This window comes from Candidatus Poriferisodalis sp. (assembly GCF_965203655.1).
Classification (GTDB): Bacteria; Actinomycetota; Acidimicrobiia; order Acidimicrobiales; family Poriferisodalaceae; genus Poriferisodalis.
Genome location: NZ_CBDBDD010000008.1, coordinates 1 through 57,671, shown reverse-complemented (window position 1 = coordinate 57,671; position 57,671 = coordinate 1). Strand labels below are relative to the sequence as shown.

General features: G+C 67.7%; 47 protein-coding genes and 1 pseudogene (1 of these 48 running past the window's edge). 21 read left to right on the top strand and 27 right to left on the bottom strand.

Features of this window, described 5'->3' with window-relative positions; translation table 11 throughout:
• The 4 genes from ccsA to ACOGW9_RS08845 all read right to left on the bottom strand — a co-directional run.
• Nucleotides 1–330, bottom strand: partial view of a cytochrome c biogenesis protein CcsA gene (gene ccsA / locus ACOGW9_RS08860; RefSeq protein WP_419910391.1) — the beginning only. The gene continues 513 nt to the left of window position 1, outside the view; 330 of the gene's 843 nt are visible here — the first part of the coding sequence; it begins with the start codon at nt 328–330; the stop codon falls past the left edge of the window.
• An 8-nt stretch (nt 331–338) separates the two neighbouring features.
• Nucleotides 339–1,007: a heme exporter protein CcmB gene (locus ACOGW9_RS08855; RefSeq protein ID WP_419910389.1), complete on the bottom strand. Its 669-nt coding sequence runs from the start codon at nt 1,005–1,007 to the stop codon at nt 339–341.
• Nucleotides 997–1,677 (bottom strand): heme ABC exporter ATP-binding protein CcmA, encoded by a 681-nt coding sequence (ccmA, locus tag ACOGW9_RS08850; protein ID WP_419910387.1) that lies wholly within the window; start codon nt 1,675–1,677, stop codon nt 997–999. Before ccmA ends, ACOGW9_RS08855 begins: the two co-directional genes overlap by 11 nt.
• 62 nt (nt 1,678–1,739) lie before the next feature.
• Nucleotides 1,740–1,958, bottom strand: coding sequence for a biotin/lipoyl-binding carrier protein (locus ACOGW9_RS08845; protein ID WP_419910385.1), 219 nt, complete (start codon nt 1,956–1,958; stop codon nt 1,740–1,742).
• Between the two features lie 151 nt (nt 1,959–2,109).
• Here ACOGW9_RS08845 and ACOGW9_RS08840 point away from each other — a divergent pair, with 151 nt between their 5' ends.
• The 3 genes from ACOGW9_RS08840 to ACOGW9_RS08830 are packed head-to-tail and all read left to right on the top strand — an operon-like array spanning nt 2,110 to nt 4,609.
• On the top strand, nt 2,110–2,991 hold the full coding sequence (locus ACOGW9_RS08840) for a DUF5317 family protein (RefSeq protein ID WP_419910383.1): 882 nt from the start codon (nt 2,110–2,112) through the stop codon (nt 2,989–2,991).
• Nucleotides 2,992–3,020: 29 nt separating this feature from the next.
• A complete protein-coding gene (locus tag ACOGW9_RS08835; protein ID WP_419910381.1) occupies nt 3,021–3,359 on the top strand; it encodes a hypothetical protein in 339 nt (112 codons plus the stop codon).
• An 11-nt stretch (nt 3,360–3,370) separates the two neighbouring features.
• Nucleotides 3,371–4,609 carry a CaiB/BaiF CoA transferase family protein gene (locus ACOGW9_RS08830; RefSeq protein ID WP_419910379.1) on the top strand — a complete coding sequence of 413 codons (1,239 nt, stop codon included), beginning with the start codon at nt 3,371–3,373 and terminating at the stop codon, nt 4,607–4,609.
• A gap of 138 nt (nt 4,610–4,747) precedes the next feature.
• On the opposite strand, the gene ACOGW9_RS08825 is transcribed toward ACOGW9_RS08830, so the two are convergent.
• On the bottom strand, nt 4,748–5,086 hold the full coding sequence (locus tag ACOGW9_RS08825) for a hypothetical protein (protein ID WP_419910377.1): 339 nt from the start codon (nt 5,084–5,086) through the stop codon (nt 4,748–4,750).
• A 205-nt stretch (nt 5,087–5,291) separates the two neighbouring features.
• Here ACOGW9_RS08825 and valS point away from each other — a divergent pair, with 205 nt between their 5' ends.
• Complete coding sequence (valS, locus tag ACOGW9_RS08820) at nt 5,292–7,985, top strand: valine--tRNA ligase (protein ID WP_419910375.1); 2,694 nt, start codon at nt 5,292–5,294, stop codon at nt 7,983–7,985.
• 13 nt (nt 7,986–7,998) lie between these two features.
• On the opposite strand, the gene ACOGW9_RS08815 is transcribed toward valS, so the two are convergent.
• Nucleotides 7,999–9,165 carry a mechanosensitive ion channel family protein gene (locus tag ACOGW9_RS08815; RefSeq protein WP_419910373.1) on the bottom strand — a complete coding sequence of 389 codons (1,167 nt, stop codon included), beginning with the start codon at nt 9,163–9,165 and terminating at the stop codon, nt 7,999–8,001.
• Nucleotides 9,166–9,389: 224 nt separating this feature from the next.
• Between ACOGW9_RS08815 and ACOGW9_RS08810 the strand changes: the two genes are divergently transcribed.
• Nucleotides 9,390–10,718: an ATP-binding protein gene (locus ACOGW9_RS08810; protein WP_419910371.1), complete on the top strand. Its 1,329-nt coding sequence runs from the start codon at nt 9,390–9,392 to the stop codon at nt 10,716–10,718.
• 216 nt (nt 10,719–10,934) lie between these two features.
• On the opposite strand, the gene ACOGW9_RS08805 is transcribed toward ACOGW9_RS08810, so the two are convergent.
• The 4 genes from ACOGW9_RS08805 to ACOGW9_RS08790 form a co-directional block, all read right to left on the bottom strand.
• On the bottom strand, nt 10,935–11,582 hold the full coding sequence (locus tag ACOGW9_RS08805) for a hypothetical protein (RefSeq protein ID WP_419910369.1): 648 nt from the start codon (nt 11,580–11,582) through the stop codon (nt 10,935–10,937).
• Nucleotides 11,583–12,477: 895 nt separating this feature from the next.
• The gene (locus tag ACOGW9_RS08800; protein WP_419910367.1) at nt 12,478–12,765 is read right to left on the bottom strand and encodes a hypothetical protein; all 288 of its coding nucleotides are present in this window, start codon (nt 12,763–12,765) and stop codon (nt 12,478–12,480) included.
• An 856-nt stretch (nt 12,766–13,621) separates the two neighbouring features.
• Complete coding sequence (locus tag ACOGW9_RS08795; RefSeq protein ID WP_419910365.1) at nt 13,622–13,897, bottom strand: hypothetical protein; 276 nt, start codon at nt 13,895–13,897, stop codon at nt 13,622–13,624.
• Between the two features lie 63 nt (nt 13,898–13,960).
• Nucleotides 13,961–15,457, bottom strand: a complete 1,497-nt coding sequence (locus ACOGW9_RS08790; RefSeq protein WP_419910363.1) for a hypothetical protein — start codon at nt 15,455–15,457, stop codon at nt 13,961–13,963.
• A 137-nt stretch (nt 15,458–15,594) separates the two neighbouring features.
• On the opposite strand from ACOGW9_RS08790, the gene ACOGW9_RS08785 reads away from it, so the two are divergent.
• Nucleotides 15,595–16,365, top strand: a complete 771-nt coding sequence (locus tag ACOGW9_RS08785; RefSeq protein WP_419910361.1) for a recombinase family protein — start codon at nt 15,595–15,597, stop codon at nt 16,363–16,365.
• Between the two features lie 334 nt (nt 16,366–16,699).
• On the opposite strand, the gene ACOGW9_RS08780 is transcribed toward ACOGW9_RS08785, so the two are convergent.
• Nucleotides 16,700–16,897, bottom strand: coding sequence for a hypothetical protein (locus ACOGW9_RS08780; protein WP_419910359.1), 198 nt, complete (start codon nt 16,895–16,897; stop codon nt 16,700–16,702).
• Nucleotides 16,898–17,060: 163 nt separating this feature from the next.
• Between ACOGW9_RS08780 and ACOGW9_RS08775 the strand changes: the two genes are divergently transcribed.
• Nucleotides 17,061–17,888 carry an enoyl-CoA hydratase/isomerase family protein gene (locus tag ACOGW9_RS08775; protein ID WP_419910357.1) on the top strand — a complete coding sequence of 276 codons (828 nt, stop codon included), beginning with the start codon at nt 17,061–17,063 and terminating at the stop codon, nt 17,886–17,888.
• Nucleotides 17,889–17,988: 100 nt separating this feature from the next.
• Nucleotides 17,989–18,774 carry an enoyl-CoA hydratase gene (locus ACOGW9_RS08770; RefSeq protein ID WP_419910355.1) on the top strand — a complete coding sequence of 262 codons (786 nt, stop codon included), beginning with the start codon at nt 17,989–17,991 and terminating at the stop codon, nt 18,772–18,774.
• On the opposite strand, the gene rsgA is transcribed toward ACOGW9_RS08770, so the two are convergent.
• The gene (gene rsgA, locus ACOGW9_RS08765) at nt 18,761–19,879 is read right to left on the bottom strand and encodes a GTPase RsgA (protein ID WP_419910353.1); all 1,119 of its coding nucleotides are present in this window, start codon (nt 19,877–19,879) and stop codon (nt 18,761–18,763) included. The genes ACOGW9_RS08770 and rsgA overlap by 14 nt on opposite strands.
• A gap of 64 nt (nt 19,880–19,943) precedes the next feature.
• Nucleotides 19,944–21,779 (bottom strand): ABC transporter substrate-binding protein, encoded by a 1,836-nt coding sequence (locus ACOGW9_RS08760; protein WP_419910351.1) that lies wholly within the window; start codon nt 21,777–21,779, stop codon nt 19,944–19,946.
• 183 nt (nt 21,780–21,962) lie between these two features.
• Between ACOGW9_RS08760 and rmuC the strand changes: the two genes are divergently transcribed.
• Together rmuC and ACOGW9_RS08750 are read left to right on the top strand one after the other, a co-directional pair.
• Nucleotides 21,963–23,246, top strand: a complete 1,284-nt coding sequence (gene rmuC, locus ACOGW9_RS08755; RefSeq protein ID WP_419910349.1) for a DNA recombination protein RmuC — start codon at nt 21,963–21,965, stop codon at nt 23,244–23,246.
• A gap of 528 nt (nt 23,247–23,774) precedes the next feature.
• Nucleotides 23,775–24,194, top strand: coding sequence for a putative toxin-antitoxin system toxin component, PIN family (locus ACOGW9_RS08750; protein ID WP_419910347.1), 420 nt, complete (start codon nt 23,775–23,777; stop codon nt 24,192–24,194).
• A 55-nt stretch (nt 24,195–24,249) separates the two neighbouring features.
• Here ACOGW9_RS08750 and ACOGW9_RS08745 read toward each other — a convergent pair whose 3' ends face one another.
• The 8 genes from ACOGW9_RS08745 to ACOGW9_RS08710 all read right to left on the bottom strand — a co-directional run bounded on the left by ACOGW9_RS08745 (nt 24,250) and on the right by ACOGW9_RS08710 (nt 36,479).
• Nucleotides 24,250–26,550, bottom strand: a complete 2,301-nt coding sequence (locus tag ACOGW9_RS08745) for a xanthine dehydrogenase family protein molybdopterin-binding subunit (protein WP_419910345.1) — start codon at nt 26,548–26,550, stop codon at nt 24,250–24,252.
• 50 nt (nt 26,551–26,600) lie between these two features.
• On the bottom strand, nt 26,601–27,413 hold the full coding sequence (gene paaC, locus ACOGW9_RS08740; RefSeq protein ID WP_419910343.1) for a 1,2-phenylacetyl-CoA epoxidase subunit PaaC: 813 nt from the start codon (nt 27,411–27,413) through the stop codon (nt 26,601–26,603).
• Nucleotides 27,410–27,682 (bottom strand): 1,2-phenylacetyl-CoA epoxidase subunit B, encoded by a 273-nt coding sequence (gene paaB / locus ACOGW9_RS08735; RefSeq protein ID WP_419910341.1) that lies wholly within the window; start codon nt 27,680–27,682, stop codon nt 27,410–27,412. The genes paaC and paaB overlap by 4 nt, the downstream gene beginning before the upstream one ends.
• The gene (locus ACOGW9_RS08730) at nt 27,679–28,215 is read right to left on the bottom strand and encodes an iron-sulfur cluster assembly protein (RefSeq protein WP_419910339.1); all 537 of its coding nucleotides are present in this window, start codon (nt 28,213–28,215) and stop codon (nt 27,679–27,681) included. The genes paaB and ACOGW9_RS08730 overlap by 4 nt, the downstream gene beginning before the upstream one ends.
• A complete protein-coding gene (gene paaA / locus ACOGW9_RS08725) occupies nt 28,212–29,132 on the bottom strand; it encodes a 1,2-phenylacetyl-CoA epoxidase subunit PaaA (RefSeq protein WP_419910337.1) in 921 nt (306 codons plus the stop codon). Before paaA ends, ACOGW9_RS08730 begins: the two co-directional genes overlap by 4 nt.
• 204 nt (nt 29,133–29,336) lie before the next feature.
• A complete protein-coding gene (locus ACOGW9_RS08720; RefSeq protein ID WP_419910335.1) occupies nt 29,337–34,277 on the bottom strand; it encodes a fibronectin type III domain-containing protein in 4,941 nt (1,646 codons plus the stop codon).
• Nucleotides 34,278–34,341: 64 nt separating this feature from the next.
• On the bottom strand, nt 34,342–35,130 hold the full coding sequence (locus ACOGW9_RS08715; RefSeq protein WP_419856416.1) for an S-methyl-5'-thioinosine phosphorylase: 789 nt from the start codon (nt 35,128–35,130) through the stop codon (nt 34,342–34,344).
• A 5-nt stretch (nt 35,131–35,135) separates the two neighbouring features.
• A complete protein-coding gene (locus tag ACOGW9_RS08710) occupies nt 35,136–36,479 on the bottom strand; it encodes an amidohydrolase family protein (protein ID WP_419910333.1) in 1,344 nt (447 codons plus the stop codon).
• 98 nt (nt 36,480–36,577) lie between these two features.
• On the opposite strand from ACOGW9_RS08710, the gene ACOGW9_RS08705 reads away from it, so the two are divergent.
• The gene (locus ACOGW9_RS08705) at nt 36,578–37,153 is read left to right on the top strand and encodes a class I SAM-dependent methyltransferase (RefSeq protein WP_419910331.1); all 576 of its coding nucleotides are present in this window, start codon (nt 36,578–36,580) and stop codon (nt 37,151–37,153) included.
• Nucleotides 37,154–37,201: 48 nt separating this feature from the next.
• Here ACOGW9_RS08705 and ACOGW9_RS08700 read toward each other — a convergent pair whose 3' ends face one another.
• A complete protein-coding gene (locus tag ACOGW9_RS08700) occupies nt 37,202–38,038 on the bottom strand; it encodes an SDR family oxidoreductase (protein ID WP_419910329.1) in 837 nt (278 codons plus the stop codon).
• A gap of 52 nt (nt 38,039–38,090) precedes the next feature.
• On the opposite strand from ACOGW9_RS08700, the gene ACOGW9_RS08695 reads away from it, so the two are divergent.
• On the top strand, nt 38,091–39,326 hold the full coding sequence (locus tag ACOGW9_RS08695; protein ID WP_419910327.1) for a CaiB/BaiF CoA transferase family protein: 1,236 nt from the start codon (nt 38,091–38,093) through the stop codon (nt 39,324–39,326).
• 174 nt (nt 39,327–39,500) lie between these two features.
• Here the strand turns inward: ACOGW9_RS08695 and ACOGW9_RS08690 are convergent, their stop codons facing one another.
• Nucleotides 39,501–39,884 carry a hypothetical protein gene (locus tag ACOGW9_RS08690; RefSeq protein WP_419910325.1) on the bottom strand — a complete coding sequence of 128 codons (384 nt, stop codon included), beginning with the start codon at nt 39,882–39,884 and terminating at the stop codon, nt 39,501–39,503.
• Nucleotides 39,885–40,638: 754 nt separating this feature from the next.
• On the opposite strand from ACOGW9_RS08690, the gene ACOGW9_RS08685 reads away from it, so the two are divergent.
• On the top strand, nt 40,639–40,935 hold the full coding sequence (locus ACOGW9_RS08685; RefSeq protein ID WP_419910323.1) for a hypothetical protein: 297 nt from the start codon (nt 40,639–40,641) through the stop codon (nt 40,933–40,935).
• Nucleotides 40,936–41,034: 99 nt separating this feature from the next.
• Nucleotides 41,035–41,880: a response regulator gene (locus ACOGW9_RS08680; protein ID WP_419910321.1), complete on the top strand. Its 846-nt coding sequence runs from the start codon at nt 41,035–41,037 to the stop codon at nt 41,878–41,880.
• A gap of 135 nt (nt 41,881–42,015) precedes the next feature.
• On the opposite strand, the gene ACOGW9_RS08675 is transcribed toward ACOGW9_RS08680, so the two are convergent.
• Nucleotides 42,016–42,948 (bottom strand): thioesterase family protein, encoded by a 933-nt coding sequence (locus ACOGW9_RS08675; protein WP_419910319.1) that lies wholly within the window; start codon nt 42,946–42,948, stop codon nt 42,016–42,018.
• 83 nt (nt 42,949–43,031) lie between these two features.
• Between ACOGW9_RS08675 and ACOGW9_RS08670 the strand changes: the two genes are divergently transcribed.
• The 4 genes from ACOGW9_RS08670 to ACOGW9_RS08655 all read left to right on the top strand — a co-directional run bounded on the left by ACOGW9_RS08670 (nt 43,032) and on the right by ACOGW9_RS08655 (nt 47,841).
• Nucleotides 43,032–43,856, top strand: a complete 825-nt coding sequence (locus ACOGW9_RS08670; RefSeq protein ID WP_419854379.1) for a TRAP transporter small permease subunit — start codon at nt 43,032–43,034, stop codon at nt 43,854–43,856.
• A 7-nt stretch (nt 43,857–43,863) separates the two neighbouring features.
• A complete protein-coding gene (locus ACOGW9_RS08665; protein ID WP_419854380.1) occupies nt 43,864–45,432 on the top strand; it encodes a TRAP transporter large permease in 1,569 nt (522 codons plus the stop codon).
• Between the two features lie 122 nt (nt 45,433–45,554).
• The gene (locus ACOGW9_RS08660; RefSeq protein ID WP_419854381.1) at nt 45,555–46,784 is read left to right on the top strand and encodes a TRAP transporter substrate-binding protein; all 1,230 of its coding nucleotides are present in this window, start codon (nt 45,555–45,557) and stop codon (nt 46,782–46,784) included.
• Between the two features lie 127 nt (nt 46,785–46,911).
• Nucleotides 46,912–47,841 carry a TIGR03621 family F420-dependent LLM class oxidoreductase gene (locus ACOGW9_RS08655; RefSeq protein WP_419854382.1) on the top strand — a complete coding sequence of 310 codons (930 nt, stop codon included), beginning with the start codon at nt 46,912–46,914 and terminating at the stop codon, nt 47,839–47,841.
• Between the two features lie 62 nt (nt 47,842–47,903).
• Here the strand turns inward: ACOGW9_RS08655 and ACOGW9_RS08650 are convergent, their stop codons facing one another.
• Nucleotides 47,904–48,707 (bottom strand): DUF4143 domain-containing protein, encoded by an 804-nt coding sequence (locus ACOGW9_RS08650; RefSeq protein WP_419854383.1) that lies wholly within the window; start codon nt 48,705–48,707, stop codon nt 47,904–47,906.
• Between the two features lie 107 nt (nt 48,708–48,814).
• A pseudogene (locus tag ACOGW9_RS08645) lies at nt 48,815–49,213 on the bottom strand (AAA family ATPase); the annotation flags it as partial.
• Between the two features lie 269 nt (nt 49,214–49,482).
• Here ACOGW9_RS08645 and ACOGW9_RS08640 point away from each other — a divergent pair.
• Nucleotides 49,483–49,860: a clan AA aspartic protease gene (locus tag ACOGW9_RS08640; RefSeq protein ID WP_419854384.1), complete on the top strand. Its 378-nt coding sequence runs from the start codon at nt 49,483–49,485 to the stop codon at nt 49,858–49,860.
• Nucleotides 49,861–50,021: 161 nt separating this feature from the next.
• Here the strand turns inward: ACOGW9_RS08640 and ACOGW9_RS08635 are convergent, their stop codons facing one another.
• Nucleotides 50,022–50,654 carry a hypothetical protein gene (locus ACOGW9_RS08635; protein WP_419910316.1) on the bottom strand — a complete coding sequence of 211 codons (633 nt, stop codon included), beginning with the start codon at nt 50,652–50,654 and terminating at the stop codon, nt 50,022–50,024.
• A gap of 675 nt (nt 50,655–51,329) precedes the next feature.
• On the opposite strand from ACOGW9_RS08635, the gene ACOGW9_RS08630 reads away from it, so the two are divergent.
• Together ACOGW9_RS08630 and ACOGW9_RS08625 are read left to right on the top strand one after the other, a co-directional pair.
• Nucleotides 51,330–54,884 carry a PD-(D/E)XK nuclease family protein gene (locus ACOGW9_RS08630; RefSeq protein WP_419854386.1) on the top strand — a complete coding sequence of 1,185 codons (3,555 nt, stop codon included), beginning with the start codon at nt 51,330–51,332 and terminating at the stop codon, nt 54,882–54,884.
• On the top strand, nt 54,881–57,671 hold a 2,791-nt coding region (locus ACOGW9_RS08625; RefSeq protein ID WP_419910314.1), incomplete at its 3' end, for a UvrD-helicase domain-containing protein. The genes ACOGW9_RS08630 and ACOGW9_RS08625, both read left to right, overlap by 4 nt.

The following is a 57,671-nucleotide window of genomic DNA, read 5'->3' as shown; positions in this document are numbered from 1 at the left end:
GTCCCAGTGCCGTGCCTGGCGGTCTGCGATGACGCCTTCGGTGCCCCCGGCACCGCTGCGAGTCCGCCACAGCACACGCGCACTGGCGAACGCGGTCAGCGCGAAGCCGCCGTACGCGACCCAGATCGAGGGCACGTGCACGTACATCAGCCGGACGGCGTCGCCCTGCACGGCATCGGCAGGCGAGACCCACAGTGCCAGGATCGCCATCACCGCCGCTGCGGCGAGCCCGATGGCCCCGAGCACCCGGGTCGCGACGCTGCCCGTCATCGACACGGATCCAGCTCGCTGGGCCTGCCGGCGAAGGTCTGGCTCAGGGGTCTCGATCATCAGGAGATTCAGGCGTCTTCCAGCAGCGGGCCGGCCGCCGCCCAGCCCACCGCGACGTAGGTGATGAGCACTACCGCAAGCAGCGCTGTCCAGCTCCAGCCTTGGTCGGCGCTGGTCCCCAGCGCCACGTCGAACGCTCGGGTTCCGGCCAAGAGCACCGGTGCTGCCACCGGTATCAGCAGCAGCGGAAGCAGGGTATCGGCGGACCGCAGCCCTACCGTCATTGCCCCGTACAGGCACCCGCAGATGGCAAATGCCGCCGTACCGCAGACGGCCGCGGTGACGAGCAGGAGCCAGTCGGTGACGGTGACCGAGAAGAGCACCACGAGCCCTGCAGCGGTGAACACTGCGACTACCGCCATCTGGACGGCCAGGGCCATGGCCTTGCCCCACAGGATGGCCGCGGGGGAGAGCCCGCCGAGCCGGAGTGCGTCGAGGTTCCCGCCTTCGGCTTCGATGTCAAAGCTGCGCTTGGCGCCGAGCACTGCCCCGAAGAGAACAGCCACCCAGAACAATCCGCCTGCCCCGGCGCCCAACAGCGACGGATTCGCGTCGAACGCGAAGGCGAACACGACGAGAATGAGGAGCACGGTCGGCACAATCTGGATCAGCGTGACGCGCGCACGTCGCTCGATGGTCAGGTCCTTCCGGCAGATGAGCCAGATCTCACGCCACATCGGCTGAACTGCCCGCGCCGGTTGCTGGAGCGCTCATCGAGACTCGCCCGCCGGCGAGCGTCACCTGCCGGGCGGCTGCGAGGCGAGCGCTGCCCGTCTCGTGGGTTGCGAACATGACGGTCGCCCCGGCCGTCACGGCGTCGCCGAGCAGCTCGTCGAGCGCGTCGCGGCTGGTGCGGTCAAGTCCGGCGTGCGGTTCGTCCAGCAGCCACAGCTGCGGGCGGGCGATGGTCAAGCAAGCCAGCGCCACGCGTCGCTGCTGGCCCTCAGAGAGACGTCGGATCGCCACCCCCTTCAAGCGGCCCTCCAGCGAGAACCGTTCGGCCGCCGCCGAAGCCTCAGTGTCGGAGGCGCGGTGGAGCGCGGCGCAGTGACGCAGCTGATCGTCGACTCGCAGATCGCCGTAGAGGGGAGTGCGGTGCCCCAACAAGCCGACGTGGCGGTGAACCGAGCGCCGATTGGCGATGAGGTCGAAGCCGAGCACGTCGGCCCGCGCACCGCGCAGAGGAACGAGGCCCGCGCACGTCCGCAGCAGCGTGGTCTTGCCGGCCCCGTTGGGACCTCTCAGGCAGACCATCTCGCCGCTTTCCACGCTGAGGTCCACTCCCGCCAGCGCAGGAAAGCGGTCCAACAGGGCCACGACGCCCTCGAAGGCAACGGCAGCTCCCACGGAGTGCCAAGGCTACGGGCGGGTTCGCCTGCGTCGGCTCCCCGACGATGAGCCGCCCGAAACTACGCGGTCGCCACCACCGCGAGCACGTCGCCTTCGGCGACTGCGTCGCCCTCGGCCACGTTCATCTCCGCCAGCGTGCCGCCTTCGGGAGCAGTCACCGGGATCTCCATCTTCATGGACTCGAGGATGAGCAGTTCGTCGCCGGCGGACACGACGGATCCCACCTCCGCAACCACCTTCCATACCGTTGCGGTCAACTCAGCTCGGACATCCAGCACGTCGTGCCTCCTGCGGCTGCGGGGAGCAAAGGGCCGGCGCAAAGCTAACCGCGGCGGCGAACGACCGCCCAGGATGGGCTGCGGATGCCGACGTAGGGAGGTCGAGACCATCCCCGAGCCCGCGCAGACCGCTCGGTACTGTCAGTGCGCGGTGTTCTTTATCGTCCTCGTGACAGCCGCAGGTTTGGGTATCGGTTTTGCCGTCTCGTTGCTGAGGGGCACGGAGCCACGCGACATCTTCGTGAGGCTCCGAGTGCTGCAGGTCAACTACTGGCCGGTGCTCGCGCTCGGCGCTGTCCTGTCGCTTGCGGTCGCGCTGGACACCAACATGCTCGCCGGCCGCTTCGCCCTCGGCGTGTCGCTGGCTCTGCTGCTCGCGAGCTGCGTGCTCAACCGGCACATCACCGGCGCACTGATTGCCGCCGTCGGGATTTCCGCCAACCTCGCTGTCCTGCTGCTGAACGGCTACCTGCCGGTCAGCGAGAGCGCAGTCGTGGCGTCCGGCATCATCGACTACGACGGGCTCGACCGAGTGCTGCTCGGCACCGCCCGCCGCTGGTCAGGCGACGCGACGATCGCCGCATGGCTCGGAGGCGCGATACCGCTCGCACCGCTGCGAGACGTCATCACGCTCGGAGACATGGTGACCGCCGCGGGCTTGGCCAATGTCGGGTTCCGTCTCATGTGGCCCGCCGCCCGGGCGACTCAACGGCTCGCGGCAGTTTCTCAAGGCGGCTACGACGACTTCGACGATCAAACAGTCGTGCTCAGGCCGGCCGCACAAGCCACCACACTGGAGAACCCCTCACTGATCGGCGATGCTGCGGCCCCGCAGCCCGCGACCGTTCCGGCGGCAGCCGCGCCGGCGGCTCCCGCTGCGGTGCCTGCACACACCGAACCTGCCTGGGCGTCACGCGTCGAGCCAGCCCCGTGGCCCGCACCGGCGCCGTGGCCCTACGACTCGGCCGACGACGGCAGCGACATGTCAGGCGAACCCACCGAGACGCACGAACCGCATCTCTTCGGAGCCTGAGCGCCGCCGCGTCCCGAGATAATGGGACGGTGGCTGACGCCGGGGAATCTCGAGGCGAGGGGCCCGACGGCGGTCGGGGCACGCCCCCGTCGGCAGATCAATCCTTCGACGAGGTCCTGGCCCGGCGGGCACGGCTCAAACGGATCACCAGTCTCGGCCAGCGAACCGGCTACGGCCTGTATCTGTTGTCGCTGGCGCTCGGTGCTGTGGGCATCCGTTGGGGCTACACACCCCTGCTGAGCACAGTCATCGCCGTGGCGCTCGTGGTGGGTTCGATGCTGCTCGCGCCGACCATCGTCATGAGCCACGGCATCAAGGCTGCTGAGCGCGAGGAGCGCCAGGCCGCTGCAGCCGCATCGACCGAGTAGACGAGGACTTCATGCCAGAAACTGCAGGCACTGCCGCCGCGGCCGGCGACGGATCGGCCGGAGCCCTCGACGGCATACGCGTCGTCGATCTGACGACCGTGCTGATGGGGCCGATGGCGTGCCGGATGCTCGGAGATCACGGGGCCGACGTGATCAGGGTCGAATCGCTCGACGGCGACTCCACGCGCAACGGGCTTCCTGCCCGGTCCGCCGGCATGTCCGGTTTCAGCCTCAACATCCAGCGCAACAAGCGCTCGCTGGCGCTCGACCTCAAGTCCGATGCCGGTCGTGCAGCGATGCAGCGGCTGCTCGCGAGCTCGGACGTGCTCGTCACCAACATGCGTGCTGCCGCGCTCGAACGTCTCGGCCTCGACGCAGACTCCCTGCGAGCACAGCATCCGCAGCTCATCTGCTGCCGTGCGAACGGCTACGGCAGCGGGGGCCCGTACCGCGACAAAGCGGCGTACGACGACGCCATCCAAGCCGCATCCGGCCTGTCGAACCTGATCGGCCGCATCGCAGGCGAGCCTGGCTTCGTCCCCTCGGTGATCGCGGACAAGGTCACCGGGCTGCATGTGGTGGAGGCTGTGCTCGCGGCCCTGTTCCATCGGGAACGGACCGGTGTGGCACAGGCCATCGAAGTGCCCATGTTCGAGACGATGGTGGCCTTCAACCTGGTGGAGCACTACCGCGGCGCCGTGTTCGAGCCGCCCGAGGGTCCGTTCGGCTATGACCGGCTCCTCACGCCGCACCGCCGCCCCTACCCCACCGCTGACGGCTGGGTGTGCCTGCTGCCCTACAACGACGCGCAGTACCGAGCCTTCTTCACGTTCGTCGAACGACCCGAGCTGGCCGACGATCCGCGCTTTGCCGACCACAACTCGCGGATCGCGCACATCGACGAGCTGTACGCACTGTTCGGGGAGCTCTCGGTGCGCCGCACGACCGATGAGTGGATCGCCTACTGCGACACCCATTCGATCCCGGCCGCCAGGGTCATGGACTTGGCAGACCTCGACGCGGATCCCCAGCTCGCCGCCGTGGGCCTCGTGAGCATCTCGGAACATCCCACCGAAGGGGCGTACCGCTACGTGGCCGATCCGGTGGTCTACTCCGCGACGCCGACCCGGCTGCGCCGGCATGCACCGCGTCTCGGCGAGCACGCCGCCGAGATCCTCGGCGAACTGGGGTACGACGCCGGCGAGATCGACCACCTGGCTGCCGAGGGCGTCATCGTCGTCACGCCCTGACGGACGACGTCAGCGCAACGCAAAGGGCACCCCGCAAGCGGGGCGACACAACGCAAAGGGCACCCCGCAAGCGGGGTGCCCCAACGTCGGCGTATCGCCGATGGCACGGCGCTTCAGCAGCGCCGCACGTGACGCTGGTCAGTCGCCGCGTCCTCCAATGCCCTGCTTCAAGGCGCTGATTGCAGCGTCTCGAACCGGAATGAATGCCACGAGGACGATGGCTGTTGCCACGTCCATGCCGAAGCGACCCAGTGACAGCACTTCCAAGCTGGCCGCATATCCGAACATGCCCCCGCCGTCATTGACTTGCGAGATCAGCACGAATAGGTACGCCCAGATCAGATTGAGATTGCTGCCTACGATCGGAATCGACTTCAGCGTGTCATTCACCTTGACTGCGTCAAGGACACTGTCCACGACAACCATCGCACCCTGGAACACCATGCCCAGGATGATCAGCGTCAGGATTGTCGCCATCATGCCAATCGACCCCCTTTGGTCGGCAGTACTGGCTGAGATTGCCTTCCGCCCCCGCAGTCGGCAACCAGTGCACACACTAGTCAAAGGTGTTGCACTTGTGTGACAATTGTGTGACAGCCCAGCGTGAACTTGGCACATATCGGGTGACACGTGCCGGTCCGGCCTCGGCCGCCGTCACGGCGCGCCGGTAGCTTTGCCGCATATGACGCAGGTGCCCGACAAGCCCACGGTCGATGGGCTAGAGGCAAAGTGGTCGCAGCGCTGGGAATCGGACGGCGTGTACCGCTTCGACCGCACTGCCTCACGTTCTGAGGTGTTCAGCATCGACACACCGCCGCCGACGGTCAGCGGCTCGCTGCACATGGGCCACGTCTTCAGCTACACCCACACCGACAACATCGCCCGGTACCGGCGCATGGCCGGCGACAAGGTCTTCTACCCGATGGGCTGGGACGACAACGGCCTGCCCACCGAGCGGCGCGTGCAGAACTACTTCGGGGTGCGCTGCGACCCCATGCTCCCCTACGACGAGAACTTCGTGCCGCCGCCCGACGGCGGCGATGCCAAAGCAGTGGAGGCACGCGGCGAGATCGCCATCTCACGTCGCAACTTCATCGAGCTGTGCCATGTGCTGACCGCCGAAGACGAGCGTGCCTTCGAAGCGCTCTGGCGCCAGCTCGGTCTCAGCGTGGACTGGTCGATGACCTACGCCACGATCGACGAGCGATGCCAGCGGGTCGCTCAACGCGCTTTCCTGGGCAACCTCGAACGCGGCGAGGCGTACCAGATCGAGGCGCCGTCGCTGTGGGACGTCACCTTCGGCACGGCGGTCGCGCAGGCAGAACTGGAAGACCGGGAGCGGCCGGGCGCCTACCACCGCATCTCGTTCGGCCGAAACGGCACGTCCGGTGCCGGCAACGGCCCTGGTGGGAACGGCACCGTCGAGATCGAGACGACCCGGCCCGAGCTCCTCGCGGCTTGCGTGGCGCTGGTGGCACACCCCGACGACGAGCGCTACCAGCCGCTGTTCGGCACCACGGTCACGACGCCATTGTTCGGCGTGGAGGTGCCGGTCGTCGCCCACAAGCTGGCCGAGCCCGACAAGGGCACCGGCATCGCCATGATCTGCACGTTCGGCGACACCACCGACGTGACGTGGTGGCGCGAGCTGGACCTGCCCGTGCGGGCGATCGTGGACCGGGGCGGTCGCATCGCGGCGGAGCCGCCGCCAGGCGTCGACTCGCCCGCCGGGCGCGAGGCATACCGGCACCTCGCAGGACGGACCGTCGGCGGCGCTCGCAACGCCACCGTGGAGCTTCTGCGGGAATCCGGCGATCTCGTCGGCGAGCCCAGCCCGATCACCCACGCCGTGAAGTTCTTCGAGAAGGGCGACCGGCCGCTGGAGATCGTCACGAGCCGCCAGTGGTACATCCGCAACGGCGGTCGCGATCGGGATCTGCGCGACGCGCTGATCGCCCGCGGCTCGGAGATGACGTGGCATCCGCCCTACATGCAGGGCCGCTACACCAATTGGATCGAGGGGCTCACCGGCGACTGGCTGATCAGCCGGCAGCGCTATTTCGGCGTGCCGATCCCGCTGTGGTACCCGCTCGACGACCATGGCGAACCCATCTGGGACCAGCCGCTCGTGCCCGACGACGACGTGCTGCCAGTCGACCCGAGCAGCGACGTCCCAGCCGGTTACGACGAGCCGCAGCGAGGACAGCCGGGCGGTTTCATCGGCGACCACGACGTGATGGACACCTGGGCCACATCGTCGCTGACGCCGCAGATCGCGTGCGGCTGGAGCGAAGACCCCGACCTGTGGGAGCGCACCTACCCGATGGACATGCGCCCCCAGGGGCACGACATCATCCGGACCTGGCTGTTCTCTACGGCAGTCCGCAGCCACCTCGGCCACGACTGCGCTCCGTGGCGCCACTGCGCGCTCTCGGGCTGGATCCTCGATCCGGACCGCAAGAAGATGTCCAAGTCCAAGGGCAACGTGGTGACCCCGGTGGACCTGCTCGACACCTACGGTGCCGACGCCGTGCGCTACTGGGCAGCCAACGGGCGGCCCGGCACCGACACTGCCTTCGACGAAGGCCAGATGAAGATCGGGCGCCGGCTGGCGATCAAGCTGCTGAACGCAGCGAAGTTCGCGCTGAGCATGGCCGCTTCGGCACCCGCCGACGACGCCGCCGCACGGTCGACCGCAACGGTGCTCACGATGCTCAACGGTCGCGACGAGTCCGACTCCGGTGCGGTGCTGTCGGCGGCTCAGTTGCACAACGGCTTGGACGCGGCACTGTTGGGCGAACTCGCCGAGCTGGTGCGTGTGGCGACCGACGCATTCGACGAGTTCGACTATGCACGCGCTCTCGAACGCGCCGAGCAGTTCTTCTGGCGTTTCACCGACGACTACGTGGAGCTGGCGAAGGGTCGGGCGTACGGCGGGCAGGGCGCAGAGGCAGCGGCTGATGCTCACCGCACGCTGCTCGTCACGCTCGACGTGCTGCTGCGACTGTTCGCGCCGTTCCTGCCTTTCGTCACCGAGGAGATCTGGTCGTGGTGGCGCGGCGGTTCAGTGCACCGGGCGAGTTGGCCCGATGCCGCGGAAATCGACGCGCTGGTTCCTGACCATCCCTCGGGTGCGTTCGAGCTCACTGCATCGGTGCTCAGCGAGGTTCGCCGGGCCAAGACCGAGGCCAGGCGCAGCCTGCGCGTGCCCGCAGAGCAGGTGACGGTCCGCGCCGCGGATGCGCACATCGCCACGCTGGAGCTGACGCGGGCCGACTTGATCGATGCCGGGCGCATCGAGAGCCTGAGGTTCGTGGCCGACGACTCGCTCGCACACCCCGACGTCAGCGTGACGCTGGCGCCGGCAGACGCCTAGATCATCGCTTCAGCTAGAAGTCGCTGTCAGCGCCGTCGCCGTCGGGGTCCTCGGCCTCCATCGGCGGCGCAACGGTCTCGAAAGCGCCGACACGCCGCTCGCGGCTCTCGCCATCGGGCTCGCCGCTGCGCACCCAGACCGTCCGCTGCGGGAACGGGATCTCGATGCCGGCCTCGTCGAACGCGGCCTTGATGCGCCGACGCATCAGGCGCGCGGTCGCCCACTGCTCCGACGGCTCGGTCTTGAGCATGACCCGGATGGTGACCGCGTCGGCGCCGAAGGCCTGCACTCCCGAGAGGGTCGGTTCTTCCAGCACCGTGGTGCTCTCGCCCTGCTCCTGCCACACCTCATCCGCGACGCGCTTGATGATGGCCATGGCCTCGTCGAGATCGGTGTCGTAGGCGACGTCGAGGTCGAGCGGCACCCGGGCCCACAGCTGCGACATGTTGCCCACGCGCGCGATCGCGCCGTTGGGCACATGCCAGACCGTGCCCGAGATGTCGCGCAGTCGTGTGGTGCGCAGCCCGACCGACTCGACCGTGCCGACCGCGTCGCCGAGATCGACCACGTCGCCGACGCCGTACTGATCCTCGATGAGCATGAATACGCCGGTCAGCAGGTCGCGCACAATCGACTGCGCGCCGAAGCCGACGGCAACGCCGATGATGCCGGCGCCTGCGATGAGCGGCCCGAGGTTCACGTCGAATTCGCCGAGCAGCATCATGAGCGCAACGGCCCAGATGATGGTGGTGGCGATGCTCTTGAACAGCGTGCCCAGCGTCGTGGCCCGCTGGCTGGCGCGCGCGGTGCGCTCGCGCAGCTGCTTCATCTTGTCGGCGAGCCGCTCGGGGTCCCACGTGCGGCCCTCTTCGGCGGTGCGGGCGGCTTCGTCTTCCTCGGCGTGCTGCTTGTCCGACGCGATGCGCTCCACCATGTGATCGATGGCGCGGCGCACGACCCGCCGGGCGATGACGGCCAGCAGCAGGATGATCAGCACCGTGAGCGGCTTGTCGACGAGCCACACCGAGGCCGACGCAAAGCCCTCGCTGCCGGTCCAGTCGTAGATGCGCTCGCAGACCCAACTGGGCTCGGGGCCGCACACTTCGTTGACGCGACTGACTTCCAGCAACGCGTTGACCGCGTCCGTCGCCGATTCGGCCTGTGCAAGAAGTCCGGTCATCTGCGCGAGCCTAAGCCGGAGGCACCGGCAGACCCCACAGTGACACTCGGAATCTGACAGTCCGGATTTACGGCACCGACGTTGCGACGGCGGAATCTGCAATCCAAGTTGTCAGTAGTCTCTCATTCAATACATAAGTGGCTTGCAGAACGCTATATTGATGTCCTTGTCTCAGTGCGATGCCGGATGGGGCACGGCCGGCGGCGAGAGCGGGAGCGGCTGCGATGAACGACGCTGAATCCCTCGCCGCAGACAGTCCGCCGTCTGATCGGCTGACCATGCCCGGCTATCAGCCACGGGTCATCGAGGACCAGATTGCAGAAGCGCTGGCGCGGGTGGGCGCCGTGCTCATCGACGGGGCGCGAGCGTGCGGCAAGACGTGGACCGCCCGCCGCTTCGCGCGCAGCGAAGCACGCATCGATGACCCTGCGTCACAGCTGCTCATCGAGACAGCGCCCGAGTCGCTGCTGGCGGGCGATTCGCCTCGACTGCTCGACGAATGGCAGATGGCACCATCGCTGTGGAACCGGGTGCGCCGGGCCTGCGACGACCGCAGCCGACCCGGCCAGTTCATCCTGACAGGGTCGGCATCGCCGAGCGACGAGATCACCCGCCACTCGGGCATGGGGCGCATTGCCCGCATCCGCATGCGCCCGATGTCGCTGTACGAATCCGGGCTCTCCGACGGCAGTGCATCGCTGCAGTCGATGTTCGACGGCGACGCTGCTGCGGCAGTGCCCCGCGACAACGTCTCGCTCGTCGATGTCGTCGACGCCATCTGCGTCGGAGGCTGGCCCGCCAACGTGGGCGCCAGCGCCGGACCACGAGGCGAAGCAGCCGGCATCAGCGGCGCCATCGGCGACTACATCAACGAGGCGGCGCGGGTGGAGGTTGCCGAAGCTGTCGGTGTTCGGCATCAGCCCGAGGCGCTGCTGCGACTGATGCGTTCGGTGGCTCGCAATGTGGCAACCGAAGCGAGGCTCACCGGCCTGGCTGCGGACGCGGGCGGCGACTCGGCACTGGCGAGCGCCACCGTGCGCTCATACCTGTCTGCCCTGGAGCGCATCTTCGTCGTCGAGCGGCAGCCGGCATGGTCGGTGGAGCTGCGCTCTCGGGCCTCGTTGCGCAAATCGCCCAAACTGCACTTCGTCGATCCTTCGCTGGCGGCATCGTTGCTGCGGGCTACGCCGGCGCGCCTCATGGCCGATACGCCTGCGCTGGGATCGCTGTTCGAGTCGCTGGTTGTGCGAGACCTGCGGATTCTGAGCCAAGGCGTCGGCGCCGACGTCTACCACTACCGCGACAACGTCGGCCTCGAGGCAGATGCGGTGATCGAACGGAGCGACGGAGCGTGGATCGGTGTGCAGGCCAAGCTGAGCCCGGGCCGCTCCGCGGTGGATGCCGCGGCCGCATCCCTGCTGCGCCTGCGTGACAAGGTGGCGCGCCGACGCGACGCTGACATGGCAGCACTGCTGGTGGTGACCTCGACCGGGGCGGCCTACCGCCGCACAGACGGCGTCATCGTCACGCCCGTGACCTCACTCGGCCCCTGACCGACAGGCGAGCGTTTACTTCGCTGCCCTTGCCTCAGGGCGATGCCGGATGAAACGTCGGATGAAACAAGGACAGCAGCGATGCCATTCGGCGGTTGGTCACGGCATGTTGAGCACTACGGCACCCGCCGCCTTGGCGCGTCCGGCAATGTTGCGATGGCAGGTCAACAAGACGGTCTGGTGCTGCTCAGAGAAACGGCTCAGCAAGCGGACACCTCACTCGGCACGATCATCGTCGAGGCCGACGAGCACATCGTCGAGAATTACCGGCAACCGCACGCCCAAGCGTTCGCCCTGTTCGGCCACCGTCGCCAGTCGCAGCATGAGATACAACAGCGAGCGCGCTCCGAAGGACTGTCGCCGCGCCGGATGCTCGCCGTGGGGACCGGCCACCCGCAGCAGATCGTCGATACCGGACTGCTTCTTGGCATGCATCTTGTCGTCGGGGGACGGCAAGACAATGCGAAGGTCTGTCCAGTCGGCCAAATTCGAGGCCCACTGCCGACACTGCCTCAACAGCTCTGGTTGCCGTTCCTTCAGGTAGTCCTCGGCGGTGTCGTGCAGCAGCTCAGCCGCGAGGCCATGCCCGAGGCCTTGCGCTATCTGGGCGCGAATCGCCGTGATCAGCTGGGCGCGTAGTAGCCGATTAGCTGCGGCCCCGTTCGATAACCGCTTCAGGTCATCTGCGTTCTGCTTCAGTTCCTCGATCTTGTCGTCAACGCTGAGGGCCCCTTCGGCGTCGTTGTCGTGGTTGTCGCGTCGGGCGTTTCCTTCGGCGTGGTGCCGCCCGAGGGCCTGTCCTGCCGGTTCTTCGCCTCGACGAGCGCTCGGTGCCTGCGGTTCGCCTCTTCGAGCATCCGCCATTTTTCTTTATCGCTGGCCGTCTCGAAGAGGGTGACCAGCGATGCGCACGCAAGCCCGGCCCCCAAGACGGTGCCAGCGGCGGCACCGCCGGTGAGGGCCGTTCCAGCGACGGAAGCGGTCGCGACACCAGCACACAGGAGTCCCCCGACGACGGTCTTGGAGATGTTCTCAAAATAGGAGGGTTCCCGCGGCTGGTAGTGGTCTCGCCCCATTGGATGGCAGCCGCTGCCTTCGTCGGTGAGGTGCTCGTGCTCGCCCAGCGGGCAGGAGTCATGGTCGACGGGATGACAGCCCCCGCTGTCATGCGCGTGCTCGCCGTCGTCGCCGGCCCTCCGTCAGGCCCCGGACGCCACGTCGGTCTCGGCCAGGCGCCGACCTGCATCCGTCTGGCGGTGCAGCCTCAGGCTTGCACACAGGGTCCTCCATCGGAATGGCCCGCGCGCAACGCAACACGCAGCTACAGCCCGCGTCGACGATCGTGCCGACGGCCCACGGGCGCGGCGGGCTTCCTGTGAGCACGGCCCCGGGGACAGCCCCCGAGGCTCGAGCGGGTGCCGTTAGCTCGCAGCGGTGACGGGCCTGCGCCGCCTGTACCAGAGGCACCAGCAGGCCCACAGAACACACCCCAGAGCAACGACCACCAGCACCGTGGACCAGATCGGCCAGCCTGTCGACCCGGCCCAGTTCAGCACCCATATGTTCACAAAGGCACCCACGAAGCACAGCACAAAGAAGGTCACGCGCTCGCGACGGTCGCGGGGTTTCATTTGCCAGCGCTGCCATCGTGTCTGTTCGGGCGGGGCCGTCATGGTGTCGGGTGGTGGTGTCATGGGCGGTTTCTCCTGCGTTCGGATTGTAGTCGGCTCTTGCGCTTGTGGTTCGACCGGGCGCACTGTCAGCATCGGTGGCTGAACCCGCGCTGGCAGTCCCAGCGGCGGGCGATCTCGCGGTGCTGTTCGGGTGTGATGCGGCCCGCTTGCAGGTCGCGCTGGGCTTGGATGATGTCGGCCGTGCTCAGCTTCGGCGGCGTGGTTGTGGCCGTCGTGCCGGGCGCTCCCTTCGGCGTCGCTGTCGTGGTTGTCGTGTCAGGCGTTTCCTTCGGCGTGGTGCCGCCCGATGGCTTGTCCTGTCGATCCTTTGCCTCGACGAGCGCGGCGTGCCTGCGCTTCGCTTCCTCAAGCATCTGCTGCCTCTGCTTCGCAGTGGCCGTCTCAAAGGTTTCCAGCAACGCCGGACAGCCAATCACGCCAGCCCCTGCGCCAACGGGACCGGCGACTAGGCCACCGATACCAGCACAGAGCAGCGACTGAGCGACAGCTGTGGAGATGTTCTCAAAATAGGAAGGTTCCTTGGGTTTGTAGTGGTCTCGGCCGGTGGGGTGGCAGCCGCTGCCTTGTTCGGTGAGGTGCTCGTGCTCGCCCAGCGGGCAGGAGTCATGGTCGATGGGGTGACAGCCCCCGCCGTCATGCGCGTGCTCGCCATCGTGGCAATGATTGGTGTTGACCGAATGGCACGCGAACCCGGTGCAGCCTCAGGCTTGCACACAGGGTCCTCCATCGGAATGGCCCGCGCGCAACGCAACACGCAGCTACAGCCCGCGTCGACGATCGTGCCGACGGCCCACGGGCGCGGCGGGCTTCCTGTGAGCACGGCCCCGGGGACAGCCCCCGAGGCTCGAGCGGGTGCCGTTAGCTCGCAGCGGTGACGGGCGTGCGCCGTCTATACCAGAGGCACCAGCAGACAACTTGAACGCAGGCGATGGCCAGCAGTGTCAGCACCATGAGCCAGATCGGCCAGCCTGTCCAAATGGCACGATGCACCGTTACAGAGACTGCAAGCGATTGTACGAGAGCAAGCACATAAAGGGCCACCCAGTCATAACGGTCGCGAGGTTTCATTTGCCAGCGCTGCCATCGTGTCTGTTCGGGTGCAGCCGTCATAGTGTCGGGTGATGACTGTGTCATAGGCGCTACGGGCACAGCGGGCTTCCTGCGGGTTGCGGCCTCGGGGACAACCCCGAGATGCTCTAGCGCGTGCCGCTAACTCGCAGCGGTGGCGGGCGTGCGCCGCCAGTACCAAACGGCGTGGGCAGTGACCACGCCGAGGATGAACGGGATCGCCAGCGGGGTGAACCATGACGGCACTGGGTATGACTCCCGAACGAGGTCCATGACCACGAAACAAGTCAGTACGGCAGCTGGAAAAGTGATCAAGATGGCAGCCAGTCGTTCGCTGCGGTCGCGGGGCCTCATGAGCAAGCGCTGCCATCGGCTCTGCTCGGGCGGGGCCGTCGCGGTGTCGGGTTGTTCTTGCATGGACGGTTGCTCCTGCGTTTGGATTGTAGTCGGCGTTTGCACTTGCATTTTCTAGGTGCCCTCTCAGCATCGGTGAGTGAAACCGCGCTGGCAGTCCCAGCGACGGGCGATCTCGCGGTGCTGCTCGGGTGTGATGCGGCCCGCTTGCAGGTCGCGCTGCGCTTGGATGATGTCGGCAGTGCTCAGCTTCGGCGGCGTGGTGGTAGCTGTTGTGCCGGGCGTCCCCTTCGGCGTCGCTGTCGTGGATGTCGCGTCAGGCGTTTTCTTCGGCGTGGTGTCGTCTGAAGGCCGGTCCTTGCGGTTCTTTTCCTCGACAATTTTGTCATGAGCCTTCTTGAGTTCTCGGAGCGCCAACTGCTTCTCTCGCGCGTTCTGGGAGTTCAACCAAGTGAAACCGCCCGCGCAGGCGAGTGCCCCGAGCCCGCCCGCGGCTAGGCACAGAGCACCCGAGACGATGCTCTCGAAAACGTCTTGAGTGACGTTGATGTCGTCGAAATGAGAATAGTGGTCTCGGCCGGTGGGGTGGCAGCCGCTGGTTTGTTCGCTGAGATGCTCGTGCTCGCCCAGCGGGCAGGAGTCGTGGTCGATGGGGTGGCAGCCCCCGCCGTCATGCGCGTGCTGGCCGTCGTGGCAGTGATTGGTGTTGACCGAATGGCACGCGAACCCGTCGTGAGCGTGCGACGGCACCCGTCCGACGCATCGCCCGTCGGCGGTGTCGTGGCCCCTGCCGTGCTCGGTGTCCTCGGCATGGCAGCCGCTGCCCTCGTGTGCGTGCTGGCCGTCGTGGCAGTGGTCGAGCGTGGCGACGTGGCAGCCGCTGCCGTCGTGCTTGTGGTAGGCCGAGCGCGGCCCGCAGCGCGTCGGGCTGGTGTCGTGGCCGCTGCTGCGGTTGTGGCAGCCGAGCTTGTCGTGCTTGTGCTGGGAGGGGTGCCCGCAGCCCGAGACGGTCCCGCCAGCGTCTCGCACGCAGTTCGGCGGCGTGCCGGTCTGGCCCGCAGGGCACACGTCGGGCACGCAGTTCGGCGGCGTGCCGGTCTGGCCCGCAGGGCACACGTCGGGCACGCAGTTCGGCGGCGTGCCGGTCTGGCCCGCAGGGCACACGTCGGGCACGCAGTTCGGCGGCGTGCCGGTCTGGCCCGCAGGGCACACGTCGGGCACGCAGTTCGGCGGCGTGCCGGTCTGGCCCGCAGGGCACACGTCGGGCACGCAGTTCGGCGGGGTGCCCGAGGTGCCCGCTGGGCAGACCTTGCGCCTCTTCTCGGTCGTGGTCGTGGTGGTCGTTGTCGTGGTGGGGTGGGGGTCGCCTGACCAATGGCAGCCGTAGTCGCCGTGCTCATGCGCTGGCGGCGGGCACGGATCGGGCGGCGTGGACGGCCTCGGCTTGGGGTGAGTGTGCGGAACTGACTCGTTCCAACAGTGACTTATCGGCGGATCGGCAACACAGCGGCGCACGGTCTTGGTGTGCGCGTCGGCGGGTTCTGCATTGACGAGCGGCACGACGGCGAGCACCGTCGCGAACGTGAGCAGCGCCGCGAGCGCTGCCCAGATTCTCTTGGACATGGGCGGGTTCCTTCCGGGCGGGTTGGCGTGTGAGCGATCCGCGCACCCGCCGGCCCCGGAAGGGGGACCCATGCAGCTGATGCCGCCCAACGGGGCCGGCCTGCGCGCGAATCGTTCACTTCAGGCACAGTCCCCGCATGAACGAAAACACCGAAAACACACCTGAGACCGACGTGCTGAAGGCGATCTCCTACGCGCGGGTGTCCACGGGCGCCCAAGCCGCGTCGGGCCTGGGCACCGACGCGCAGCACCGCGCCGTGGACCGGGCCGCAGCAGCCCACGGCTGGCAGATCGTGGAGCGGATCACCGACGACGCCGTGTCAGGCAAGACCCCCACCGAGCGCAGGCCGCTGCCGCAAGCAGCGCTCGAGCAGCTCAACGACGGCCACCTCCAGGTGCTCGCCGTAGCGCGCTCAGACCGCCTAGCGCGCTCCACGATCGAGTTGCTGCGCCTCTACGAACGCTCCCAGGCCGAGGGCTGGACCCTCGCCGTGCTCGACTTCCCCGCGGGCCTCAGCGGCCCCGAAGGCCGCATGTGCATAGGGTTTCGCGCCCTCGTCGCCGAATTCGAAGCCGACATGGCACGCATCCGCACCACCGAGGCGCTCGAGATCGCCCGACTGCGCGGCACCCGATTCGGACGGCCCAGCCGCCACAGCGAGACCACCAAGCAGCTCGCATCCCGCCTGCGCTCAGCCGGACACAGCCTCGCCCAGATCGCAGCCGCGCTCACCGACGCCGACATCGCCACCCCCACCGGCAACACCACCTGGACCCGCTCATCAGCAAGATCCCTGCTGCGCACCATCAACCACGACGCTGCCGCCCAAGCCAACGCCCAAGCACACCAACAGGCCCTCACGCACCCAGACAACGACGGCGACCCACCCAGCCAGCACAGCGCGTAGACACCGCCGCGACACGGCTTGACACAGCGCATCAAGCCTGTGCACAATACGAACGATTAAGGCACACCCCAAAAACAGCCTCTGACCAGCGGTTATGAACCTCAGCCGCAAGCTTGGGAGTTGATGCTTCGCCGCAGTTACGGCACTGACATGCCATCAAGCCCAACGAGGTTCCATAGGTCCAGTTAGCTCAAGCAACACATCAAGATCAGCAAGACGCTCAGTGCGTCGGTCTTGAGCCGCTGACCGCGACGTTCGCCCACAGTGCAGGGATGGCCGCAGCCAACTTCACGCCGACCGTCTCCACAGCCGGGATCACCACAGCTGCGCGCGCTCAAGCGTCCGCAGGCTCGTACGGCTGAGCGGTGAGGTGGGCGAGATGCGCTTCGTCGGAGCCGTAGATGACGCCCGTGCTCTGATCAGGCGGCAGGGGCGCAACTCCGGCCGCAGCGTGGAGGTCTGCGAGGGAAACCATGCCGTCATCGGCCGATGGGTCGGCGGCGGGATCAACTGGTTGCGGGGTTGCGGCCACGACGGCACCTGTGCTCGCTATTCGTCATCATTGACGCTACAGCAGCCGCTAATGGGCACGAAAGCGATTTTCGCCGATGCTTCGCACAGCGCGTTCGGCCGCGCCGGCAGGTCATGCCTCAATGGCGACTCCTGCCCGAGCCCGGTTGCCTAGCATCGCTGCGATGTCAGAGGATCTTGCCGGCGACGGCACCGACAATCGCACGCCGATAGACGACCCCGATGCGGCCGTGCTCTATGAGGTCGCGGGTGGCGTGGCAACAATCACGTTGAACCGGCCCGACTACCGCAATGCGCTCAGCGTCGAGATCGTGAACGGCGTCGGCGATCACTTCGAAGCGGCACTGGCCGACCCTGGAGTGCGAGCGATCCTGTTCACCCATGTGGGCAACACGTTCTGCGCTGGTGCGGACCTGCGCGCCGCCCAGCCCGGTGTGCCCCAGCCGACGCTGCGCCACAACTTCGTGGAAATCCTCGAGAAGATCATGACCTGTGACAAGCCTGTGGTGGGCCGGCTGGCAGGTCATGTCACCGCCGGCGGCGTGGGGCTGGCCGCGGCGATGGACATCTCGATTGCCGCCGACGACGCCATCATCGGATTCACCGAGGTTCGCATCGGCGTGGCGCCCGCTGTGATCTCGGTAGTCTGCTTGCCGAAGCTGCGCCGTGCCGATGCCAGCGAGCTGTTCCTCGAGGGCGAGCGGGTGCCTGCCCCCCGAGCGGCTGCGGCCGGGCTGATCAATCGAGCGGTGCCGCGCGACCAGCTCGACGACGAAGTGGCAGCGACACTGCGTCGCCTGGTGCGGGGCGGGCCCAACGCGCTGGCCAACACCAAGCAGCTCGTGACGAGGGTGCCGCAGATGCCACGCAGCGAAGCCTGGGAGTGGACGGCCGAATTGAGCCAGCGGCTGTTCCAGAGCGAGGAAGCCGCCGAAGGCATCGCCGCATTCCGCGAACGCCGCGACGCCAGCTGGGTGCCGCCCGAATCCTGAGTTCGAGCCTCACTCGATCCCTCGCACCACCGGCTGCGCGCGCTGCGTCGGCACGTCAATCTCGGGCATGTCCACTGGCCGGGCGGTAGCGTCGGCCGCCGTGAGCGGGCAGGTGCATCTCGAACGCGACGGCCATGTGGGCCGCATCATTCTCGACCATCCGGAGCGGCACAACGCCATCAGCGCGCAGATGTGGAACGGCATCACCGACGCCGCGACCGAGCTCGAGAACGACCACGAGATCCGCGTGGTGGTGATCCGCGGAGCCGGTGAGCGCGCGTTCGCGGCAGGCGCCGATATCAGCCAATTCGGCGAGCAGCGATCTGACGCAAGCGGCAACCGTGACTACGACGACACGACGTCGAGAGCGCACGCCTCGCTGCTGGGACTGTCCAAGCCGCTCATCGCTGCCATTCACGGCTATTGCATCGGCGGCGGTCTGGCGGTGGCCCTCACGGCCGACCTGCGCGTCGCTGCCGAGGATGCGCAGTTCACGATCCCCGCAGCCCGCCTCGGACTCGGCTACGGCGCAGCCGGCATCGGCACGCTGATGCGGCTGGTCGGGCCCTCCGCAGCCAAGCGCATCTTCTTCCTGGCCGACCGTTTCGGCGCGCAGGAGGCCCTGCAGATGGGTCTCGTCAACCGGGTGGTGCCCAAGGCGCACCTCGAGGCCTCAGTGGAGGAATGGACCGACCTCATCGGCCAGAACGCCCCGCTGACCATTGCCGCCGCGAAGGCGGCGCTGACCCAATGGCAAAAACCGGAGTCTCAGCGTGACTTCACCGAGGTCGAGGCGATGATCCGGGCCTGCTTTGACAGCGAGGACTACCAAGAGGGCGTGGATGCGTTCATGAACAAGCGCCGCCCCGAGTTCAAGGGTCGCTGAGCGCGTTGCCCGCTTCCATGTCGGCGACGAGTTCGAGGTAGGTGCTCAGGCGCTCGGCTGCCAACTCGCCCGATTGCACCGCAGCAATGACTGCGCAATCTGGCTCGACCGTGTGTGAGCAGTCGGCAAAGCGGCAGTGCTGAGCGAGCGCCGCGATATCGCCAAACGTCTGCGCCACGCCGTCGAGCACGGCTGGCGCTGCTGGCAGGCCCAGATCGCCGCTCCAGGGGATCAGATCCTGCAAGCCCGGGGTGTCGACGAATGTCCCCCCGTCGGGCCCGCCGACCGGAACGAGCTGGCGCCGCACTGTCGTGTGACGACCGCGGCCGTCCGGACTCAGCGGGGCCACAGGCATCACCTCGCCTCCAGCGAGCCGGTTGACCAGCGATGACTTGCCGACCCCGGACGGGCCGCTGAGGGCGACCGTCGCGCCGTCGCCGGCCAGGGCTCCAAGGCTGTCGAGCCCGCGGCCGTCGAGCGCGCTGGTTGCCAGGATCGGTACCTCCGCCGCTGCGGAGCCGAGCCGGCGTCGCAGCGCATCGACGGTCGCCTCGTATTCGGCGTTCGACACCGTGTCGATCTTGTTCACGACGATCACGGGTCGAGCGCCGCCGCTGAATGCCGCCGTGAGATACCACTCGACCCGGTGCCCGATTCCGACGCCCGGTGCCGCCGATCCGACCGTGTCCGCCAAGGCAGCATCGCTGGCAGATGCAGGGGTCATCACCACCGCAAGCACATCGGCATTCGCTGCCACCAGTTGCGGTCGCGCGTGCGGTCCCGCAGCGCGCCGGCACAGCAGCGAACTGCGGTCCAGCACGCTGGTGATCGCCACACGGCGGTCATGCCGTGCTTCGAGCGTTCGGACGACCCAGTCGCCGACCGTCGGATAGTCGAATGGCGTGCGGGCCGCCCTGCGCACGGCCGCATCCAGTGCCCCGATCACCGCGCCGGTGCCGTCGACGAGTTCGTAGGCGCCGCGATGCTCGACCGCGACCCGGCTCACGCGATGACCCGGCGGCAGCTGTGGCCCAGCAGCTCGCCGCTGCCAACCGAGTTGTGCAGCGCTCGACGGCGGCAGCTCGGGAGGCACCCCCTCAGTCACCGCCGTGCGCCTTCACTGCGGCTGCCGCAGCCAGCCGAGCGGCCGCGTTCGAGGTGCAGCACTGTCACTCATGTCGCAGCCACGCCTCGTCGTAGCGGCTCATACCGAGTCGCTGGCCTTCGACGATGTCGCCGCCGGGCAGCGTCGTGGTGCCCAGGCCTCCGACAGCCGCAGACGCTGCAATGGCGCTCGAGGCGTAGCCCAGGTACACCCACGGCGCCTCGTTGGCGAGCTCTGCGGAGAACTGGGCCACGGCCTGACGTCGCTCCTGGAGGTCATTCGTCGACTTGATCAGGCTCGCCAGCGCGGCCAAGTGCTCGCCGGTCAAGTTGGAAGCGTTCAACGGCGTGGTCCTCACCGGCCCGACTGCCACCGTCGCCAGCAGCGCCGGGTCCGACTCGCCCCCGACGCGCCAGCACGCGGCCGTGAAGTCTCCCGCGAACGAAGGACTCTGGACCACCGAGCCCATGACGCGGCCGATGAGGCCGGTGCGCGCGAGCGTCTCGACCTCGACGTCGACGAGCCCGATGCGCTCCCACTGCCGTTGGAGTGCCGTCGTCATCCGGGCGAGCGCGACATCGTCGGTGCACAGCAGCCGCACCCGTACCGGCTCGCCGGGGTCTCGGTCGTCGGAGCGCTCGGGATCCTCCGTGTACTCGCGCAGCAGCAATCGGGCCCGTTCGAGATCGTGATCGGGCCATGCCAGCGCCACATCTGCCGCGTACCAGATGCTGCCGGGCGCCCACCATTGCGTTGCGGCCATCCAGTCGACGTCGGTCCCGAGTGCCCGGATGAGCACGTCCTGGTCGGCGGCTGCGATCAGCGCCCGCCGTACGCGGATGTCGTCGAGCGGGGCACGCAGCAGGTTGAACAAGACGACGCCGGCGTTGTCGTCGAAGCGACGAACCACGCTGAGCGGCTGACCTGCGCCGTCTGTCGTGGTGCTGAGGGCGGTGGCGAGCTCCGCCGATCGCGACATCAGCACGTCCCCGCGACCTTCGACGAGCGCTGCGAGGCGATCTCGCTCGCCCGGAATCTCGGTGAAGCGGATCTCGTCCACCCACGGCAGCGGTGAGCCGTCTGCAGCGGTTCGCCAGTAGCCCGGATTGGACTCGAGGACGGCTGGCTCACCCGGCGACCAGCTGCCGAACGTGAACGGCCCGGTGCCCACCGGCGCTCTTGCGAAGCCGTCCGGGTCTGCCGCTGCAGCCGCAATGGAGAAGACACGTCCCACGGGACCGGCCAGTGCGGCCGGCAACCCCGCGTTGGGTTCGCTGAGCTCGATGACCAGCCTGAGCTCGTCCAGCACGATGACCGAGGTGATGCGGGCGTCGCGCAGGTGACCGCCGCTGGCGCGCCCTGAACGCAAGTAGTCATCGATGCCGGTCTTGACCGTCAGCGCATCCAGCGGCTCGCCGTCAGTGAAGGTGATGTCGGGTCGCAGGCGGATGGTCCAGCGCTGGAGCGAGGAATCGGCCGACACCGACTCCGCCAGCCAGGGAGCGACCGAACCGTCCGCGAGCACCACGGTGAGCGTCTCGAGCACATGGTCCACGACGCTGCGGCACGACCATGCGCACACGTGATCCCACGGCGTCCAGCCGGTGACGGGTGTGGGATCGGCTGCCAGCAGCACCCGCAGCGTGCCGCCGCGGCGGGGCGCGGTGCCCTCGACCGCCCGATCGTCCGAGCCGACCTCACGCGGCGGTTGAGTGGTGGCGGCGGGCAACTCTGCGGGCGTGCCGGTCGGGTCGCCTGCCTCTTGGGACGCGCCCGTCGAATCAGCCTGTTCGGCGGTTATGGAGCTGCACGCGCCCGCCAGCAGCAGGACCGTTGCGAGAGCCGCCGAACGGGCGCGCCAAGGTCTCAGCGGCCGCAGACGTTGCTGCTCGTGAACCATTCGGGCCCGTGGGTGGTCACGCTGTGCACCGACGCCGACGCTAGTGGTGTGTCCCGGGCCGGGACGAGCGGCGGACGACGGGCCGCCGCCGCGTCACAGCCCCTCGCTAGACAATGAGCAGCACGTTCCGGCTAGGCGAGTCCGCCGACCGCCGGAACAAGACCTCACCGAGGAGTACGCCCCATGTCCACCGGTTTCGCTGTCGTGCTCGGATTGCTCATTGGCCTCGCCGCAGGCACCAGCGTCGCGTGGGCTGCTCTGTCCCGCCGCACGGCGAACTTGGAGTCCGAACGCGACACGTCTCGCGATGAGTTGGCAGCGCAGCGCGAGGCTGCTGTCAAGTTGCGGACGCAGCTGGCGGCGGTCGAAGCCGACCGCACCGCCCGCGTCGACGAACTGAAACGGCAACAGGCAGAACTCGAAACAAGGTTCAAGCAGATTGCTGCTGACATCAGCGAGACCACCCGGGCGAACTTCATGAAGGAGTTCCGCGATCTGGCCAACGTGCAAACGTCCAACGCCGGCAAGACGGTGCAGGCATTGGTCGATCCGATGCGCGAGCGACTTGCCGAGCTGCATGAATTCGTGAGCAAGGCCGACACTGCCCGTGCCGAGGACTCCGCCAAGGTGTCGGACAGCGTGAACAAGCTGATGTCAGAGACAAGCGGTCTGAGGCAGATTCTGAGCGATTCGAAGGCCAGGGGCGACTGGGGCGAGCAGCATCTACGCAATGTGCTCGAGCATGTCGGCATGAGCGCACACATCGACTTCGTCGAGCAGCCTTCGGTTGGCGCTGATAGTGCCAGCAGCCGTCAGCGGCCCGACGTGATTGTCAATATCCCGGGCGGAGCGAAAGTGGTCATTGACGCCAAGACACCGTTCGAGTCATACCTCAGCGCAATGAACACCGACGATCCCGAACAGAAGAGGGCGCTGCTGAAAAAGCACTCCCAGAGTCTTCGTGATCACGCGAAGGTGCTCGCGCGGCGCAACTACCAAGAGTTCGTCGACGGATCTCCAGACGCGGTTGTGATGTATCTCCCGAGCGAGCCCATGGTCGACGCGGCGCTCGATGACGACCCAGCGATTTTCGACAGTCTCCTGAGGGAGCACAACGTGTTGCTGGCCACGCCAGGGCTCTTGGTGATGTACCTCCGCACCGTGGCGTTGGCTTGGCAGCGCCAGATGGTTGAGGAAAATGCAGAGAGGGTCGCCGAACTCGGTAACGAGATCTATTCCCGGTTGAGCAGATTTGCTGCACTCTTTGCCAGGTCTGGTCGGGGCCTCAGCCAGGCAGTCGATGCCTACAACGCCGCTGTCGGATCGTTTGAGGGACGAGTGATGGTGACGGGTCGCCGCTTCAAGGAATTGGGTGTGGTCGAGTCTCAAACTGATGCCGAGCTTCCCGAGGCTGTCGAAACCTCTGTCAGGCCGATCGACATTCAAGAGCTAGACGCAGGCAGTTGAGCAGCGCCCCTTCGTACCGGAGCGGATCGGAACCGGGACGCGATTTCAAGCAACGACTGGATTGACGGGCCCAAGGCCGCCGTTCGGCCGATCGTCAAAGCCGAACTGGACGAGCAGAGGCACTCCAACGACGGCTGAAGCGGCTCGCCGCGTTAATCCGTTTCGTCGAGACGGCCTCTTGCGTTTACGCTTGCAGGCATGGCCACAGCGGCAGACGCACAATCGCCAGGATTGACGCTCGACCAGCTCCGCAGCGCCGGATGCTCATCAGCACCACTGCCAACGCGTTGCCGGGAGCTCATGCAATCAGCCCGCTTGGCCGGCGCAACGTGGGACGAGATCGGGGAGGCACTCGGCCTGACGGGCGAGCAAGCCCGTAGTCGCTTCGCGAAGTCAATCCCGCGAACGCAGAATGCGCCCCAGGACGCAACCGCACGTCTCAGCGACGAAGACGTGATGGCGCTTGCCGTCACGGAAACGCGGGCTGTTAGGCACCAACGCGCTCAGCGCTAGACCTTCCGCATCGCAATGAGAGCGGTCTTGGATGCCAATGTGCTCGTGTCTGCTGCAATCGGCTCAGGACCGCCTCATCGCATTCTCGAATTGTGGCGCGCCGGTAGCAGCTTTGACTTGATTGCCTGCCCGCGGCTGCTCGGTGAGGTTTCCGCTGTCCTGCTCGACCGGCCGCGAACCAGCCGACTGATCTCAAACTCAGCCGCCACGGCGCTGTTGGACTTACTCGCGGCGGATGCGATCATCGTGCCGGACCCCACAGCACCGGAGCGGCTCACCCGGGATCCACATGATGACTACTTGGTGTCGATGGCGCGCGATCAGCGAGCAGATGTCATCGTGTCAGGCGACCGAGACCTGCTCGAATGGGACGAGCAAGAACCGCCGGTAGTGACTCCGGCCGCATTCGAGGCGCTGCTTGCGAATACTCGATAGTTCACCCGCGGCGATGAATCTCATCCCGCGTGGATGTAGGCCGTCTCTGCTGCGGTCAATCCATCGATGTCGCCGCGTCGGTGATTGCGCGCCAGACGCGTTGCGGTGTGAGCGGCATGTCGAGGTGACGAATGCCGAGGTGTGCGACTGCGTCGATGACCGCGTTCTGGACGGCGGGTGTGCTGCCGACTGAGCCGGCCTCGCCGAGGCCCTTGGCCCCCAGCGGATTGACATGCGTCGGCGTCTCGTGCAGCACCCGCTCGAAGAAGGGCATCTCGGCAGCCGAGACGACCGGGTAGTCGGCAAAGTTCGCGGTGAGCGGGTTGCCGTCGTCGTCGTAGACGAACTCCTCGTACAGCGCCTGCGCCGCGCCGTGCGCCAGACCGCCGTGCACCTGTCCTTCCGCGAGCAGCGGATTGACGATGACGCCGGCGTCGTCGCAGGCCACCAGCCGCTGCAGTTCGACTTCGCCCGTGTGGCGGTCGACTTCCACGACCGCGATGTGGGTGCCGAAGGGGAAGGTCGGCGCTTCGGACTCGAACGTCTCCTCGGCGTGCAGCAGGCGTGGGCCGCCGGCGCCATCGGTCGCCGCGAGGTGTTGGGCCACAGCAGCCCAGTCCACGGAGACCGCCGGGGTGCCGACCACGTGAAACGCGCCCGAATCGGTGTCGAGCGTGACATCGGCAGGGTCAGCCTCCAGCAGCGTGGCCGCCACGGTGCGCGCCTGGTCAACCAGGGCACCGGATGCTTCCCAGATGGACGTGCCCGCGAGCTGCACCGATCGCGAGCCGCCGGTGATCTGGCCTTGCGGGACCTCGTCGGTGTCGCCGTGAACGATGTCGATGCGATCCATCGGCATGCCGGTGCGGTCGGAGATCAGCATCGCCCACGACGTGTGATGGCCCTGGCCGTAGGGCGACGACCCGGTGCGGCCCACGATCCGCCCGCCCTCAACCAGCTCGACAGCGCCATACTCGGAGCGCCCGAGGCCGGCAGTGCGCTCGACGTAGGTGGCGATGCCGATGCCAAGCAGCTTGTCGTCGCCGTCGGCGCGCCGGTGGGCCTGCTCTGCACGCAGCGAGGCGTAGTCAGCGGCATCGAGCGCAGCGTCCATGCCCGCTTCGTACGCACCCGTGTCGTACCGCATGCCGGTCTGGGTCTCGAAGGGGAACCGTTCGGGCGCCAGGAAGTTCTTCCTGCGCACCTCGACGGGGTCCATCCCGACCTCCGCCGCAAATACATCGACGGCGCGCTCGATGGCCGCGGCGGCCTCTGGCCGGCCGGCGCCCCGGAACGGGCCGATGGGGGTCGTGTTGGTCAGCACCGACACGGAGCTGAAGCCGAGCGAGGCGATGTCGTAGCAGCCGGTCAGCATCGCCTGGATGTTGCTGGGCAGCGCCGCTCCGGTGTTCCCGTACGCACCGGCGTCCTGGATCACCCGTACCTCGAACGCCGTGATGCGACCGTCGGCAGTCCCGCCGATGCGGCAGTACTGGATCTGCCCGCGCCCGTGCACCAGGCCGACCATGTCGTCGCTCCGGGACGGGACCCACATCACCGGCCGACCGAGCCGATCCGACAGCCAGCCCAGCAAGGTTTCCTCGGGATGGGGGCGGGCCTTCGCGCCGAAGCTGCCGCCGACGTCTCGGGAGAACACGCGCATCTGGTCGCGCTCGAGGCCGAGCATCTTGGCCAGCGCCGCGCGCACCGGGTGGGGTCCCTGGCCGGCGTTCATGTGATGCAGACGCCCGTCATCGGCCCAGCGGCTCGCCGCCACCCGGGGCTCCAGCGGGCACGGCGCGATGCGGTTGTTCACCGTGCGCACCTCGGCCACCACCTCGCACGAAGCGAAATCGGCCTGCCCGCCGTCCAGCGACATGCGCAGCACCACGTTCGGCTCCGCCATGCCCTCAAACAGCGCGGGGGCGCTGAGCGCTGCCTCGGGATCGGCGAACGCCGGCAGGGGCTCGTAGTTGACGACGACCAGCTCGGCCGCGTCGATCGCCGTTGCAGCAGTCTCGGCCACCACGACTGCGACGGGCTCGCCCACGAACCGGACACGGTCATCAGCCAGCATGGGCCGCACGATGGCGGCATCGAACGCCGGACTCGGGGCCGGGTACGGAGGGAGGTCCACATCGGCCGCCGTGACCACATCGATGACTCCGCGAGCGCGACGGGCTTCGCTGACGTCAAGCCCGGCAATCACGGCATGCGCAACCGTGGACGTCACATAGCACGCATGCACCACGCCGTCCCACTCAGCATCCGCTGCGAGATTGGCAACGAATTGCCCCTGGCCGCGCAGCAGCGGCTCGTCCTCGCGCCGGACGACCGATGTTCCTCGTAGTGCCATGCGTCGACCCCCGCCTCGCCGTTCGGCCGACGGCGATTGTGGCAGAGGCGCTACCAGCGCGCTGAGGGATCGATCGACAGCACTTCGACCATCTCGGCGTGCAGCGCAGCGAAATGCGGCGAGCGCCGGCCGGCTCGGCCTCCCAGAGGTGCCGCCTCCGGGTCGGCGGCCGGCCACTGCGGCTGATACCCAGCCTTTCCGAGTGCATCGCCGACGATGTCCTGCCATTGGGCGAGCTGGTTGCCGAGTCCGCACGTCATCACGCCTGCAGCGACGAGCGCCTCGTCCGAGCAGCCTGACGGAGCCTCGAAGAGCTCGCTTGCCATCGGCGCGAGCTGATCGAACAGTGGCAGCAGGTGAGCGATGCCCGCGCCGGTTCGCAGCAGCCGGTCGAGCAGCCCGGTGGCGTGGCGCAGGTGCGACCGTTCCTCGGCGAGGGCGCGGCGTGCGACGGCTCCGAGCGATTCCCACGACGAGTCCACCAGAGCGCTCCATCGCACTGTCTCCGCCGTGTCGTACAGGAAGTGGCGTACCAGCGTCTCGGCCCAGTCGTGGCAGGGAAGCTCGGTGATGTGGGCGCAGAGGTACTCGTGCGGTTCGCGCCCGTATGCCATCGCGTCGATGTCATCGCCCAGCAGCCCGTACAGCGCGCGGGCGTGACCCAGCTCGTCCTGACTGATGGACGTGAGCGCCAAGTCCTCTTCCAGAAACGGCCCTACTGCGATCCACCATCCCAAGTTCTGTCCGATGCACAGCTCGTCGTCGGCGAGCGCCAGCACGAGCTCGCGTGCGCCAGGGGTTTGCGCAGGATCGCCGGTCGGATCGATCGTGGTCACGGGTTCGGTTTCGCCCTTGTCCTTCACGTTGGCTCGGCGCTGCCGGCTTGGCGCAGATCTCGCAGAAAGGCGCCGTCGTTGTGGCGATGGTCCCGGTCGGCCATCTCCAGTTCTGTGGGGTCGGCGACCAGCAGATCCTCGCGGGCCACGACCCACATCTGCTCCCCTTCCGACCGGCGCGCGTAGCAGTCGCGGGCGAAGCTGAGCGCCAAGTCGTCGTCGGGAGCTTCGAGTGCGCCGACGTGCGTGAAGGGGTCCTTGCCCGCACGCTTGAGGAACACCTCGTAGGTCTTCATGCGGGCACTGGGCTAGCTGGCGCCGCCTCCATGGCGGCCGGAAGGTCAACCCTGCCGACGACTTCGACGGGGTTCCGGCAGCTCGGGCACCACTCGACGCTGCGGCACGGCGTCGGCCCGAAGTCCGAACGGTGCTCCAGGGAAGTGCCGCCGCAGATCGGGCAGCTCGCGTCCGCGGACCGGCGTCGCACTGCCACCGAATACTCACGGGCCAGAAAGCCCACCGCGGACGGCGCGATCCGGTCTGGTGTCCACACGGGGTCGTCCACGAAGGCCACTTCGATCGAGATGTCGGCACCGGCACACGCCGCTCGCGCAGCATCGGTGACATCGCGGGCGATGACGTCGAGAGCAGGGCAGCCGAGCATGGTCGGCACGAGCTCGATCTGCACGGTCGAGCCGCCGTCACTGCTGCTGACACGTTCGAGGATGCCCAGCTCGGCGATGGTCACCTCCGGGTACTCCGGGTCGCATACCTGCGACACGGACCGGCGGACCGCCGCGACGACACCAGCGGGAGCCGCTCGGCTCATGCGGGCACCGCAGCCGCCTCGTCCAGCGCATCGCGCACCCACGAGGCGCCGTCCCAGGCATTGCGGGCGTCACGCAAGCGACGCTCGCTGTCGGGCCCCCGGCCGGCGATCGCCGCCTTCAGCGCATCCCAGTCGATCTCACCGCTCACCCAGCGTCCCGTGTCGGGATCCTGGTGAAGGTCCGGATCGGGGATGGTGAAGCCGGCCGCTTGCAGCTGGGGCACCATCTTCTGCACGAAGCGGTCTCGCAGCACCTCGTTGCGCTCGGACTTGATGTGCCATCGCAGCAGCACGTCGTCGGGCCGGGTGTCGGGCCCGAAGAGCTGCACCGACGGCCACCACCAGCGGTCGAGGCCCTCTTGCATCATGTCGTGCTGCTGCTGGATGCCCTTGGCCATCTTCAGCAGCAACTCCTCACCGTTGCGCATGTGAAAGCCCTCCTCGGCGATGATCCGCCGCAGGATGCGCTTGTAGGGCCCGTAGCTGCAGTTCTTGAACACCGCCTGCTGGCTGGCCAGCGCGGCCGCGTCCACCAGGTACGCGATCGCGATCTGGTCGCCCCACGAATAGGCCCGGTAGTGGAACACGTTGTGGAATGTGGTGCGACCGGCCAGCAGATCGGCCGTCATCTCGTCACGGGTCTTCACGCCCATGTCGGCCGCCACCATGTACAGCAGGTGCGCGTGACCGATCTCGTCCTGCGTCTTGGCCAGGGCCGTGAGCTTGTTCGTCAGTCCCGGCGCCTTGGCGATCCAGTCGCGCTCGGTGAGCCCGCCCATGTACTCGCTGTTGGCGTGCAGCTCGATGAACCGGAACACCGCCTCGCGGTATGCGTCTGGCATGTCGTCGTCGGGCTCCACCAGCCCGCCGTCATCCAGAAAGGCCTCGAAGTCCTCCATCGAATCCCAGCTGCGCATAGTCACCTCCCTGTCAGGGGGACGATCCGAATGCTAGGCGTGCGCTGTGCAGGGTTGACTGCGACGAGAGTCCTGTCTCACGCGTACTGCGCAACTTCGCCCCTCGGCGCGGTTGGCCCTCATTCGGCAGTTGTCCTCAAGGGACGCCTCGAACTCGGTCATGGAACTCCGACCGAGCGTTAGTGGCTGGATGGGTACAGGCGGCTAGCCCGACGTGGGCGTAGCTGCCGCTGGTGACGACCAGGCACCCTTTCCCTGGGCGTTCAGAGCCCTGACTCGAACCCTGTAGCTCTTGCCGTTTGTCAGGGAGGTGAGCGTTGCGCTCAAGCTCGCGAGGTCTGTGTGGGGCACCGGATCCTGCCAGTCGCCGCCGACAGCAGAGCAGCGGTCGTCGTCGTCGGTGTAGTTGCAGTACGCCACGTCGTACGAGGAGATAGCCGAGTGGTTCTCGGCGGGTGCCGTCCACGTCACGGTGATCTCTGTGTCGCCACGCGTCAGTCGAGGTGCCGAGGGCCGATTCGGCCCACCCGGTGTCGCGGATTCTGGACTCGTCCAGTCGCTCTCGCCATGGCTCCTGCTGATGGTGCGCATCTCAACGCTGTGCGAGTTGCCGTTGGTGCGCCCAGAGATCGTGTAGCTCGTCGAACTCGAACCGATCCCGGCCCTGGTCGTCCAATCGTCGTAGTCGCTGGTGCAGTCCTTGGTGGCGTCACCAGTCTCGCAGTACCGCAACTGGAAGCTCGTGATCGCCGACCCCCTGGCATTCGGCTTGGGCCACGTCACGATCAGCTGCCGGTTGCCTGATGCCAACGTCATCGTGGGCGCATCGGGCTTGCCTCTCGGCATTCCCATGGCCGGCTGCGACCACGGGCTCTCGCGGTCGCCGGCACGGGCGCGCACCCTCACCTGGTAGGCGGTGCCGTTGGTCAGGCTTCTGATGGTCGTGCTGGTGCCGGTGCCCGAATGGGCGTGCGTCTCCCAACTGCTGGCCCATGTCGGATTCGAGGCGCAGGTGAGAACCTTGGTGTCGGAGTTGGTCGCGGTGCAGGCCCGGTATCGGACGTCATAGCCGTCGATGGTCGAACCGTTGGATCGCGGGATGATCCACTTCATCTCCAACTCGGTGTCGCCTGTGGTCACTATCGGCGTGGTGGGTGCCGCCGGTGCACCTATCGGCGTGCCTATCGCCGGTGTAGCGGTCCACGGCCCCCAGCCCTTCTCGTTCTCGGCCCTCACCCGCACCTGATACGCAGTGCCATTGGTCAGCCCGGTGATGATCCTCGACAGGCTGGCCTCGACATCGCCGTGGAGCCGCCAGTTCCCCCAAGTCGGATTCGTCGCACAGGTTTTGACCGTGGTGTCGGCGTCGGTCGCCGTGCAGGCCCGGTAGGCCACCTCGTAGTGCTCAATCGTCGAGTCACGATCGTCAGGCTCTTCCCAGTCGACACGTAGCTGGCGATTGTCGGCAGTCAGATCCGGCGTAGCCGGAGCAGCGGGTACCGCAGCCGGGATGGCTGATTTGATCTGCGACCAACCGCTGTCGCCGGTGCTGCTCGTGGCCCGCACCCTCACCTGGTACGCGGTGTCGTTGGTGAGACCGGTAATCGTCCTGCTGGTGTCGGTGCCGGTGTCCGAATGCGGTGTCCAGGTCTCACTCCACTTCGGGCTGGACGTGCAGTCCTTCCGTGTCGCCGTGCAGTCGCGGTGCTGTACGACGTAGCCGGTGATGGCCGCACCGTGCGATGCCGGCTCGCTCCACGACACCACCAGCTGGGTGTTGCTGGGCTCCAAGGTCAGCCCTGTCGGTGTCGATGGCGCCGCCAGCGGGACGCCGGACGCGACCGGCGACCAAGGTCCTGCACCATTGGCGTTACGGGCTCGCACCCGCGCTTCGTACTTGGTGCCGTTGGTCAGCCCGGTGATCGTCGCAGAGAGGCTGGTGGCCGGGTACCTGCGCTCGATCCAGTTCCCCCATGTCGGTTCGGCACCGCTGCAATCCCTGGGCGTCGCGGTACAGGCCCGGTACTCCACGTAGTACTGGGTGATCGCCAGCCCGTTTCCGCTCGGCGCTGACCACAAGAGGCCGATCTGCCGGTTGCCCACCGACACAGACGGCACTGCAGGAGCGTCGGGCCGCAATGACGGCGTGCCTGACGCAGACGAAGACCACGGGCCGGCACCCACGCTGTTGGTAGCCCGGACGCGCACCCTGTATGTCGTGCCATTGTTCAATGAGGTGATCGTGTGGGAGGTCGGCAGCGGGTCTCCCGTGACGGCGATTGGCGGATCCGTCCAATCTCCGTCGAGGCTGCAATCTGCCGTGCTCACGCAGTGCGCGACCTCGTAGCGGCTGATGGCAGCACCGTTGTCTGCCGGTGCTTTCCACGTCACCACCAGCGTTGCGTTCCCCGGGGTCAGCGTGGGCGTCGCGGGCTTGGCCGGCTTGCCGAGTGGCGTTGATTCTGCGACTGGCGAAGACGGCCCCACGCCATTGGAAATGCGCGCTCGCACCCGCACTTGGTACTTGGTGGCATTTGCAAGGCTCGTGATCGACAGCTCAAGGCTGCTGAGGTCGGTGTGGGCTCTCGTCTGCCAGCCCCCCCACCGTGGATTCGAGCTGCAGTCCCTCGGCGTCGCCGTGCATGCCCGGAACTGCACGTCGTAGCGACTGATCGTCGTGCCGTTGTCGATTGGCGCAACCCACGAAACGGTGATCTGACGGTCACCAGGTGTGAGAGTCGGCGCGGCGGGGGCGTCAGGCAGGGCCCTCGGCGTACCCGTCCTGATTCCCGACCACGGGCCCAAGCCTGCCCCCGCGCCGCCGAGATCGTTTATGGCCCGGACGCGCACCTTGTAGGTCGTGCCATTGGCGAGACCGGTGATCTCGTGCCTTGTAGCTGTGCCCGAGTGAGCTGGGACGTCCCTCCAGTCGTCTGAGTTGCTGGCACAGGTGCCAGTGCAGTGCTCGACGTCATAACCGGTGATTGCAAGACCGTTGTCGAACGGAGCGATCCACGTCACCACCAGCTGCGCATTGCCCGCCTCCACGGTCGGGGTGTTCGGCCTCGCCGGCACCGAGACCGGTATCGCCTCCCCAGCCGTCGACCACGGCCCCAAGCCGTTGGAGTTCCTGGCCCGCACCTGCACTTCGTACGCAGTGCCGTTGGTCAACCCCGTGATCGTGGTGATCTTGCCGGTGCCCGAATGACCGCGTGCCCTCCAGCTGCCCCAGGCCTCGGTCTCGCTGTCAGAGCAGTCCTTCGGCGTCGCCGTGCAGGCCCGGTACTGCACGTCGTAGTCGCTGATGGCCGAACCGGAGAATGCGGGTTCGTTCCATTGCACGAGGATCTGCCGGTCGCCCGGCGTCAAGGCGGGGGCACGCTCGAAGCTCGGCAGCTGCTCAGGTGTTGCAGACGCAGTCTGCGACCATTCGCTCTCGCTCCCGCTGCTGCGGGCCCGCACCCGTACCTCATGCCTGATGCCGTTGCTCAGCTTGGAGATCGTGGTGGTGGTGCCGGTGCCCGTGTGGCTGTGCTGCGTCCAACTGCCACATGTCAGGCTCGCACCGCAGGTCCGGTACTGGATGTCGTAGCCTTCGACGGCGCCCCCCCGCGGGGGAGACGACGGCCCCCACGTCACCTTCAGCTGCTCGTTCGCTGCTTCCACCCTCAAGCTGGTCGGCACCGAGGGCTTCCCTGTCTGTACTTCGGGTACGGCAGACACGATCTGAGACCATGAGCCGAGCCCGAATATGTTGCGCGCCCCCACCCGCACTTGGTACGCGGTGCCGTTGGCGAGGCCGGTGATGGTGGTGCTGGTGCCGGTGCCCGCATGGGCATGTGCAGTCCAGCTGCCCCAGCTCGGGCTGGAAGTGCAGGTACTCGGCGCGGCCGTGCACGCGCGGTACTCCACCACGTAGCCGGAGACTGCGGCACCGACGGTGCTGGTGGGTGCTCTCCACGACACCGCCAGACCGGCGTTTCTGGCGGTCGCCGTGAGCGACGTCGGCGCGGCCGGCGGATCGGTGCCGATGGCCGTCAGCGTGCCGGTCGCGGCGCGCACCGCAGTGTCGATGCGGTCCGAGCCACTGATTCTGTGGAGCGCCGCTGTCGGGGCGAGGGCGCGCAGGCGGGTGTGCAGGCTGGTGTCGAGCGCCGCGCTCCCGCCGACGAGCACGATCGCACGCGGCCGCAGTGCCTGGATGCGTCGCTCGGTGGGCGCAGTCAACGTGCTCGTCTGGGAGTACAGCACCGCGGCGCCGCTGGTGATGGCCGCGTAGGCGGCGGCAATTCCCATGTCTGGGGGACTCCACCCGTTCGCGATCACCAGCGTGGTGGAGGTGTTGGGCGCGGCCGCTGCAGCGGTATCGGTGCGGGACGCGCCGCTGTGGCGAGGCACGCTTTGCACCGACGGAGCGAGCTCTCGGACACGATCGACGAGCGATGCTGCGAGCACCGCCGTGCCTCCGACGAATTCGACTCGCGAGGGCTGCTGTTCACGGATGACGCGTTCGGTCGGCTCGGTCAGGCTGTCTGTGTTGGCCAGCAGCACTGCTGCGTTGGACCTTGTCGCCGCCACGGCAGCCGCGACGCCCGTGTCGGCAGCGCTGTAGCCGTTCGCCACAATGAACGTGGTTGCGCTCGACGGCACTGCCTTCGCGGCCGTGTCGAAGCGATCGGCGCCCTCGATCCGCCTGAGTGCGGCACCGCCGACCAGTGCGAACACCTCGTCTTGCACTGCGGTCGACAGCGCAGCCGTGCCACCGACCAGGATCACCGCAGACGGCTGGCGGTCTCGGATGAAGCTGGCTGTACGGGTCGTGAGCTCTCTCGAGTTCGCATACAGCACCACCGCATCGGACAGGCTGTCGCTTTCGAGGGCCGCGAGGGCCGACGCGACGGCCGAATCGGCAGAACTCCAGCCGTTGGCGATGACCACGGTGCCCACAGACCGGCTCTGCGCCGACGCCGCGGGCGTCAGCACGGCAGCGAACAGCGCGAGAACTGCAAGCATCAGCGCGCCGCCGCGCAGTCGCCGGAGCAGTCTCGAACTGGTGCGCATCAGCCGCCCCGCATGTGCGCGAGTGCCTTCGCGGAAATTTCGGCGCAGCCCGCTGGCCAATGCAAACGACGTCAATGCAGGCATCATGCCGGACTCTATGTCTCGCCAATCTGCTGGTAGCGGATGGCAGACCGAGACCGGGCGGGCGTCAGATCATCGACACCGCGCGGCCGAGCAGCGCGAAGAGCGGCGCTTTGGTGGCTTCGAGCGCCGCGGACACCTCTTCGTGGGAGATCTCGCCGTCGAACATGCCTGCTGCCATGTTCGCCACGACAGCTATTCCTGCGTAGGGAATGGCGGCCTCGCGGGCCAGTGCCACCTCGGGGTAGCCGGTCATGCCGACGACGCTGCCGCCCATCTGTGCGTACATGCGGATCTCGGCCGGCGTCTCGAAGCGGGGGCCGTCCGTGCAGACGTACGTCGCCCGCTGTGCGATGTCGATGTGCTCGGCATCGGCCGCCACCGCCAGCACGGCGCGCAGCTTCGGGTCGTAGGGAGTCGTCATGTCGGTGTGGACCACCTGACCGGGCTGGTCGAAGAAGGTGGCGGCGCGACCCGTCGTGAACTCCAGGTAGTCGTCGAGCAGCAGGAACGAGCCCGTGCCCCGCTCGGGCACCATCGAGCCGACAACGCTCACCGCCAGGATGGCCGTGGCACCCAGGTCGCCCATGGCGGCGATGTTCGCCCGGTAGTTGATCGCCGAGGGCGGGATCGAGTGGTCGCCGCCATGGCGGGGCACGAACACGATGCGCCGGCCATGCCAGCGCCCGGTCATGGCGTGAGCGGCGCCCCAGTCGGTCTGCACCTCATGGTGCTCGGCTTCGCTCAGTCCCGGCAGCGCGTAGAAGCCTGTGCCCGCGATGATGCCCACCGGTGGAGGTTCGGGGCCTGCGCTGCCGGTTTCGCCGGTCTTGTCGGTCTCGCTCGCTTCGCTCATCTCGCTCACGTCCCCGATTCCTGCGCCAGCCGTTGCGCTCGATGCTGCACCTCATAGCGGGCCCGTGCCTCGTCGACGGTGAGGCAGACCCGACCCGCGACGACCCGCTCGCCGCCCACCCACACATCGGTGACGTGGCGGCTGCCGCCGGACCATGCCACATGGGCGATCAGCTCCTGCGGCGAGGTGACCGGGACGAATGCAACATCGTCGATGTCCAGCCGGATCATGTCGGCCCAGCGGCCCGGTGCCAGCACGCCGACATCCAAGCCGAGCGCCTCGCCGCCACTGCGAGTGGCCATCGAGATCACCTGCTGCGCGCTCATCAGGGTGGGGTCGAGCGCGGTCACCCGGGCCAGGAGCGAGGAAATCTTGATCTCCTCCCACAGGTCGAGGTCGTCGTTGGAGGCGGGACCGTCGGTCGCCAGCGCGACCGTGATGCCGCGCTCGATCATCTCGGGCACCCGCGCCACGCCCGAGCCCAGCTTCATGTTGCTGACCGGGCAGTGCGCCACTGCCACATCCGTCGATGCGTAGATGTCGAGGTCGGCATCGTCGAGCCAGACGCTGTGCGCAGCCAGCACCCTGCCCTCAAGAGCGCCGGCATCAGCGAGGAGCCGCGGCACGCTGGCGCCGCCGTGCTTGTCGGCCAGCGCGTCGCCCTCGTCGGCGGTCTCCGCGACGTGAATGTGCAGCAGGGCGTCGCGCTCGCGGGCAGCAGCGGCGATCTCCGCGCAGGGGCCCACGCCGAGGTCGTACGCCGAGTGCGGTGCGAAGCCGATGGTGACGCGGCCCAATGGGTCGTTGTGCTCGTCGTGCACCTGGGCGATCTCGGCAACGCGTTCAGCAACACCGCCGCTGTCGTCGAGGTGCGCCACCGACAGCACGCCCGGACACATGACCTGCCGGATGCCGGCCTGGCGGCCCGCATCGATCACCTCGTGCTCGAAGGCATACATCTCGCACGTGGTGGTCACGCCCGAGCGCAGCATCTCGACCGAGCCGAGCGTCATCCCCCACCACACATCGGAGGGGCTGAGGCGACCCTCACGCGGCCACATCACCTCGGTGAGCCACGCCATCAGCGGCAACCCGTCGCCCGCGCCTCGCACCAGGGTCATCGGCGTGTGCGCGTGAGCATTCACGAGCCCCGGCATCAGCAGCCCGCCCAGGCTGATCACCGGTGCATCCGTCGCGGGCGCTTCCGCTGCGGCGCCTACCCAGGCAATCCGCCCGTCGGCCCCCACGTCGACGGCGCCCCGGTCGAACACGGCGAAGACCTCGTCGCAGGTCAGTACCACATCCGCCAGGAACCGGGCGCCGTCTGCGCCGAGTGAAGGGTTCGCCACGGCCTCATCTTCGCACCGGTTAGCCGCCAGTGGTCAACGCGTGGGCCCATGCCACAATCTGCGGCCGTGAGACTGTTCCTGCATCGGGCCGCAGGCGCGTGACTGCCGGCGAGCGTTGGGACGCGAAATATGCCGATTGGCAGGAGCCGGGAGCGCCCTCGGAGTTCGTGACCGGGTGCGCTGAGCTGCTCGGCGGCTGCCCGACGGCGGTGGATCTCGCAGGCGGCGCGGGGGGCACGGCGCTCTGGCTGGCCCAACAGGGCATCCACACGACGCTTGTCGACGCCTCGGGGCGGGCGCTGCAGATCGCCCGCGACACCGCAGACGAGCGGGGCCTGCGACTGCGCACGGTGCAGGCAGATCTGGAGTCCGATCCGCTGCCGACCCTCGACGAACTCAGTGGCGAGGGCGGATGGCATGCAGCGGTGTGCACCAACTTCCTGCATCGGCCGTTGCTGGGCGCTCTCGGAACGCTGCTCGTGCCCGGCGGCATCGCACTTGTGCTGATCGCCACAGTCGACAACCTGCTGCACAACGCCCGCCCCGGCCGCCCCTTCCTCGTCGAGCGCGGCGAGCTGCCCGTGCTGTGCAGCGGACTCGAGCCGATCAGCTTCGACGAGGGTTGGTTCGGCCAACGTCACGAGGCACGCCTCGTGGCTCGTCGCCTCGGCTGAGACGCGCCCGTGTGCGTGCCGAGCAGGCGGAAATCCGGCCCGGCGGCGCTAGCTGAGCAGCCAGTCCGCGGGGGTGATGTCGGAGTCGGCGAACAGCCGCGACTGGAAGCGGCGCATGCCCGACAGCCAGCGGTCGATGTCGGATGCCTTGCGTTCGCGGTAGGTCTGCACCTCGGGATGGGGCAGCACCAGGAAGCGTTCCTCGGCCATTGCCTCGATGACGGTGTCGGCCAGTTGCGAGACCGGCAGGATGCCGTCGCCTGCGGCGGCGCCGGGTGTGCCGCGCTCCTGGTCGCCATTGCCAGTGCGGTCGGGGCTGTTGGCCAGGATGTTGGTCTCCACCGCCTGCGGGCACAGCATCGACACCACGATGCCCTTGTCGCCATAGGTGATGGCGAGGAATTCGCCCAGCGACACCGCGGCGGCCTTGGTGACGGCGTACTGCATCGAGCCGAGCTGGGTCAGCAGGCCTGCCGCCGAGGCCGTGTTCAGCAAATAGCCGCCGCCACGTTCGACCATGACCGGCACAGCTGCGCGTGCCGCATACACGTGGGACATCACGTGTACTTCCCACATGCGCTGGATTTCGTCGTTCGAAGCCTCAAGCCCGCCCTGGGTCACATAGCCGGCGTTGGAGACGAACACGTCGAGCGCACCATGGGCTGCGACGGTGTCGGCGACCACCGTCTTGATGGCCTTCTCGTCGGTGACGTCGAGCCCGACGGCAGTGCCGCCCACCCGCTCAGCCACCGCCTGCGCGCCGACCTCGTCGCGGTCGACGACCACCAGAGCCCGCGCCCCCTCAGCATGGAAGCGCTCGACCAGCGCCTCCCCGATTCCGCTCGCACCACCGGTGACGACTGCGACTCTTCTAGCAAGTTCCATGGCCCGGCAGCGTAATCTCGCGGCCCGGACTCGACGCTGGCTTGGAGGTCCGATGGCGGCACCGTTGGACGATGTGAAGGTGATCGAGGTGGACAGCTGGATGGCCACCCCCTCGGCTGGCGCGATCCTGGCCGACCTCGGTGCCGATGTCATCAAGGTGGAACCGCTCGACGGCGACCCGATGCGGGGTTACAGCCGTCCGGCGAAGCTGCCGCCGGAGATCAAGGACTACGACTTCCAGTTCGACGTGGACAACCGCGGCAAGCGCTCGATCGCTGTGGATCTGGGCTCGCCACAGGGCCAGCAGGTGGTCCACCAGCTCATCGCCGGCGCAGACGTGTTCATGTGCAACCTGCTCATTCACCGCCAGCAGCGATTCGGCCTCGACCAGGCCACGGTGACGGCGGTCAACCCGCGCATCGTGCACGCCACGCTGACCGGCTACGGCACGTCCGGTCCCGAGGCATGGCGTCCCGGCTATGACGTGACGGCATTCTTCGGCCGCTCGGGCATCTACGACGCCATGCGGGAAGGAACCGACGGGGCAGTGCCGATGGCGCGCCCCGCCCAGGGCGACCACACCACGGGCCTGGCGCTGGTGGGCGCCGTGCTCGCCGCGCTGCGGCTGGCCGAACGCACCGGCGAGGCGCAAGTCGTCGAGACGTCGCTGTACGAGACGGCGGTGTGGACCCAGGCGTCCGACTACGCCATCACCGCCGTCGACAGGGCGCCGCTACGCCAGCGGGCCCGCGAGAACATGATCGTGCCGACGGCGAACCGGTATCCCTGCGGCGACGGCAAGTGGGTGGTGCTCAACATGCCCCAAGAAAGCGCCTGGCCGTTGCTGTGCCGGATCATCGAGCGGCTCGACTGGCTGGAAGACGAGCGCTTTGCCGACATCCGCGGCCGGTTCGCCCACATGCCTGAGATCGTGGCCGGTATCGACGAGGCGCTGGCACACCGGACCCGCGACGAGTGGGGCGAGATCTTCGATGCCGAGGGAATGATCTGGGGACCGGTGCTGGGTCTGCATGAGGTGGTCGACGACGCACAGGCCGAGGCACTCGGCATGTTTCCCACGCTGGACAGCGCCGACATCGGCCCCTATCGCAGCGTCGGCATCCCGATGCGATTCGCCGACGCAGACGTCGGCCCGCGCGGCCCCGCGCCCAAGCTGGGCGCCGACACCCGTGAGGTTCTCGCCGCCGCCGGACTGTCCGATGACGAGATCGACGACTTGGTCGCCAATCGCACTGTTCTGGACACACCTGTAAGCGAGTCGGACTGACTGCAGCCGGAGGCCAGACTCAGACGCGCCCCGGATGCCGAGCGCGCTGGAGCCACGCCAGCACACGCCGCCACAAGGACGGCAATCCGAAGTCGAATATCAGTCCGCGGCTGACATCGACACTCGGAAAGGGCGTCGAACGGCTGTCGCGTGCCTTCGTCGAGTCCATCGCGGTCACAGTAACACCCACACGAAAGGCACCATATAGACGAACAGGAGCGTGAGAACTGCTTGGGCACCGACTAGGCGCTGGGCTCGCCGCACGATGTCCTCGTTGAAGTTGAAGTGCTCCAAGAAGGTGATCACGAGGTGGCGCCGCAACCGAGGCAGTCCGTCCACGCGTCCTGGGAAGCTCGTCAACTGGTCGAAGTCGGCCACTTCTCTCCAGTGTCTCGCCACCGTGTGGGTGTTGATCCACGTGGCCCCATTGACGAGTGCGACTGCCGCGAAGCCAGCAGCGACGATGAGTGCTCGACCGCCCACTACGGCCGATGTGTCGGCGGTTTCCGGCCGGGACGCGACAGCAACGGAAACGGCGGTCACGAAGATCGCCGTCATCGCAAGAAAGCCAGCGACGATCAGCTGGGATTGCCGCTGCGCATTCGCTAGGCGAGCGTCCTGCTTGTTCCGAATTTCCCTCGCCTCCACGAGGACTTGATCCCACGCGCCAAGAGCGTCGCGGCCAGCTTGGTCAATGGACACAATGCGACCCCTTCACGACACTGCCAATGCCGGCTTCTAGCAGCTTCGCCAGCCATCTCGATGCTGATTTTCGAGCTGCGCAGCATCACCGATTGGCCTCAGAGTTGGGAGACCATCTCGACGGACCCACCTCCGACACTTGCTCACGATTCCGGTACGGTCAGCGGCGCCAGAGCAGTGCGAAGTACCGGCGTCGGCGCGATCGTGGCGGGCGATGGCTCGGCGGTTGTCGTGACTGTGGCCACGGCGAGCAGCGCAGGCGCAGGCTCTAGGGAGCGAGCCGATGACCACGAGGGGTTACTCGCTATCGGATGGGGGCGAACGTTCCCGAGTCGATGTTGGCGGTAGGAAGCTCCGGCCGTGCGGGACCTATGCGGCGTTCCAGCGCCATCTGAAGCGTGACGAGGAACCCTGCGAGGCCTGCACCGAGGCAGCGAGGCTCTGGCGACTGTACACGAGCGCTCGCAAGAGATACTGGAGCCGACGTAGCCGCGGCACCCACCTTCACGACTTGAGACCGCTGTTCGACGAAATGCGGCAGCGCGAAATCGACTACCGAGCGCTGGAACGGTGCACTGACACTCCGCAACCACCGAGTCGACGCTGGACTGTGTATAGGTTCGACTTCGACAACGGCCAGCAGTACGCAGGCATCACCCAGCGATCGGCATGGGCCCGCGAAGCCGAACACACATCCGGCGACGAGCGCTTGAAGGGTGGCTCAGCGCGTATCAGCGAACTGGTCGCTCAAGGCGTCGAGTACGAACTAGTCATCGTTGCGACTGACCTGACCGAGGGCGAGGCATACGAACGAGAACGCATTGAGATAGCGGGACTCAAGAAGCCGCTGAACGTTCAGGGACCAGTTCGCACCGACCCGATCGCGCGCGCTGGGCCTGTCCGATGATGAGATCATCGGGCTGATCGACGCGGGTGCCGTGCGCGAAGCGTCATAAGGTCGCGTCTAAGTTCGCTTGCACAGACCGCCCACAGAGGAGGTGCCGGCATGCGACACGTCTTGATCGTGGCCAACCAGACCCTCGTCGGAAGCCATCTGCACGAACGGGTCGAGCACATCTTGGCGGTCGACCCCGAGACCCGCTTTCACATCGTCGTTCCCGCGACCGGCGCGAATGGGCCCGATCCTGCGCGGGCGCTTGCGGGTGCGCGCCGCCGGCTCAGCCAAGCCTTCGACTCACTCGATGACATCGGCGCCAGGGTCACCGGCGAAGTCGGGCCCGCGCATCCTGTCGTAGCGGTCAACCTCGCGATCGACCGGCTGAATCCCGATCTGATCATCCTGAGCACGTTGCCCGCGGGCGCGAGCCGCTGGCTCCACCTGGACCTGCCGCACCGACTGCAACGGCGCTTCGGCGTGCCGGTCGAGCACATCACTGCCGAGTCGCAAGCCGTTGACCGCGTGGGCGGCTTCGAGCCTCCGGTGCTGCACGCCCCTGACGACACCGTCCACGTGCTGCTAGCCGAGGAGAACTCCCATGACGTCGACGTGCTCACCTTGGCTTTGGCCGAGGCCGGCACGCGCAACCAGGTACGTGTGGCGCACGACGGTGCCAATGCACTCTCGTTCCTGCGCACGGTGGGTTCCTCCGAAGTCGATCTTGTGCTGTTCGACCTGAAGCTGCCGGTGGTGAGCGGTTTCGACCTGCTCGCCGAGATCCGGGGTGCCACCGAGTTCGACAAGGTGATGATGGTCGCGCTGACGACCGAGGAAGCGGCCGAGGACCGTGCCAGGGCATACGATCTCGGCGCCGACGCCTTCGTAATGAAGCGGCCCGACTACAGCCAGATGGCGCACGTCATCGACGACCTGCTGGCCGAAGTCGCCGGGTAACCGGCGATCTGATTCCTCTCGTGCCCGCGATCACAACGCGTCTTTGCTCAGTCACAATGTGCCCATGACATTTGTGATGTTGGCGCTGATCGGAACCGGCGCCTTCTAGAACAGCTACAACGTCGCCGGTCGCGGTCAGCGACCGGCGACACGTGCAGCGGCCATGCCGCCTGGGAAGCCGATCTCGGCGGGGGCCTCGACCTGGCTCTGCAACACCCAGCCGAGCAGGCCGTGCCGATCGCAGATAGCCGTGTGCGTTCCCGCCAGCCCCTGGGGTGCCACCACCGTGGCCGCGTCGAAGTAGAACCACTTTCCCGCTGGCACGCGCAGCAGCTGCAGCGTTACGTCGGTGTTGATGTAGGCACCGCCGGACGGCGAGAAGTCCCACCCCACAGCCGCGCCGAGATCGGCCAAGGTCGCAACCCGCACCAGCGGTGACGTCTCCTCGCCAGCCATGAACGGATGGTCCAACCGCAGCCACGTGCGGCCGGGGCCCGGCTCCTCCGTCGAGCCCCCGACGAAGCGAAAATCCACGGCATCGGCGTTGAAACCGGGACGCGGGTAGTCGATGTCGGGATTGGCTCCTGGGTCGGCGCGCTCGGCCGGGATCGGCGGCAGCGACTGCCCGTCACCGGTAGGTTCGTCGCCCGGCGGCGCAGTGGGGGTCAGCCATTGCGAGGTTGCCCGCGCCACCAAGCGCCCGCTTCCCCCGCCGCCGGGCGCCTCTCGCACTTCGGCGTCAACGAGCGCCGTCCGCTTGCCGCCCTTGGTGGTGGTCGCAGTGATCTCATAGGTCGCCATCGGCATGCCCGAGAGGATCTCCACCGTCAACCGGCTGCATACCTGCGAGATGCCGAGGCGCTGCTGCTCGCGCTCGACCGCCCAGCCCAGCAAACCGCCAATGGCACCGCCATGCATCACCTGATGCGCCCACGGTCCGCGCGTCAGCTCGGTCGCGCGCACAGCACCCCTCTCCAGAACGAAGAGCGCCGGCGGCATCACGCCCGGACGCGTGGGATTGGCGGAATGAGAGTTCGCGCTATTGGGCTCGGGTCCGATGTTCGCCACGGCGACAAGCTAGGTGGCAGGATGTTGGATCGCCTGTTTCCGCATTCGAGCGGTACCGGCGAGTCAGAGGGGAAGGGGGCGACGTGACCGACACTGCCACGCCCGCTCCCCAAGCACCAGCGGTGGCGATGGAGCTGCCATGGTGGGCGCGCCTGCATCCGATCGGCTGGCTGGCGGGTGCCACGATCCTCTTCGGAATCATCGCCCGGCTGCTCTGGGACACCGAGTACTGGATCGGCAACCTGGTGTGGTGGAACTGGCTGGTGCTCGCGGGCGCGCTCGCAATGGGCCTCTGGCACGACGGGCTGGATCGCCTCCGCCGCGGCGTGGAGTCGATCGCCACGTTCAGCCTGACCGCGGCGTGGATCCTGGCGTGGGTGGTCTTCCTGCTCCAGCTGTTCAACGTGATCACCCGCTACGGCAACGACCTCGTCGAGACCGACATCCTCTTCGGCGAGACCACCAGCCTGGCGTGGCAGTCGTTCGCGCTCATGTTCCTGCTCGCCATCAACTTCGGCGTGCGCGACGGCGTGAACCCGCGCATCGACTTCTGGTGGGCCAACTTCAGCGCCAAGCGCAAGGCCTGGCTCGATTTCATCATTCACTCGGCCCTGCTGCTGCCGTTCATCATCATGGCCATCCGGATCCTCCGGGGCTACGCGGCCACCTCACTGGGCCGCCGGCACAACGGCGAGTGGCCGAGCAGCTGGCGCGTCTGGGAGAGCTGGGAGCAGGGCGTCGACGCGGGCAGCCTCCCGGTGGGGCCGATCAAGGTGATGATTCTCATCGCGTTCATCCTGTTCGGCCTGCAGATCCTTGCGGAGATGATCAAGACCGGCTTCGTGATGATCGGCGACGACGAGAAGGGCGACTTGGTCGAGCACGAGTCGCCGCTTCGGGTCGAATAGCCGCTCCATGACCGATCTTCTGGCCATATTCGGCATGGACACGGGCGTCTTTTTGGCGCTGACGATGTTCATCGTCTTCATGGCGATGATCCTCACCGGCTACAACGTCGCCTTCTCGTTCGCCGCGACGGCTTTGGCGTTCGCATTCATCGGCGATATCACCGGCTCGTTCAACACCGCCACGCTGAACACGCTGCCGGCGCGCTGGTTCGTGAACATCAGCGACCCGGTGCTGCTGGCGGTGCCGCTGTTCGTGCTGATGGGCGCCATCCTGGAGCGATCCGGCATGGCAGAGCGGCTGCTGAACGCCGTCGGCATGCTGATGGGCGCGCTGCGCGGCGGAGTGGCCGCTGCGGTGGTGCTGGTGGGCACGTTGCTGGCCGCTGCGACCGGCGTCGTGGCCGCGACTGTCATCGTGATGGGCCTGCTGTCGCTGCCGGCGATGGTGCGGCTCGGCTACGACAACAAGCTCTCGACGGGTGCCATCACCGCCTCAGGAACGCTCGCGCAGCTGCTGCCGCCCAGCATCGTGCTGATCCTGCTGGCACAGCAGATGGGCGTGGGCATCCTGGGCCTGTTCGCCGGCGCGCTGCTGCCCGGCCTGATGCTCAGCGGCCTGTACGTGGCCTACGTGCTGGCCGTGTCGTGGTGGAAGCCCAACATGGGCCCGGCCATGCCAGTCGAGGAACGCAAGCTGGAAGGCAACCCGTCGATCCAGACCAAGCTGCTGATCGCTGCGCTGCTGGGCTTCATGGTCGGGTGCGTGATGCTGCTGAGGGACCTGCGCACGGCCCTGATCGTCGCAGTGCTGGTGCTGGTCGTGAGCTTCGCGATCATGGCGTTCACCCGCATGCTGGCGTGCGAGGTGCTCATCGCGATCGTGCCGATCGTGGTGCTCATCCTGGGTGTGCTCGTGTCGATCTTCCAAGGGATCGCCACGCCGTCGGAGTCGGGCGCTGTCGGCGTGTTCGGAGCACTTGCCCTCACGGGCTTGAACTGGCTCTTCGACCGCCTGCTCATGCGCGAGGGCGCCACCCACATCACGCCCCAGTGGCGGCTCAGCCGTTCGGCTGCAATGCAGGCGGGCAAGTCCACCGCCAGCGTGGTGGTGCTGGTCATGACGCTGCTGTTCAGCTCCACCTTCTTCAGTGCCATGTTCTTCCAGCTCGGCGGCTCCGATCAGACCTCCGAATGGCTGACCTCCATCGGCGGCGGCAAGCTGGGCTTCGTCATCGTCGCGATGATCGCCGTGTTCCTGCTGGGCATCAATCTGGAATTCCTCGAGATCACGTTCATCGTGGTGCCCATCTTCGTTCCGGCCATGGAAATTCTGGGCTTCACCCAAGACGAGAAGATCTGGTTCGCCGTGATGATGGCGGTGAACCTGAACATGGCGTTCATCTCGCCGCCGGTGGGTTTTTCGCTGTTCTACCTCCAAAGCGTGGCACCGCCAGAAGTGCGCACCGCCGACATCCACAAGGGCGCCATCCCGTTCATGGGGCTCCAGTCGATCGCGCTGGTCATCCTCGGCGTATTCCCAGGCATCGTGTACACGTCGCTCGAATTGTTCAGTTAGCTGCAGCCAAGTCATCAGTTCTCTGCATCCGGCTGCGTCAGCCCGTCAGGCGTGGTTTCGACGCGTGCTAATTTCGCGCCACGTGTAGGCGCGGCTTGCGCGCCCGCGGGGAGGCACTACCTATGACCATGCACGACGAGGCCAGTCCGGAGACTGCCCTCGATGAAGTCATCGAAGACGCCGGCTTTGACCGGCGATCGTTCCTCAAGGCCGGTCTCGGCGTAGCAGGATTCGCAGCGGCCGCCACGGTGCTCAACGCCTGCACCTCCGACGACGGAGACACAGCAGCGACGACCGAAGGTCCCGCCGCCACCGACGCGCCGGCCACATCGGTGGCGCTCACCCAGGACGGTCCCGAGATCGAGTGGGAAATGGCCACAAGCTGGCCGGCAGCGCTGGTGACCCTGTTCGGCTCGGCCAACTTCTTCGCCGAGCAAGTGAGCCGGCTCACCGGCGGCAGGTTCAAGATCAATCCTCGACCGGCCGGCGAGATCGTGGGCGGCCTCGAAGTGCTGCCCACCGTGCGTGACGTGGGCGTGCAGGCCGGCCACACGGCGTCGTACTACTACGTGGGCCTCAGCCCCGTGCAGCAGTTCGGCACCGCCGTCCCGTTCGGGCTGACGCAACGACAGCAGAACGCCTGGCTGTACAAGGGCGGCGGCCTCGACATGCTCAACGAGTTCTACGCCGAAGAGCATGGCGTCATTGCCTTCCCGGCCGGCGGCACGGGCTGCCAGATGGGCGGCTGGTTCACCAAGGAGCTCAATTCGGTCAGCGACCTGCAGGGCCTGAAGATGCGCATCCCCGGCCTTGCGGGGCGTGTCCTCGAGAGCCTCGGCGGCGAGCAGGTCACCTTGGCGGGCGGCGAGATCCTGCCCGCCATCCAGCAGGGCGCGATCGACGGCGCCGAGTTCGTGGGACCCACCGACGACCTGATCCTGGGCTTGGACCAGTTCGCCGGCGAGCTGTTCTACTACCACCCAGGCTGGTGGGAGCCGGGCACGGCAGTAGAGGTGCAGTTCCCGCTGTCGCTGTGGAACGACCTTCCGGAGGAGTACCAGGCAGCCATCGAAATTGCGGCGGCATCGGCGAACATCAACACGATCGCCGACTACGACGTGCGCAACCAGGCCGACCTCCAGCGCGTCAAGGAATTCGCCAGTATTCGCGAGTTCCCGGCCGAGCTGATGGCAGCGTTCAAGGAAGAGACCGAGAACGTGCTGGACGGCGTGGCGGCGGACGACGCTCGCTTCGCTGCCATCTTGGCACCGTGGCGGGAGTTCCGTGACGGCATCGCCGAGTGGCACGGCCTGGCGGAGCGTTCCTTCCTGCACCAGCAGACTCAGATCTAGCGCCCGGACCGGCACTGGTGGCCGACGCCAGCGCCCGGCACCGGCGGCCAGCACCCAGCATCGCGGCTTCGCGCTGTTGACGCGCGGCCGTCGTCGGGGGCGGATCGGCAGCGCGTAGCCTGCCGCCGTGCATCCGTTCAGATTCGGCGTCCAGTACGGCAAGCCGGAGAGTCCTGCGGCGTTCCGCGAGATGGCGCGCAAGGTTGAGGACTTGGGCTATTCGTCGCTGTTCTGCCACGACCATTTCTGGGACAGCTGGTCGCCCATCGTGCATCCCGCTGTTGCGGCGGAGATCACCACGACGTTGCGGGTGGGGACGCTGGTGTTCGCTGCCGACTATCGCCACCCCGCGGTGCTGGCGAAGGACTTCGCCACGCTCGACCTGCTCGCGGAGGGCCGCACCGAGTTCGGCATCGGCGCCGGCTGGCTGACCGACGACTACGAGCAATCGGGCATCCCGCTGGACCGCCCGGGTGTGCGCATCGATCGCATGATCGAGGCGTTGGAGGTCATCAAGGGGCTGTGGCGGGGCGAACCCTTCGACTACGACGGCGAGCACTACCAGATCTCCGGCATGGTCGGCCGCCCGCTCCCCCACTCTCCCGGCGGCCCGCCGGTCATCATCGGCGGCGGCGGCAAGCGGGTGCTGAGTGAGGCTGCCCGCCTGGCCGACATCATCAGCCTCAACCCCAATCTGCGGTCGGGCACCGTGGGGCCCGATGCCGCCCGCAGCTCGGTGGCGGCCAAGTTCGCAGAGCGCCGCCAGTGGATCGCCGATGCCGCCGGCGACCGCTTCGCCGACATCGAGATCCAGCTCAACACGTTCATGGCGCTGGTGACCGAGGACGCTGACAGCATCCTGGAGCAGTTCGCTCCCGGCTTCGGGCTGACGCTGGACGAGGCCCGCGAGGTGCCCTTGGTACTGGCCGGCACGGTCGACGACATCTGCGAGCAGTTGCACCACCATCGCGAGACCTACGGCGCCAGCTACATCATCGTGCACGACCCCGAGGTCGATGCGATGGCCCCGGTGGTGGCCCGGCTCGCCGGCACCTGAGACCTGCCAGCAGTGAGACTCAAGGGGCTCGCTGCCGCGGCGGGATAGCTCGCCGCAGTTGCTCAGGGACCGAGTGCCGCCACGGGAACGACGGCGACGCCGTCATCCTCACGCGCCACTCGCAGGCCCGTGTGACTGCCCGGGGCGCCTACTCCGAACACTGCAACCAGTTTGGAGGGCGGTCGCTTGCCCGCGTCCCGCGTTCGCTGGGCGAGCAGCTTCAACGCTCGCTTCGCCTTGTCGAGCGACACGTCGTTGCAACTCAGCTTGACCTCCACTGCTGTCCACCTGCCGTCGCGGTCTTCCACTACCGCGTCGACCTCGAATCCGCTCTCTGCGTAGTACCGAACCTCGGCATCGTTCGCGTCGGCATAGGCCCGCAGGTCTCGCATGACCAGCGACTCGAAGGCTCCGCCCAAGTACTCGGGTTCTTCCGCTAGCCGCCGGGGACCGACCCTGAGCACCGAGGTCGCGACGGATGGGTCTGCCAAGAAGCGCTTGGGCGTCACTCGCATTGCCTGCTTCGAGGCGGGCTGGAAGCCCCAAGGCTGGCAGTCTTCCCGCAGATAGACGTCTTCGAAGGCCTGCAAGTACGCGGGAAGCGTCTTGCGGTCCAAAGGAGGTCGCGGTTCGCCTTCCGCGGTGTCACGAGCCAGCGCACTCGCCGAGGCGACGGTGCCCAGATTTCGAGCCAGTGACCGCAACACGCGCCGAGCGGTCTCGGTGCTCGTGTACGGGGGCGCATCTGCACTGCGCCGGATGTCGATGCCGCACATCGCGTCCACATACGAGTCGACATAGCGCAGCGCCCCGAGAGCGGCATCTTCAACGTCGCAGGCCAACCACCCCGGCAGATCGCCTCGCACAACTCCAGGCGAGACAGAGACTCCTCCGCGACAGCATCCACGGCGTCGCCTCTCAGCAGGGCACCCAAAGACACGGCTCCATTCGACATGCCTGTCTCGAACGAGGAGAACGTCCTCAGACGAATCGGCGCGAGCCGGCCCGCACCCGAGTGGCGAATCGGATTGTCGGGCAGTGTCGACGAGCCGGTCAGAATGAACTGGCCCGGAGCGCTGCCGCGCCGATCGCACTCCCGCCGCACCGCATTCCAGATGGCGGGAGCGATCTGCCATTCGTCTACCAACAGCGGGGCCGGACGGTCCAGCAGGCTGCGCAGTGCGGCACGCGACGCATCGGCCAGCTCGATCTCATCCACGGCCAGGAATGACGCCGCCGCCTGGTTCCCGGTCGTGGTCTTTCCGCACCCCCGCGGACCCTCGATCACCACCGCAGGCGAGAATTGCAGGGTGTCTCGGAGCTTGGCGTCTGCCAGGCGCGGCACGTACTCCTGGGCAGATATTGAACTCATGTCTCCGGCCGTAGTTCCCCGATATCTTGGGTAGTCATCACCCAATATATCGGGTGATGTCGGTCATGGCCCGGCGCGCGGGCACCTGAGGTCTGTCAGTTGGTGGGTCGCGACTGACGCGATTTCGCTGCGACAATGAACCCATGACGTCGACTCCAGAAGATTCCGTGCCCGAAAATGATGGTGATGTGACTCGCGACGTACGCGAGGCTCACCGACGCAGCCGTCGGCTGCCGTCTTTACGCCCTGTTCGACAGAGGAGGCCTCCTGTGGGCACCACGCACATCACCGTCACCGTCAAGAACCCAGCAGCACGCGACCGCGCCTGGCAAGGCGAGTTCCTGGTGGACACCGGCGCCATAGATTCGCTGGTGCCGCGCCAGCACCTCGAGGCCATCGGCGTCGAGCCGTTCGGATCTCGCACATATGAGATGGCGGACGGCCGTCGGCTGCAATTCGACATCGGGCTTGCCGAATTGAAGTTCATGGACGAGACAGTCGGCGGCACCGTCGTGTTCGTCGACGACGACGTCGAGCCGCTCCTGGGCCTCACTGCGCTGGAGTCGGCCGGCATCGAAGTCGACCCGCGCAACCAGCAGCTCAAGCGCCTGTCTGCTGTGAGACTCAAGGCGCTCGCTGCCCACTGACTCACGCCGGGGAGTACATCGCTTCGGGTCATTCGAGGCGCTGCCATGACGATTTCCCCATGTCGCGCATCGAGGTGCTGCTCTCGGAGGAGTTTGATCGGGTTGTCAGCGGATGATGCGCTGACGGCAGCCGCGGCGGCGCGGGGGCGGGTCGCTTATGGCTAATGCCCGCCCGCGTGGCGGTGGAACCTGCCGTCAGGGTGCGAGTGCCAGTTGCCGAAGCCTTCGGTCTTGATAGCCGGAGCACCCGTTTTCTGTTGCGTATATGCGCCTGACGGGGCAGTCGCAGGAGGAGGCGGGACGGGGTTGGGGTCCGGGGTCGGGCGCACCGTTTGGCCGGGGGCCGGGTGACGGTAGCGCCAATCCGGGTGCCGGTGATAGACGCCGTCGCCGTGGCAATGCCACAAGCCCTTCTCGGCGCTTTCTGCCTGAACGGCTTGCTTGGCAGCCGATAGGCCTTCCAGGTTTGGCGAGCCGCACGCGCCCGAGCGGCTGGCCCCTTTCCGCGCGTCCTCGGCCGCTACGTCCTCATAGGGCCTGTACAGCGTGAGCTTCACCGATTCGCCCGCCGTGAACGGGTAACCCGACACCGACACGATGATGCTCACAGACTCGGCGCGCGCCGTGTACGTGCTCAGCCCGCGAGATGGGCCTCTGTTTATCGCCAGTTGCCAGCCCGCGACCCGACCCCACGGCAGGGCGGGCCTGGTCGTTATCGCCAACGCGCTGGTACCGCCCGTCACCGCTACCACCGTGTAGGTCGTGGTCCCGATCTGGAAGGTGGGGTCAGTCAAATGCGCAGCGCATCGGTTGGCGCCGCTGATGTCGCAGCCACGCGTGACCCCGTCTACCCGTGTCTGGACCGTCAGCGTGGCGGACCAGGCTTCCTCCCCGCCATCGGGGACGGTCTGGGCGACGGCCGGGCTCGATGCAGCCAAGACCGCCGCAGCCAGCGCGGCCAGCAGCAGCGCGGCCAGGCGCAGGCGGACGCCACGGCGAGCTAGTGCTCTACCCCCCCCCCCCCCCGCAGAATCGGCGCGCCCGCGCGCCAAAGGCGCCGCTGCGAACCCCGAAGCGTTGTGTACGGTCCTGGCGGGCATGTGCACCTCCTGAGCGAGAGTCGCCTCGCACATTAGCCGACCGGCCGCGCCGCAGCACACACCACGACACCACGACAACCACAAACATCCCAGCCCCCCACGCCCGCAGCCCCACCCACCAGCGAGACGCTCGACCCGCCGCCAGCCACGCAATGAGAAGAAATCCTGGATCCCCACGCTGCGACACTCCGCACCCCACACGAGCAGTCCCAAGAGCCCAGCAGGCGACCAAGGAGGACGCAGCCCGCGCCATCATGCGGCGCCTGAGAGGCCCGTCCTGACCTGATCGGGTTTCGGCACCATCCCGCATACCCCCCCCCCCCCCCTGAACAGCGTGTCCTGTCACACGCCCTGCGTAGTGTCGCTTTCATGAGCGACCTGGCGAGCGGAACCGCGCCACAGCCTGCAGACCGCGGAGGGCCTCGGGCACGGCATGACGACAGCGCGTTGCGCGTGATGCCAGTCGAATTCGGCGAACCGGCACGACAGGCGCTGGCTGCGTTGGTGGCCGAAGCCAAGTCGGGCGACCCGTTGAGACCGGTCACCGTCGTGGTGCCGTCCAACTACACCGGGCTGGCGCTGCGCCGGGCCCTCGCACCGGGGGTCGTCGATGAGGGAGGCGAGGCATCAGGCGACACGGTGCAGGCGATCGGCGGCGGCATTGCGGCGCTTGACACGCTGACATTCGGGGCTCTCGCCGATCGACTGGCCGGGCCGTCCCTGCAAGCTGCCGGTCGGCGGCCGCACGGCACCATGGTGCTGACGGCAGCCGTGCGCGAGGCGCTTCGCCACGATGCTGCGCTCTTCGGGCCAGTGGCCGACCACCACCGCACCGCGGAGGCACTGGCGGGGGCCTACAGCGAGCTGCGCGATCTCTCGCCGCACCAACTGAGGCAGGTCGCCGCGACCTCGGCGCGCGCAGCGGCCGTCGTCGCCATCTGCGAACGCATCAGGTCAGCGCTCGCACCGAAGTGGTACGACACGAGCGAACTCCTGCAGGCCGCCGCTGCACACGCGGAGGCTGCGCCGCCGGATGCCCTCGCGTTCGACCCGGGCGAGATCGTGCTGTACCTGCCGCGACGGCTCAGCGAGCCCGAGACCCGACTGGTACGCGCACTCGGCCTGTGGACGCTGGCCGCGCGCCGCAAGCCGCTGCATGTACTGGTGGGCGTCACCGGCGATCATGCAGCCGACGCATCGGCGCGAGCGGTCTGCGAGCGCTTGGGCGCCGGGCTGCCGGCCCATGAGGCGATGCCGCCGACCGGCACGCGGATCATGAGCGTCACCGACCCCGACGAGGAAGCGCGCACTGTGGTGCGCGCCGTACTGGCCGATCTCGACGACGGTGTAGCCCCCGGCCGCGCCGCGGTGTTCTACGCGGCGGCCGAGCCCTACGGACGCATGCTCGAAGAGCAATTCGAGGCTGCGGGCGTGCTCACGTACGGCAGCACCGCACGGACGCTGAGCGAGTCGATCTACGGTCGCTTTGCCTTGGGCTTGACCGCGCTGGCCGACGACGGCAACGGCGCTCCCGTTCTCGGGCGCCGCGAAGTGTTCGATCTGCTTGCCGGTGCCAAGATCCCGCGCCGGCAGGCCCGCCAGCGAAATGCTGACGCGCACTTCTTCGTGCCCGACTCGGCGTGGGAGCGCTTGGCTCGCGCAGCCCATGTGGTCAGCGGTGACGACTGGGAGGTCCGGCTGTCGGCTCACGCCGAGTGGCTGGAAGAGCAAGCACGGCTGAGAGCGCATGGCGAAGCATCGGCAGACGCCCAAGTCGCATGGCTCCGTCGGCAGGCCCGCGAGTGCCGTGCCGCAGCAGAGTTCGCGGCAGAACTGCGCGATCGCGTGCAGCAGGGCAGGCAGCACCAGACGTGGCGCAGCCTGTGCGACTGGATGCGCGCCTCGCTGCGGCGCTACCTGGGAGCAGTGGGACGCGACGGCTGGACGCAGGATTGGCCGCCGTGGGAGCGCAGTGCCGCGGAGCGCGTGGAAGGCGTGCTCGACCGGCTGGCCGACCTCGGCACGGTGGAGAGGCGGGTCACGCTGGGTGTGATGCGCCGCGCGCTCGAAGTCGAACTCAGCCAACCGCACGGCCGCAGCGGCACCGAGGGCATTGGCGTGTACGTCGGTCATGTCAATGGCGCAATCGACATCGTTGTCGATCGCACGTACGTCGTGGGCCTGGCCGAGGGCATCTTCCCCTCGCGTCCCGTGCCCGACAGCCTCATCAACGAGGACGAGCGCCGTGCACTGGGCGGCGCACTGGCACTGCAGACCGACGCGACCGCCGAGCAGCATCGAGCGCTGCTGGCCGCGATGGCCGGCGCCCGCCACGCCTGCACACTGCTGCTGCCACGCGGCGACTTGCGTCGCAACTGCGAGTACGTGCCGTCACGCCTGCTCATCAACACCGCTCGCCGAATCGAGCGTGATGCTCGTGGCGCCGATGCTGCGGAGAACCCGGCGGGCCGCCCGGAAAGCGGTCAGGAGTACTTCGCCGACGGCCTTGTGGACGGCGACAGCCTCAGTGCAGCGGCGCTCGACAGCACGGTGGACGACATCGTCGAGGCCCCCTCGTATCTCGCCGGGATTCGCTCGGCCGGCTTTCCGGCCACGGTCACCGAGTACGACGCGGCCAGCCTGCTTGCGCATCGTGCGAGCGGGAACCCGGTCGCGAGCCATGCACTGTGGCGCGACCCCGCATGGCGCAGGGGCGTCTCGCTGACCGACGCCCGCGCCAGCAGCGAGTTCACCCGTTTCGACGGGAACCTGACCCACGTCATCGATGCCGACGGCGCGCTGGCCAAGGTCATGTCCGCCACCCGTCTCGAGCACTGGGCCACCTGCCCGCGGCGCTACCTGTTCGAGGATCTGCTCGGCATCGAGGCCGTCGAAGAGCCCGAGGACATCCTGCGGCTCAGCCCGCTCGAACGAGGCCAGCTCATGCACGAGGCCATCGATCGCTTCTTGCAGCCGCTGATAGCGAATCGACAGCCGGCAGGCAGGGGCGCGCCCGTGGCCCTCAGCGGTCCGGGCCGCATGCCGCCGGGACCGCAGCGTCCGCCTTCCGACGAAGACCGCGACGAGCTTGTCGCAATCGGCCGCGGGCTGGCAGACCGGCGCGAAGCACAAGGCCTGACCGGTTCGCCGCTGCTGTGGCGGCGTGACCGGGCCGCGATCTTGAGTGATCTGGCCGAGATGCTGGAGCGAGACGGCGACAAGCACCGGCCGCCCCGCGGTGAGATCGAAGGGTCGGAGTTCCGGTTCGGCTTTGCCGATTCCGCGGTCGGGGCCGTCGCGTTTGACCTCACGGACGGTCGCACCGTGCGCTTTCGAGGCGTCATCGACCGGGTGGAGCGCACGGACGATGGCGCGTTGGTGGTCATCGACTACAAGACCGGTTCGCCGCGCAGCTACCGGGGCCTGACGCCGGCCACTACGCCGCGGACGGCCGAGCCCGATCCCACCCTGCGAGGCACGAAGCTGCAGCTTCCCGTCTATGCGTTGGCTGCGGCTGAGCACTTTCGCGGCGCTGCGACCGCCGGCGCAGCAGATCACGCCGCCTACTGGTTCATCTCGAGCCAGCCCGGCCACTGGGAGTGGATCGATCTCGCCGTCGACGACGAGGTGATGCGGCGGTTCGCGCAGGTGATCGAAGTCATCGTGGCGGGCATCCGCGGCGGTGTGTTCCCCGGCTATGCGCGCCCCGGCGACGATCGCCTGCCCTTCGTGGCATGCCCGTACTGCGATCCCGACGGGATCAGCTCGGGCGATGTCCGCGACGACTGGATGCGCAAGCGGCACCAGCCGCTGCTCGAGGGATTCAGCCGCCTGGCCGAGCCCGACGAGCATGACGCACCGGGCGCAGCGGCCGAGGCCAACGCGGCGTCACCGTACGGGCGTCACATGGACGGGCCGCTATGAGCGCGTCAATCGGCGCCGGGCCGGCAGCGTCGGCAGCGGTTGTCGATCACTCCGCACGCGAGCGTGTCGTGCACGACGTCGGCTCGACGATGTTCGTGGAGGCCAGCGCGGGCACCGGCAAGACCACCGCGCTGGTCGGTCGCATCGTCGAGCTGGTGTCGGGCGAGCATGCCGTGCCGATCAGCGCGATCGCGGCCATCACGTTCACCGAGAAGGCCGCCGCCGAATTGCGCAATCGAATCCGCGCGGAGCTGAACGCCCGATTGGCAGGGTCGCAGGACGCCCGGACGTGCCAGCAGTTGCGTGACGCGCTAGACGGGCTCGACAGCGCAGCCATCTCGACGCTGCACAGCTTCGCTCGCCGCATCCTCAGCGAGCATCCCATCGAAGCCGGGCTACCGCCGCTGTTCGAGACGCTTGATCAGATCACGAGCGATGTCGAGTTCGACGACCGCTGGCGCAGTTTCGTCAACGAGCTCCTGGCCGACGACGATGCGCTGTGGCTCGTGCAGATGCTCGACGCGGCCGGCGTCACGCCTGCCGATCTGCGTGAGGTGGGCGCTGCCTTCGGCACCAACTGGGACCGCATCAGGCCGCCGGACCGGCCATTCGAGCCGGCGCCGCTGCAGATCGACGGTCTGGTGGCCCGCGGCAGTGCGCTCTGCGCGCGCAGGCGCGAGTGCAGCGATCCCGGCGACAAGGCGCTGGCCCGCTTCGGGCAGCTCGAGGAGTTCGTGGCACGTCTGCGATGGGCGCGCAACGACGCCGAGGCGCTGGGCGTGCTGCTCGATGCCGAAGACTCCCGTCACGGCGTCCCCAAGATCGGCACCCGTCGCAGGGGGACAGGGCAAGCCCAGAACTGGAAGGACATCGCGTCGGTGCGCGAGGACTTCACCGCATTGCGCGTGCACTGCACCGAGGCGGCGGCCGAGGCGCTGCAGCAGGTGATCTCCGCGTGGTGCAGCCACGTCGCTCGCTTCACGCTCGAAGCCGCAGAGCAGCGGCGCGCCAACGGGCGGCTGGAATTCCACGACTTGCTGGTCCGCGCCCGGGACCTGCTGAAGTCGTCACATGACGCCCGCGACTCGCTGCACCGGCGGTACCGGCACCTGCTGCTCGACGAATTCCAGGACACCGACCCGATCCAGATCGAGATCGCGACGCGCATCGCGGCCGTGGTCGATGCCGACGAACCCGTGCCCGACGGCTGGCAGCACATCGACACCGTGGACGGGCAGCTGTTCTTCGTCGGCGATCCCAAACAGTCGATCTACCGGTTCCGTCGGGCCGACATCAGCCTGTATCTCGATGCCCGGGACCGCTTCGCGAGTTCGCAGCCAGCGGCGGCGCTGGTCACGAACTTCCGCACGACGGAGCCCATCATCGACTGGGTCAACCACACCTTCGATCGGCTGATGGCTGCCCGCGGCAGCGATCCGGCCGATCAGCTCGCACCCGCGGCGCACGACGCCGGTGCCGAGCCGCCCGCGGCAGCCGGCACAGCTCCACAGCATTCGGAGCGGCTGCACCCCGAATATGCACCCATGCACGCATCGAGATCGGCTGTGGGCCAGGGGCCCGCAGTCGTGGCGCTGGGCCTGAGCGGGCATCGCGACCTCAGTGCTCAAGGCATCCGCGACGCGGAGGCCGCCGACATCGCCGGCGTCATCACTGAGATCCTCGCGAATCAATGGTCTGTCGAAGACCGTCACCGCGGCGGCGAGCGGCCAGCCCGCCTCGGCGACATCGCCATCCTCATCCCGACGCGGACATGCCTGCCGCAGCTCGAAGCGGGGCTGACCGCAGCGCAGGTGCCGTATCGCCTCGACGCATCGGAGTTCGTGTGGCGCTCCCGGACGGTGCGTGACCTGCTGATGTGCCTGCGGGCCGTTGCCGACCCCGACGACGCGCTCGCTGTAGTGAGCGCTCTGCGCACGCCGCTGTACGGGTGCGGCGACGACGATCTGTACACGTACTACTGCGCGGTCGGGTCATGGAGCCTCTTCGCTTCCGATTTCTCTGCCGTGCCGGACGGCGCCGAGCACCCCGTGGCCGCAGGCATGCAGCACCTGCGGCGTCTCTACGACGAGCACGCCCTTGCCGCCCCCTCGGTGCTGCTCGACCGCCTGGTACGCGAGCGGCGCGTGCTCGAGCAGGCCGCAGCCGGGCGGCGAACCCGCGAGGTCTGGCGACATGTGCGCTACGTCATCGATCAGGCGCGGGCATGGTCGCACAGCCAGCACGGAGGCTTGCGGCAGTTCCTCCGCTGGGCCGCGATGCAGGCATCCGAACGCGCCAAAGTCACCGAGGCGATCCTGCCTGAATCTGACGACGACTCGGTCAGGGTGATGACGATTCACGCAGCGAAAGGGCTCGAGTTCCCGATCGTGATCGTGGCCGGCCTCCAAGGCGGCAACCGGTCGCGGCCGTCGCTCGTGGGCTTCACCGGTGCTGACCGCGACGGCCTCGATCACTGCTGCGGCGCTGCTGCAGTGCGCCTGCGCGCCGGCGCCGAGACAGCCGGCTACGCACTCTGGGCCGAACGCGAGAAGGCAGCGGATCACTTCGAGCGCATCCGACTGATGTACGTAGCCTGCACCCGCGCACGCGACCATCTGATCGTGTCGTTGCATCGCCCGCTGCCGCCCGCGAACGAGGACAGCGCGCGGCAGCCGCGCAGCAAGCCCAGTGCGCAGCTGCTCTTCGAAGCGATGCCGAGGCTCGGCACCGGGACCGTGGCGAGCGAGCGCGGCTGGGACTACCGAGAGGTCTCCGGCGACGCGACGG

What these genes read in the sequence shown, in the direction of transcription:
- ACOGW9_RS08680 (WP_419910321.1), top strand. Translation starts at nt 41,035, where the DNA reads ATGCGACACGTCTTGATCGTGGCCAACCAGACCCTCGTCGGAAGCCAT.
- ACOGW9_RS08665 (WP_419854380.1), top strand. Translation starts at nt 43,864, where the DNA reads ATGACCGATCTTCTGGCCATATTCGGCATGGACACGGGCGTCTTTTTG.
- ACOGW9_RS08805 (WP_419910369.1), bottom strand. Translation starts at nt 11,582, where the DNA reads ATGGCGGATGCTCGAAGAGGCGAACCGCAGGCACCGAGCGCTCGTCGA.
- ACOGW9_RS08825 (WP_419910377.1), bottom strand. Translation starts at nt 5,086, where the DNA reads ATGGCGACAATCCTGACGCTGATCATCCTGGGCATGGTGTTCCAGGGT.
- ACOGW9_RS08815 (WP_419910373.1), bottom strand. Translation starts at nt 9,165, where the DNA reads ATGACCGGACTTCTTGCACAGGCCGAATCGGCGACGGACGCGGTCAAC.
- rmuC (WP_419910349.1), top strand. Translation starts at nt 21,963, where the DNA reads ATGTCCACCGGTTTCGCTGTCGTGCTCGGATTGCTCATTGGCCTCGCC.
- ACOGW9_RS08750 (WP_419910347.1), top strand. Translation starts at nt 23,775, where the DNA reads ATGAGAGCGGTCTTGGATGCCAATGTGCTCGTGTCTGCTGCAATCGGC.
- ACOGW9_RS08695 (WP_419910327.1), top strand. Translation starts at nt 38,091, where the DNA reads ATGGCGGCACCGTTGGACGATGTGAAGGTGATCGAGGTGGACAGCTGG.
- ACOGW9_RS08855 (WP_419910389.1), bottom strand. Translation starts at nt 1,007, where the DNA reads ATGTGGCGTGAGATCTGGCTCATCTGCCGGAAGGACCTGACCATCGAG.
- ACOGW9_RS08660 (WP_419854381.1), top strand. Translation starts at nt 45,555, where the DNA reads ATGACCATGCACGACGAGGCCAGTCCGGAGACTGCCCTCGATGAAGTC.
- ACOGW9_RS08790 (WP_419910363.1), bottom strand. Translation starts at nt 15,457, where the DNA reads ATGTCCAAGAGAATCTGGGCAGCGCTCGCGGCGCTGCTCACGTTCGCG.
- ACOGW9_RS08775 (WP_419910357.1), top strand. Translation starts at nt 17,061, where the DNA reads ATGTCAGAGGATCTTGCCGGCGACGGCACCGACAATCGCACGCCGATA.
- paaA (WP_419910337.1), bottom strand. Translation starts at nt 29,132, where the DNA reads ATGCGCAGCTGGGATTCGATGGAGGACTTCGAGGCCTTTCTGGATGAC.
- ACOGW9_RS08785 (WP_419910361.1), top strand. Translation starts at nt 15,595, where the DNA reads ATGAACGAAAACACCGAAAACACACCTGAGACCGACGTGCTGAAGGCG.
- ACOGW9_RS08715 (WP_419856416.1), bottom strand. Translation starts at nt 35,130, where the DNA reads ATGAGCGAAGCGAGCGAGACCGACAAGACCGGCGAAACCGGCAGCGCA.
- ACOGW9_RS08700 (WP_419910329.1), bottom strand. Translation starts at nt 38,038, where the DNA reads ATGGAACTTGCTAGAAGAGTCGCAGTCGTCACCGGTGGTGCGAGCGGA.
- ACOGW9_RS08720 (WP_419910335.1), bottom strand. Translation starts at nt 34,277, where the DNA reads ATGCCTGCATTGACGTCGTTTGCATTGGCCAGCGGGCTGCGCCGAAAT.
- ACOGW9_RS08745 (WP_419910345.1), bottom strand. Translation starts at nt 26,550, where the DNA reads ATGGCACTACGAGGAACATCGGTCGTCCGGCGCGAGGACGAGCCGCTG.
- ACOGW9_RS08795 (WP_419910365.1), bottom strand. Translation starts at nt 13,897, where the DNA reads ATGCAAGAACAACCCGACACCGCGACGGCCCCGCCCGAGCAGAGCCGA.
- ACOGW9_RS08690 (WP_419910325.1), bottom strand. Translation starts at nt 39,884, where the DNA reads ATGACGGCGATCTTCGTGACCGCCGTTTCCGTTGCTGTCGCGTCCCGG.
- ACOGW9_RS08760 (WP_419910351.1), bottom strand. Translation starts at nt 21,779, where the DNA reads ATGGTTCACGAGCAGCAACGTCTGCGGCCGCTGAGACCTTGGCGCGCC.
- ACOGW9_RS08810 (WP_419910371.1), top strand. Translation starts at nt 9,390, where the DNA reads ATGAACGACGCTGAATCCCTCGCCGCAGACAGTCCGCCGTCTGATCGG.
- valS (WP_419910375.1), top strand. Translation starts at nt 5,292, where the DNA reads ATGACGCAGGTGCCCGACAAGCCCACGGTCGATGGGCTAGAGGCAAAG.
- ACOGW9_RS08630 (WP_419854386.1), top strand. Translation starts at nt 51,330, where the DNA reads ATGAGCGACCTGGCGAGCGGAACCGCGCCACAGCCTGCAGACCGCGGA.
- ACOGW9_RS08730 (WP_419910339.1), bottom strand. Translation starts at nt 28,215, where the DNA reads ATGAGCCGAGCGGCTCCCGCTGGTGTCGTCGCGGCGGTCCGCCGGTCC.
- paaB (WP_419910341.1), bottom strand. Translation starts at nt 27,682, where the DNA reads ATGAAGACCTACGAGGTGTTCCTCAAGCGTGCGGGCAAGGACCCCTTC.
- ACOGW9_RS08830 (WP_419910379.1), top strand. Translation starts at nt 3,371, where the DNA reads ATGCCAGAAACTGCAGGCACTGCCGCCGCGGCCGGCGACGGATCGGCC.
- ACOGW9_RS08800 (WP_419910367.1), bottom strand. Translation starts at nt 12,765, where the DNA reads ATGCTTGAGGAAGCGAAGCGCAGGCACGCCGCGCTCGTCGAGGCAAAG.